Source organism: Pelagicoccus enzymogenes (genome assembly GCF_014803405.1).
GTDB classification, from domain to species: domain Bacteria; phylum Verrucomicrobiota; class Verrucomicrobiia; order Opitutales; family Opitutaceae; genus Pelagicoccus; species Pelagicoccus enzymogenes.
The window spans coordinates 461,374-519,044 of the sequence record NZ_JACYFG010000036.1; the positions used below are offsets into that span (position 1 = coordinate 461,374).

Here is a 57,671-nt window from a genome sequence, read left to right on the forward strand (position 1 = left end):
CTCGCAGTAGGCCTCTTCGCTCCCCACATGCCCTGGGACGCCCCTCCTGAATTCTACGATCGCTTCCCCACCCAAGAAATGACAGGCATCGACGCTTCCCTTGTCGATTGGGTCGACCAAGACATCGCCGACATTCCCGAGTCGGTCCGCAAGCTCTTCATTAACGAGGACTTCGACCTCACTTTAGCGGCGGGCGCACGCAACGGAGATTCCATCGAAGGTTGGCGTCGGGCCGTGCAAGCCTACCTCGCCGCCACCGCCTACGCCGACCACTGCCTTGGACAGCTTATCGATGCCGTCGAAACAAGTAGTCGAAAAAACAATACAGTTGTCATGCTCTTTGGCGACCACGGCTGGCAGCTCGGCGACAAGCGCCGCTACCGCAAGCACGCCCTATGGGAAGGAGCCAACCACACCACCCTCATCATGCGCGACCCACGCCGTCCCGCCTCTATCCAGGGGGCCGAATGCGACCGTATGGTCAGCCTGCAATACCTTTACCCCACTCTCGCCAGCCTCGCCGGTCTTCCCATTCCCGAACACGTGCACGGCTACGACATGACCCCGCTGCTCGAAAACCCAAACGCGGAATTCCCCGAAGACGTGCTGATGACCAACACTGAAGGTAACCTCACCCTACGCACCCAAGGCTGGCGCTACACCCGCTACCGCGACGGCTCCCAAGAACTCTACGACATGCTAGCCGACCCCTACGAATACACCAACCTCGTATCCGACCCCCAATACAAAAAGCAGCTCCAAAAGCTCGACCAACAGCTCAACCAAGTAGCCGCCCGTAACGCCAGCTACTACCGCAACGAACTCTCCCCGTAGGAAGCGGCCTTGCGCCGCGATAACAATGCAGGATCCTGGGAGCGTGCTTGTCACGCGATAACACTGCAGGAGCCCCCTTCATTCCCAAAGTCCTCCCCTAATCGCCCGACACAACCGAATCGACCCTCACCCAATGGTTTCGACCAACGCCGAAAACAAGCCCACATCACCTGTGAAAATCTGCGTTATCTGTGGTTAAAAAATCCCAACCCAACATCCTTTTCGCTCTTGCCGACGACGCCTCCTACCCGTTCGCGTCTGCCTACGGTTGCGATTGGATGAAAACGCCTGCCTTCGACGCCGTAGCCCGCTCCGGACTCCTTTTCCACAAGGCCTACACCCCTAACGCCAAATGCGCTCCCTCGCGCGCCGCCATTCTCACCGGACGCAACTCTTGGCAACTCGAAGCGGCCGCCAACCACTGGTGCAACTTCCCAGCCAAGTTCAAATCCGTCACCGATACCCTATCTGAAAGTGGATACCACGTCGGCTACACCGGCAAAGGTTGGGCCCCCGGGGAAGCCCTCAAGGAAGACGCCTCCCCACGCGACGTCATCTGCCCCGCTTACCAAAGTAAAACCCTCGCTCCGCCCACCTCTTGCATCTCCCCCTGTGACTACGCTGCAAACTTCGAGGACTTCCTCGACGACCGCGATCCCGGGCAACCTTTCTTCTTCTGGTACGGCGGCAACGAACCACATCGCCCCTACGAATACCAATCCGGCAGCAACATCGGGAACAAGCGTATCGAAGACATCGATACCGTTCCGCCTTTCTGGCCGGACGACGAACGTGTCCGCCACGACATGGTCGACCACGCCTTCGCCCTAGAGTACTTCGATAGCCACCTCGCCAAGATGCTAGCCAAGCTCGAGCAAATCGGTGAGCTGGAGAATACCATCGTCGTCGTCACCGCCGACAACGGCATGCCCTTTCCCCGCATTAAAGGGCAAGCCTACGACTTTTCCAATCGCCTCCCGCTCGCCATCAGCTGGCCTCAAGGCATCGCCAATCCCGCTCGCGAAGTAGAAAGCTATCTCAGCTTCATCGACTTCGCTCCCACCTTCCTCGACTACGCCGGCATCGCCCCGGAAACCACTGGCATGCACAGCCTCACCGGTAGATCCCTGCGCCCCGTTTTCGAAAACGCGCCCTCTCATCAACAGCGCGACTTCGTGCTCATCGGCAAAGAGCGACACGACATCGGCCGCCCCAACGATGTCGGCTATCCCATTCGCGGCATCGTGCGCGACGACTTTCTCTACGTCATCAACTTCGAGCCTGACCGCTGGCCTGCCGGAAATCCAGAAACCGGATACCCAAACTGCGATACCAGCCCCACCAAGACTGTCATCCTAGAGGGCCGCAACACCAAGGAACGCCACCGCTACTGGGAGCTCTCTTTCGGCAAACGAGCGGGCGAGGAACTCTACCACCTTCCCAGCGACCGCAACTGTTTGCACAATCTCGCCAGCGATTCGGACCACAAATCATTGAAAAGCCAGCTGCGTGCTAAACTGTTGGATACGCTCCGTGCAGAAGAAGACCCACGTATCATCGCCGATGGAAGCGTATTCGATCACTACCCATACGCCGACCCACGCTACCAAAACTTCTACGAACGCTTTACCGCCGGCGACGCCAAAACGCCTCCCTGGGTATCCAAATCCGACATCCAAAAGAGCTAGCGGTCCTACTACAAATGGCCACTCCACAAGCTCATCTATCTGTGCCCATCCATGCAATCTTTGGTTAAAAACAATGCTACCTAATCACTCTCGAATGAGATCCCCCCTACTACTCGTAATCGTTTCGCTTTTCGTTCAATTAGCCACTGCCGAGGCCTTGAAGCTGGAAGACATTCGCGTGCGCGACTCTTTCATCGTAGCCGACGAGGACACTGGCCTTTACTACCTCTACGCTCAAAAAGCGAACCGCCTCACCCGAAAGGACGAGAGCAACCAAGGCGTGGAAGCCTACGTCAGCAAGGACCTCGTCAACTGGTCCCAACCATACAGCGTGCTGACGCTTCCCGACGATTTTTGGGGGCGCCAAATGATCTGGGCCCCCGAGGTTCACAAGTATCAAGGAAACTACTACTTGTTCGTTACCTTCACCAGTCACGACACGCTGCGTCCCGCCGAGCCAGGCGGTCCTCCCCAGTGGAAACGCGGCACTCAAATTCTCCGCTCGGAAAACGGACCGCTTGGCCCCTTCGAACCCATTTCCGCGGACTCCCAAACGCCCCCCGAGCAAATGTGCCTCGACGGTTCCCTTTGGGTCGAAGACGGCACGCCCTACTTAATCTATTGCCACGAATGGGCCGAAACCGAAGACGGCACCATCGACTACGCGCCTCTGACCGATGACCTGAGCGAACTCGCCGGCGAGCCAAAGACCCTTTTCACAGCCAAGTCCGTGCCTTGGGCAAAAAGCATGAAAGAGCTCGGCCACAAGTACCACGGCTACGTCACCGACGGAAACTTCATCTACCGCACCAAGGCTGGCGAACTCATCATGATTTGGTCCACCTTTGGTCCGGAAGGCTACGCTCTCATCCAAGCCCGCTCCGACACCGGCAAGCTTGCTGGCCCCTGGACCCAAATCGAGAAACCGCTATTCGCTAAAGACGGCGGCCACGGCATGATTTTCAAAACCTTCGAAGGCCAATTGGTCATCGCCCTTCACCAACCAAACGGAGGTCAACAAGAGCGAGCCCGCCTCTTCAAGCTCGATGACCAAGGCGATCGCCTCGCCCTCGCCGGCAGCTTCAAACCAAGCGTCACCGCAGGCGATATTCCCGACGGATGGTACGTCGCCATCGGCGACCAAGGACGCGTCGAACAGCAAGAAATCTTCTCCCACCAAGACGGCGTCATCCACGTCTACCCCACCCAAGCTCACAATTCCGAACAACCCTACGCCGGTCTTGTCACGGAAAACGAATACAGCCGCTACCGGCTATCTCTCGAGTACAAGTGGGGAGAAAAGAAATTCATCCCCCGCCACGACTTCGTACGCGACGCTGGCATCTGCTTCCACCTCCACGGCGAGGTCAAAATGTGGCCCGACTCCGTCGAATGCCAGATCCAAGAAGGCGACACCGGCGATCTCTGGGTCATTGGGTCCCAAGCCACCTCCACCGTGCAAAACGTCATTCGCAACTATTCTCCCAAAGGCACCGAGGTCACCCGAGGCGGCCTCAAGCCCCGCTTCGCTCGCTTTCACCGCAGCTACTGCTGGGAAGTTCACGGCTGGAACGAAGTGGTCCTCGAAGTCAACGGCGACCACGCCAAATTCTTCGTCAACGGATCCCTCGTCAACGAAGCCAAGGATATGAAGCGCTTCGACGAAACGAAGCAAGAATGGGTTCCCCTCACCAGCGGCCCCATCCTCCTGCAAGCCGAGGGAGCAGAACTCTACTACCGCAACATCACCATCGAGGAGCTCAACTAAGACCTTCCTGAAATCAGCCTACAGACCAACCCACTTTTCTTAGTGCACACCCCATAAGAACGACCTGGGCCTTTGGTATTGGGCCCGAGTTGTTCGGTATACAAGGAGAGGCGCCTTCCGCAAGGAAGGCGTCTTTTTTCCAGCACTGGAGGGACCGGTTCCACCCGGTCCGCTTTTCAGATGCCCTCCAAAAAAAGGTTCATCAGCAAAGCCAGTGGAAACCTAGCTGACGATGTATTCAATCCGGCTGTGGGAAGCGGCCTTGTGCCGCGATTGGGCAGAATCGATCGTGCCGCAAGGGCACTTCCCACTTTCCCGCAACTTACGCCTACAAAAAAGCAGGGCGCCACCCTAAGACGCCCTGCTAAACCTAGACAAACTACCTAACGGAAAAGTTTACCCTATGAAAGTGCTCAACCCTTGTCGTGCTTGGACGCGAGGGCGCGGATGGAGTCCTTATCCTCCGCAAGCTCCTCTACCGAGCGCGTCTTCAAACGAGCCGCCCCCTTGTACCCTTCCTTGGTCGGAATGAGCGTATCCGTTCTGCTGAGACGCTCCTTGGCGCCCGCAATCGCGCTCCTGTACTGCGGCAGCCATTGTTCGAGGGCTACGATCATCTCGTCCGTCATCTGCCACGCTTCCGGTGGAGTGCAAACCGCGCCCACCAAGGGGTCGAGTAGCATCGCTTGGCGCAGCAAGTCGTAGTCACCATTCACCGCAGCCAAAACTCCGAGACGCTGCACGTTTACGCTTTGCTCGCAAATCGCTGCGCAACCGAGCGGCAAGTCCCCCACCGTCGGCATGGAGATACCGTTTCGGTCCACGTATCCCGGAGCCTCGATGATCGCATCGTCGGCGAGATTGGAAATGACGCCGTTGTTCGGCACGTTGAAGTGACCGCGGTAGACCCGCCCCGTCTCGAGGCCTTCGATAATGTAAGAACCGTGCTCAATGCCGCGACGCTCTGGACCGTAGTTAGCTGGCGGCTCTGACATCCAATGCGGGAAATCCGTCTGGAACCAGCTACGGCCTTCCGTGCAAACGCGCAGGTAACCACCCGATTCGCCGTGTATCCACTTATCGAGAGAGATCCAGTCGTTCAGCTGGTCCGCCCGCTTGCGGTACCAGGGAAGGTACTCGCTAAGGTGTCCGTTCGACTCGGTAGAGAAATAGCCAAAGCGCTTCAGCACATCAATACGCACTTTTTCCTCTTGAGAAATCGTGGGATGCTTTTCCAGGGCCGACAAAAGCTCGCCACGGATGTCCTGCCCCTTGTGCTTGATTTCCAAATACCAAGTCTGGTGGTTGATGCCCGCGCAAATGATATCAATTTCCTCCTGCGGCAGGGCGAGAGCTTCTGCCATCAGCTTGTGACCGTTCTGCACGCCGTGGCAAAGGCCTATCGTCTGCACGCCACCATAGGTGTTGGCCGCCCAGGTCATCATGGCCATCGGGTTGGCGTAATTGAAGATCATCGCGCCCGGCTCCCCTACCTCCAGCAAGTCCTGGCAAATATCGAGCATCACCGGGATGCCGCGTTGCGCGTAAAGCAAGCCGCCGGCGCAGAGCGTATCGCCCACGCATTGGTCGACGCCGTACTTCATCGGTATGTCGACGTCGTGCTGGAAGGCGTCCAAGCCGCCCACCCGGACGACCGTCAACACGTAGCGGGCATTTTTGAGAGCCTCGCGGCGATCCAGCGTGCTTTGGATTTTGATGTCCAGCCCGTTGTGGTCGATGTCCCGCTGACACAGCTGCGTGACCATGTCCAAATTCTCCGGGTTGATGTCCGTAAACGCGATCTCGATGTCGCGAAACTCGGGCACGCCCAAGAGGTCCTGCACTAGCTTGCGAGTGAAACCGATGCTGCCGGCTCCAATGAATACTACCTTGAATGACATAATACGATGCCCCCGAACAGGCGGAGGGATGTGGAGTTAGTTGAAAGATGGGGGGTGAAGAATGAGGCACGACATGGCGCAGTAGTAGAAGCGCGATGCCTTAACAACGTAAGCATTCCTTTTTATGACTACTATTTTTGCAAGTCTTTTTGTTTTTTATTTCAATTTGGTAGCATTTTTCTCGCAAGGGACGGAATTTCCCGACCTATTGGAAAGCGTATTCGTCTCCCCCATTGAGCGTTCCTCACGGCAAACCATTGCCACTATCCCCCAGCAAACTACTAATTGAAAGGAACTTAGTTCTATGCCGCACCGTAGTGCTCTCCTAGCTGCAAGCAGACGCAGCCTACTTACTTTCATTTTCTTAAGCTGCTGGGCAGTCATCGCAATTGCTGCGGAAAACCGCCCCAATGTCCTCCTCATTCTCGTGGACGACCTCAAGCCCGCGATCGGAGCCTACTCCGACCCCGTCGCGGTAACTCCCAACCTCGACCGCCTCGCCGCGCGCGGAATCAGCTTTGACCTCGCCTACTGCAACCAGGCCGTCTGCGCTCCTTCCCGCAACAACCTCATGCTCGGAGCTCGTTCCAGCTCTACCGGCCTCTACACCCTTGGCCTGAATTTCCGCCAAGCCTACCCTGACGCCCTCACCCTGCCGCAGTATTTCGGCCAACACGGCTATCGCACCGCCGCAGTCGGCAAAGTCTACCACGTAGGCCACGGCAACACCGACGACGCTGCTTCCTGGACAGAGCCCTACCACTTCGAACCCGTCGTCGACTACGTGCTCGAGGAGAGCACCGGAGGGCAGCTCACGCGCGAGGAGGCCTACTTCACCAACGCCAAAACCGGAGCGCCCAACCGCGAACTCCCTCGCGGAGCCGCTTGGGAAAAGGCCGACGTCGATGACAGCGCCTATTCCGACGGACGCATCGCCGACATCGGCATCGAACGATTGAACGCCTATTCCCAAGGCGACCAGCCCTTCTTTCTCGCCCTCGGCTTCACCAAGCCGCACATGCCCTTCAACGCGCCTTCAAAATATTGGGATCTCTACGATCGGGAGAAGATTCCGCTCGCCGCATACCGAGAACGCCCGGTGGGCGCTCCCAGCTACGCTCACAAGCGCTACGGCGAACTCGCCCAATATACCCCTGTCCCGGAAAACGATCCCTCCCCGCTGGATGAAGAGCTTCAACGGTCCTTGATTCATGGATACTACGCCGCGACGAGCTACATGGACGCCCAAGTCGGTCGCGTCATCGACGAGCTAGATCGGCTTGGCCTCTCAGAAAACACTATCGTCGCGCTTTGGTCAGACCACGGATTTCACTTAGGCGACCATGGCTCATGGACCAAGCACTCCAACTACGAGCAAGCGAACCGCATCCCCCTCTACTTCATTGCTCCCGGCGTCACCACCCCCGGAACGCGCACCAAGGCGCTGGCCGAGACCGTCGACGTTTTCCCTACCCTCGCCGAGCTGGCGAACCTTCCGCCGCCCGCCGCCGTCGTTCCCCAACCCTTCGACGGCCACAGCCTCGTCCCCACGCTGCGCGACCCTTCCCAGCCAAGCAAACCCTACGCCTACCACTCCTACCCCCGTGGCCCCAAAGACAAGCCCTTAATCGGCCGCGCCCTGCGTACCGCACGCTACCGCATCGTCGAATGGAAGGAGCCCGGAGCTCCCAGCGACACCGCTGAGTATGAACTTTACGACTACGAACTCGATCCCCTCGAAACCAAGAACATCGCCAACCAACGCCCCGAGCTCATGACCGAACTAAAGGCCTACCTCGCCGCTCTTCCCGAAGCCAAAGCCCAACGCCCCAAAAAGTAGGAGCGACCTTGGTCGCGAATCCGCCCGTTCCATTTACAAAATGCCACTCCGCCACCTCCCGATCTTCCTGCTGGCCGCAGCGACTCACCTTTCTGCAGCCGATTTCCAATTCCCGCCAGAAGGCCGCTGGTCCGTCGCCTCCACCTGGCAAAACAACTGGCCCGAGCAATGGTCTCACGCTTCGCCCGAACGAAGCGAAAACCTTGGAGAATGGACCATTCACTACGGTCACATCGACTTTCCCAGCGGACGGCTGGAGTTGCGCGACTCTGAACGCCAACGGGACGACGGACTGCTGGAACTCCGGCGCCGCTGGACCTGGACGGGCGAGAAGCCTTTGGAGACGACAACCCTCTCCGTCCGTATCCAATCTTCACTCACAGCATCGCGACCGATCTTGCCGGGCATCAGCTACTACGATAATCCCGCCGGCCAAGCCATCGACCCGACTCGCATCCCAGTCATCGGAGAATCACCGGGCGATCGGGGCTACTACGAGGAACACCGCTTCCCCATGCCATTGAGCGGAGCAGAGGGTAAGACCTCCGACGGAAAAACAGTCGCCCTCGCCCTGCACAGCCTGCCCAGCCCAATCGCCCAAGGCGTCGTCAACGACCAATGGTGGTCACTCGGGTTCGAGCGGATCTCCGACAATCGAGTCGAGTTCGCCGCCCTCTCAGGACCCGTCGCGTCCAATGGGAAATCCGGTATCATCAAAGGGGAGCAAAAACGCTTTATCGACTACCCGGACGCCTACTGCGTCCTGCAGCCCGGAGACATCGTCGACAAAACCGTTTTCCTTCAACCCGCAGAAAGCTGCCAACGCGGCTTTGGCCTAAGCAAGCTGGTCCACGCCTCCCTTGCCTTGTTCAACGCGTATTCCACCGACGGATACACGCCCTACAAAGAGATACTCGATCTAAAAATGCGAGATTCCGCGAGCCGATGGCGGGAGGACGATCAATTCGCCGGCATACATGCCTTTCCCGGCCCCACGCGCCCCTGGATCGACCTCGGCTGGGCCGGCCAATCCGAGGCAGTCGCCTATCCTTTCATCCTATTGGGAGAAACCTTCCAGACCACGAACGCTAAGGAAATTGCCCAAAAAGCGATGGATTTTATCACGACCTCTCCCTTCACCGAGGACGGTTTTTCCATCCGCTACCACTACGGCGATCACCAATGGCTGGACCGCCGCAACCCGCTCTCCCAAGGCCAAACCATGAACAATATGTTCAATGCCCTGCGGGCCGCGAGGGCCCAGGGAGGCTACGACACTGCGAAATGGGAAAGCTTCCTCCTCCAAGCCTGCCAGCTCCACGCGGACCGCATCCTGCAAAAAGATTGGCGCCCCGTCTCCACCAACGAAGGCTTCCTCATCGCGCCACTCGCCCAAGGAGCCGAGCTGCTCGGCAATAAACGCTTTCTCAAGGCGGCGCGCAAGGCCGCCGACCACTACCGTAAACGCCATCTCAGCATGGAGGAGCCTTACTGGGGCGGCACCCTCGACGCGCGCTGCGAGGACAAGGAAGGAGCCTGGGCAGCCCTCCAAGGTTTCCTCACCTTGTACGAGATTTCTGGCGACAAAAAGTATCTGACCACAGCGGAACATGCCGGTGACGTCGTGCTGAGCTATATGTACGTTTGGGATGTTCCCATGCCACCCGGACGTCTCGCGGACCACGCCTTCAGGTCACGCGGATGGACCTCCGTCTCCGTGCAGAACATGCACCTCGACGTCTACGGCGTGCTTTGCGCCCCAGCCTTCTGGAAACTGGGCGAACTGACCGGGCGCGATACCTACAAGAAGTCCGCCAAGCTCCTCACCGTGCCCTGCGGACAGCTGACCGACCCTTGGGGCTCGGCTGGCGAACAGCTGCACCAAACAACCTACGCCCAGCACTACAACGCTGAACATTTGCACGGCGTACGCGGCGACTATATCGAAAGCTGGAACGTCTACTGGATCACCGCCCACTTCCTCACCGCCGCCGCCCAATTCGCCGAAATGGGCGTCGACGTCACCAAATGGTAAGTAGGAGCGACCTTGTCGACGACCTTGAGCTCGTCGAAAGGGTCGCGATTCTCCCAACAGCGTCACCGCTCCCCTCAACTACCCCAAAAGCAAAGAATGAAACACCTTTTCCTAACCCTCGCCCTTTTCACCGCCCTTTCAGCTTCGAGCGCGACGCCACCGAGCATCGTCATCATCTTCGTGGACGACATGGGCTACGGCGACTTCGCTTCCAACGGGGCGCCCAACATACGCACGCCCAATCTCGATCGCATGGCCGCCGAAGGATTGCGAGCCACCAACTTCTACGTTGCCTCCTCGGTCTGCAGCGCTTCCCGAGCGGCATTGCTTACCGGACAGTATCCCGATCGCAATGGCGTCGGCGGCGTCTACTTCCCCGACTCCCCCGGCATGCCGAAAACAGCCAAAACCATGGCTCACTACCTTAAGGAAGCTGGTTACACCACCGCTGCATTCGGCAAGTGGCACTTGGGCGACCATCCGGAATCCCTACCGACCTCCCGCGGATTCGACACGTATTGGGGAATCCCATACAGCAACGACATGTGGATAGACCCAAAGCACGAGATCGCCGAGGACGCGACATTCACCCTTGGCTTTGACCGCCAAAAGACCCTCGCCACCCAACAGTTCATTCGAGGAATCAATGCCGACCGCCAAAAGCTTCGCCAAAGCGAAGTCAAGGAGTACCCGCCCATCATGAGTGGCACAAAGGTCGTCGAGTACCCTGCCGATCAAGCCACCACCACCCGACGCTACTTCGAGAAGGCCATCGACTTCATCGATCAAGCCGGCGAACAACCGAGCTTCGTACTCATCACGCCCTCCATGCCCCATGTGCCCTTGTTCGCGAGCGAGCGATTCGCTGGACAAAGCAAGGGAGGACTTTTCGGCGACACCATCGAGGAGATCGATCACTACGTGGGGCAGCTCCTCGACTACCTCGATCGCTCAGGCCGCACCGAGAAGACACTTGTCGTATTCACTTCCGACAATGGCCCCTGGTTAGGAAAAGGCGATCAGGCAGGCAGCGCCGGGCCGTTTCGAGACGGTAAATTCACGGCCTACGAAGGCGGCGTTCGCGTTCCCGCAATTTTCCGCCAAACCGGAAAGATACCAGCCGGTAGCGATTCCTTGGATACCTTGGTCACCATCGACCTTCTTCCAAGCATCGCAAAGCTCGCCGGCATGGAGATCCCACCAGAACAATTCGACGGTATCGACATCACCTCCGAACTCTACCACCCCGAGACGCCACTCAACCGCCCCCCACACTTCTACAACCAAAGGGGAAAAGTCGTAGGGGTACGCGTCGGCGACTGGAAATACCTGCCCCAAGGAGGCGCTAACCACAAGAAGGACGATGCGACTCCCGAGCTGTATCAGCTTTCCACTGACATCTCGGAACAACGCAACCTCGCTGACAGCTACCCAGAAAAAGTAGCGGAGCTGCAAGCCCTCATCGACGCCCGCCAACAGCAATTTCAACACTAGTCTCTTTTGAGAAGCGGCCTTTTGCCGCGATCAAACCGTTTATCTGATGAACCGCATCCTCGCCTTTCTCTCCCTCATTTCCCTTCATACCCCACTCATTGCCGAAGAGAAGCCGAACATCATTCTCATCATGTCCGACGACATGGGTTGGTCTGACATCCAACCCTACGGCGGCGAGATCGAGACCCCGGCCTTGCAAAGGCTCGCCGACAACGGTCTTCGATTCACTCAATTCTACAACAGCGCCCGCTGCTCCCCCACTCGCGCCGCTCTCCTGACAGGGCTCTTCCAGCACCAAGCAGGAATGGGTATCCTCGCCGAAGACCCAGGGGTCGCGGCACCCGAAGATGCAGGTTTTGGATACAAACGTTACCTCAACAAGAATTGCGTCACAATCGCCGAAGCCCTCAAGCCTGCTGGATACCATACCTACATGGCCGGCAAGTGGCACCTCGGCTACCATGGCCAAGAAAAATGGCCGCTCCAACGCGGATTCGACCGCTTCTACGGCATCGTGGCCGGAGCCTCCTCCTTCCACAAGCCGCGCCATCCCCGCGGCCTCACCCTCGACAACGAACACCTTCCCGAGCCCGCAGGCGATTACTATACCACCGACGCTTTTACGGACTACGCCCTCGAGTTCATCGACTCCACCCCAGAGGGAGATCCCTACTTCCTCTACCTCGCTTTCAATGCGCCGCATTGGCCGCTGCATGCCCGAGACGAAGACATAGCCAAGTTCACCGGTCGCTACCGCTCAGGCTGGGACGTCCTCCGCGCCTCTCGCTGGCAACGCCAAATCGCCGCTGGCCTCGTCGCCCCCTCATGGGGACTCTCGCAACGCGACGACGGCGCCCGAGCATGGACCCAACTCACCGAGCAGCAAGTCGCCGAGCTCGACTACCGCATGGCCGTCTACGCAGCCATGGTTCACCGCATGGACTACAACATCGGCCGCCTCGTGCAACACCCTCAAAGCACCGGCCAGCTCGACAACACCCTCCTCGTCTTCCTCAACGACAACGGAGCCTGCGCCGAGCCTTACACCGACCTCGGCGGCGGTCATTTCTCCGCCGTGAACGACCCATACGCGGGAGGCGCCGGCGGAGGCAAAAACCTTCACAAGGGCTCGTCCTACGGCACCGGTTGGGCCAACGCCTCCAACACTCCATTCCGCCGCTACAAGGCCAAGCTTTACGAGGGCGGCATCGCCACCCCCCCCTGATCGTGCACTGGCCCGATGGATTGAAAACGCAGCCCGGCTCGCTCACTCAGGCCAAAGGCTACCTCACCGACATGATGCCCACCTTCCTCGAAGTCGCAGGCGCGTCTTACCCCACTGAATACAAGGGCAATAAAATCACCCCACTCTACAGCTCCAGCCTCACTCCCGTCTTCCAAGGCAAAACCAGAGATGACCACCACTGGATGTTCTGGGAACACTACACCGATCGGGCCGTCCGCAAAGGCGACTGGAAGGCCCTCGGCAAAATCGGTGAAGAGAACTGGGAGCTCTACGACCTCCGTACCGATCGCACCGAGAGCATCGACCTCGCCGCCCAACACCCCGAGCTCGTCGCCGAGATGGCCGCGGCTTGGGACGCCTGGGCCCACTCTCATGAAGTCCTCCCCCGCAAGCTCGGCACCTCCCCAAAGAAAAAGTAGGGCCGTCGCTTGTCATGGATCTTGAGCGAAGCCGAACGAGCGCCTCACCGCAAAATGGCGATAAACAAAAAAACGGCTTCCCCAGAGGGAAGCCGCTTAAAGTAATAGATTTCGGATACAGTGAAGATTACTCTTCGCCGATCTGGAAGCGAACGAAGCGACGGATCTTCATGTTTTCGCCGAGCTTGGAGATCTGCTCGGTGAGAACGTCCTGAACCGACTTGCTGTCGTCCTTCACGAAAGGCTGGTCGAGCAAGCACACAGTGGAGTAGTACTTGTTGAGCTTGCCTTCGATGATCTTCTGAACCGCTGCAGCTGGCTTGCCTTCCGCTTGGGAAGCAGCGACTTCGCGCTCCTTCTCTACCAGGTCAGCAGGAACTTCTTCGCGGCTGACGCAAACAGGGTTGAGAGCGGCGATGTGCAAGGAAACGTCCTTAACGAAAGCCTTGAAGTCGTCGTTCTTGGCAACGAAGTCCGTTTCGCAGTTCACTTCGATGAGGACACCGACCTTGCCACCGAGGTGGATGTAGGAATCGATGAGACCCTCTGAAGTCGCGCGGCCTGCCTTCTTGTCAGCGGAAGCGATGCCCTTCTTGCGAAGGATAGTCGCTGCTGCTTCGAGGTCGCCATTGGCTTCAGTCAAAGCCTTCTTGCAGTCCATCAGACCGGCGCCGGTCTGGGCACGGAGTTCGCCTACTTGTTTCGCGGATATTTGTACGCTCATTTGCTTTTTAGAAATGTGTTGAGTGGAGAATGTTGAGAGTGGAAACGAAAAAGGCGTTGCCGAAACAACGCCTCTCGCAGAGTCGTTCTTAGCCTTCGGACTTCTTTTCGTCCTCTTCAGCCTTCGGAGCTTCCTCAGCCTTTGGGGCCGCAACTGGAGCTTCAGCCTTCACAGGCGCCGCAACGGGCTCTTCAGCCTTGGGTGCAGCAACCGGCTCCTCGGTCGCTTGGACAGGAGCGGCTACCGGCTCTTCAGCAGCAGCCACGGACTCGGCAGCAGCAGCGTTCGCGTCGCCCCCCTTGCCTTGGTTCATGCGGCTGGCGCGCTTGGCGCGACCTGCTTCGACCGCTTCAGCAATCGTCTCGAGGATGATGCGGATCGACTTAACAGCGTCGTCGTTGCCTGGGATCGCGTAGTCGACGGAAGAAGGATCGGAATTGGTGTCCACGATCGCCGCAACCGGTACCTTGACGCGACGCGCTTCGGCAACCGCGATGTCTTCGTAGTTTACGTCTACTACGAACATAGCAGCCGGCAGCTTCTCCATCTTCACGATGCCTTCGAAGTTGCGGTGCATACGAGCCATCTCGCGACGGATTGCGGAACCTTCCTTCTTGGGAAGCTTAGCGAGAGAGCCGTCCGCTTCCATAGCCATGTACTTCTTGTACTTGGCGATGGAGGAAGTGATGGTCTTCCAGTTAGTCAAGGTGCCACCCATCCAACGGTTCACGCAGAAAGGCATGCCAGTGTTGGCAGCAGCTTCGCGGATGATTTCCTGAGCCTGACGCTTGGTGCCCACGAGGAGGACTTCGCCGCCCTTCGCCACTACGTCTTCGATGAAGTCGTAAGCCTTCTTGAGACCTTCGTAGGTCTTGGCGAGGTCGATAACGGAGATACCTTGGCGGTGGTCGAAAACGAAGCCCTTGGACTTCGGGTTCCAACGCTTAACTTGGTGGCCGAAGTGTACTCCAGCGTCGAGAAGATCAGTTAGTTCAATATTCATATGCTTAAAACACCCCTGATGAGCGGGGGCGCAGACCGTCCGGAGACGACCTTACGTTACAGTTTTGGTTGTTAGTTATTAGGTTCCCAGAATGGGAGAAGCGAGAAAGCTAGCCCTCCCCTCCCTCTTGGCAAGGAGTTATTTTGGAGATTTCTGGAGAAAGATTTGAAAAGGCATTGACAGGAGGAATTTTATCTTCCTTTGTTCGCCTCCTCCGACCAACCAGAGCGGAGATTTACAGTTTAACAACTGCAGTTGCAGGGTGGAGCAGTCTGGTAGCTCGTCAGGCTCATAACCTGAAGGTCGCTGGTTCAAATCCAGCCCCTGCACCCATGAAGGCCCAATGCTTAAAGCGTTGGGCCTTCGCCTTTTATATGGCTATCAACGACTTACGGAGCCTCTAGAGTTAGTTGGAGGCCAAACTCGAAAAGGCAGCAAAGTGCGACAAGATGACGCGATTTGCCATGAAAATCGGTTTTGTGGCAACCGGCTGGCAACCGCCTTGCAGCAAAATGCGGCAGGACGAAGGTGGTTTTGAGGACCGTATGCGTGACTTCAAAAACAATCAGAGGTCGAAATCCCTACTACGATTCCTGAACTTTGATTCAACTTTTGTACCGCTTTAGAAACTCAACGTCGGCGAAAGATGAAATGCGAGACGTCGCGCTCCTCATCTCTGCCAAGGGCAAATAATCCTCAAAGGCCAGGGCATGAAGTGTGCTGAAACGCTTTGCCTCCTTAGACATAGCAACAGCCACGGCTTCGCGGATAATCGCCAAAATGCCTCGTTCAGAACCCTCGGTCACTACACCGAGCAAATCTAGCAGATGCTCCCGCAACACAATGGCCAGCAATTTGACATGCTTCACGTCTTGTCTGTCGCTTTGGTCGAGATCGAGGGCGTTTGCCAGCTTTGCCTTCAAAAGCACATGTGGCAAGGGAACAAGAATTTCGCATCCACCTACCTCTAGCGAGGCCCGCCCTTGCAGCTCCTGTGTCGTCACGCCCTTGACGCTTCGGAGGCCCTCCAGCAAGAACGGTCTCCCTTCAACTAGGATCTCCATCGCTCCTAGAACGATTTCACGAGGACCGGCAAAACGGACCTCGCTCCCAAGCTCGTTCGCGAGCCAAAACAAGGCGTTACGCGTCGCGAAGATATCCATGTCCGAGCTTGTCAAAGGCTCGTGCGGAGCAATCTCGTTCGCGGCCCGTTCATAGTAGCTCAGGGCCCAAACATTCACGGCGTGACCGCCAACCAACAAAATCGGCTCGCTCGACTTCCTGAAGGCTTTGAATACTTCGTTGAAGTCCTCGACTGGCCTAGGCTCGCCTTCCATCAAGCTCCAAAAAGCTTCGCGACCCTGACCTTCGACTTGCTGTACGGCGCATTTCGCAGCTGAGCAGCCTTCGGTGTAAGCTTTCCGCTTTTGATAGCAGACGCAGTTTCCCTCCTCTCCTTAGCCTTTCGGCTAGAAAGAGTTTTCAATGAAACTGAGTTATCTGCTTTCTTAACAGCCATCGTAGCTCTCTATAACGGATAAAGTAGCCCAAGAATCAAGCAAACTCCCATTGCGAGCAGATTGCCTAAATGCACCGATTTATTTCAACGGTGCACATTCCAAGATTAGGCACTCAGTCTCCTTCTTGCTTCGCAAGCGCGAACATGAGCTGGCTCCAGTCGCCAAACCTTCGATTTCGCTCTCTCGAACCGAATCCGCCAGCCTGACAGCTTCGTGCCCCCTTCGGATACATCTCCCCGATTTGGCCCCGAGCTTCACCGATTCTCGAAAGGCTCCACAACAGCCGTTACGACCGCGTCCCGCTGTCTACCGCTTGAAAACAGCCAACGAGTCGAATCAATCGACGCGTGAACTCGAAGTGTCGATATCCTAGGATTTATTGGACATGAACTTCGATCCCGCGAATCCTTTCAATGCGCTGTCAACGCATCCGAAAATGCCAACCGCCAATCAACTCGCCAAAAAGCTCTCCAAGAGCCGACTCGCCGAACTCCTCGCTGAGGCCTGCTTGACAAACGAAGCCCTCGCCTCACGTGTTGAAATCGAACTCCTGGGAGACAAAGCAGCCGTCGTCGCCAAAACGATCGAAAACCGAATAGATTCGCTCACCGCAAACCTAGACTACATCGACTACCGCCAAGCCTCCCACTTCGGCCAAGAGCTCGACACCGTGGTACAGTCAATCGAGCAAAACCTCCTCCCGCTCGACCCCGACCTAACTCTTGCCATCTGCTACCATTTTCTGGATACAGACGAAGAGGTCTTCAATCTAGTAGATGATTCCGACGGTTCAATCGGCGATCCCTACAGAAACGTCGCCGACCTCTTCTCCCAAGCCGCTGTAAACGCTCAGGACCGCCTCACTGTCGTTGATCTAACGCTCGATTGCATCAGAAACAACAACTACGGCGCCCGTGACCCAATCATGAGCCAAGCCGCGCATTTCCTCACCAATGAAGAATTCGCATCGCTTCTCCACGCCCTCCGCCAATACTTTCTCGACGCCCCCAAACAGAAATTCCGCTCTTCCGAACAGTTTCATTACGAATTCGTCGCCCAGAGCAAAGGCGATCCAGAGCTGTTCCGCAGAGTACTCGCAGAAACAAAAAAGGGAGAACTCAGCGGTTACGACCGTATCCAACTAGCCCGTACGCTTTGCCAAAGCAAACGCTGGCAAGAAGCTCTCGATCTCGTCCAGGCAATCGAAGCCAAAGGCAGTTGGGTACAAATGATCGAAGACATCCGACTGCAAGCCTACCAAGGGCTCGGAAAAAAAGAGGAAGTCGCCGCAATACGCAACGCAGCCTTCAGGAGCTCCCCGTCGCCCGAAACCCTCCAGGCTTGGCTCGCCTCCATCCCCCTAGACAAGCCCAGCCCAGCTCGAGCCGAGGCCATCGCCTACGCCGAATCCAGCACCTGCAATGCCTACACCGTCCTCAGCTTCCTCATGCAGATCAAGGAAACAGATCGCGCCGCCGCATACGCTCAGCGCCACATCGACCGTCTCAGCGGACGCTACTGGGAAATTCTCCCGAAGTACGCTCGTGAATTCGAAGCGAAGCACCCCTTGGCTGCGACACTTCTCTACCGCAAGCTACTCGAAGATATCCTCGACTCTGCCCGCAGCAAAGCCTACCACCACGCAGCAGACTATTGGCACGCTCTCTCCCAAATCGCTTCCAGAATCCAATTTCCTGATACAGTGGAAGACGAAACCGCTTATAAGATCCGCCTCACCGAAAAGCACAAACGCAAGACCTCCTTCCAACGAGCGCTTAACGAGAGAGCGTGAAGAATTGCAACCAAACGTGCGGTGCCACATCCCTCGCCCTCCAAAAAACTGTAGGTTCTCCCCAGACATCCTCATCGGACTCTACGACTGCGAAAAAAAGCTTAGCCGCTGAGCAGTAGCTCTTCTCCATGTAACGTGACCTATTTAACCTCACCTCCGTGCCTTAAGGATCGCGAGGTAGAATCGTCATCGATTTGGGTCCCGTATTTTAAACCGAGATCTAGCCGGACAAGACTGCAAAATGAAGGAGTGGTTTCAAGCCAAAGCAAACGCCTCTGCGAAGGCCACCATCAACCAACGCCCTCCCTCGCGAGGGAGCCGCAGCCCAATTACCTTGTAAGCCTTCGCAGAAAGCTAAAGATCTTTAGCCACAATAGTATGAAATGGGGACGAATAGACGAAGAGTTTTCTGGATTCGGCTGGAAGCGACTTTCAGCTCACGAAATAGACCCAAGAGTCTCGAACGGGCATGAGTTCCAAGGAGTGAAAGCACTCTGCCATCTTTTCGGAGAATCTCGACTATCGGAGATCCCAACTGTGTATTACCTGATTGGAGACGACGACGAGGGTAAGCCAACAGTCTTTGAAGCTATCGCTGCAACTTCGTCGTGGTACGATAGCCGTGAGAACGACCCGAACCGAAGTGCAGAGAATCGTATGAGGACAAACGAAACTTCTTGGATAAAACCGCTGGCCGAAACACCCGGAAGTCGATAGGTTAAGATCTAATGAAACTTCACTTCGCTGCGTTAAGCTCAACCCAATCGAAACCATGTACAAGACAGACAAAGATCCTTTTGAAAGCCCTGAAAAAATCGAAGATGCAATTTGGTGCGTTCAAAAGTCTGAAGTGCAGCCGACACTCATCGTGAAGCCAACCCCTGGTTTCGTAGTTTGTGACGTACCCAAAAACGAAGAAGGTCTCAGAAATTCGGCCCTTCTTGCTGCAGCTCCGCAGTTACTAAAGGCTTGCAAGCAAGTGGACGAAGCCTTCAAGCGGAATTCAATCGGCGCACATTTTACCGATATTGACCTATCATTCCTTCGAGCTGCGATCGAGCTAGCCACCACAACTCCTTCGCTACCGCCTGACGAGGAAATCGACAAGACTTGGGAATGAGGAGACGAATAGAATAATCCGCAAAGCAAACTTAATGAAACGTGGCCGTCTCTGGACTAGGGAAGAGCTTCTTCCCGTCATAAATCTCTACTGCAAAACGCCTTTCGGCCGTATTCACCAGAGGAACCCCGATATTATTAAACTTGCAGCGAAGCTTGACCGGTCTCCGGGATCGGTGAGTTACAAAATGGCAAACCTCGCTGCCCTAGACGAGTCGCTTGATCGAGCTGGAGCTAGGAACGCTAGCCAACTCGATCGCGATGTTTGGAGCGAATTTTTCGGCAACATAGAGAAGCACATTACCGAAATCGAGGCTCCAAACATCGATCTGGAATCTACAAAAGTAGGTGAAGATCGAGTCCAAGAAACAAAGGTTAGAGTTAATCAAGATTTCTTCCGGAAGACGATCTTGGCTAGCTACGAAAACCGCTGCTGCATCACAGGAGTTTCTCACAGTTCACTCCTTCGAGCGAGCCACATATTACCTTGGTCCAAAAGTAAAAAGCATCGCTTGAATCCTCGAAATGGTCTTTGTCTTAACGCTCTTCACGATTGCGCTTTCGACTGCGGTTTTTTGACACTTGATCCCGATCTTATTGTCAGGGTCTCACCAAAGGTATCGAAAAGACCGACGACTGGAGATTCCGAAATGTTATTACGATACAACGGGAAAAGGATCGTTCTGCCCAAAAAGTTTCTGCCAGACGAAGAGTTCCTCTCTTGGCATCGTATCAATGTATTCAAAAGTTGATACACTTCCGTAGGAATTCTCGGCACACGCCTCGACTTTGAAAGCACCGGCGCTAAAAGCGAGTTACACAAAAAATCCTCACACCTCCCTCGCAAAGTAACGATCGCAGGAGGCCACCTAGAATACAGGCACCTTTGCCTGTTCCTCCGCTCGCTTCGCGTGGAAGTCCTTGAAGAACTCTATTACGCTCGGCGAGTAAATCATCAACTGCTTGGTCACTGGACTGAAATACGCGAGACGCCCTCTTTCGCTACGGAAGACGTGCTTCACGTGAAGCAGTGGGATTTCTAGGCCAACCTCTTCAACCGATCTTACGCGCTTCCAGCCACTACCGTAAGCAGACAAAGCCGCAGCCAAGCTTTCGTCGGTAAACCGTTTTTCCAGCGTGATTCGAACCCAGAGAGCTTCCAGCTTTGGATCGGAGAGAAGGACATCCAAGGTCACACCATCCTTACTGTATTTGCGAATCAAGCACGGTTCATCGATGAGAATCCAGTTCACCTCAAAGGGCGTGAAGACCCTATAGCTCGCTACCGCTTTGCTCGTTTGCTGCGAGCCGTAGCGATCATAGAAATAGACAGGGCCCTTTTCGAGACTCTCCCCGAGAAGCGACGCGGATACCGAGACCGCCAAAAGGCAGGCAAGGCCAAGCCATTTCGCACACCGCAAGGAAAAGCGAGGAGCCCTATCGACCAGAGTTGGAAAGCCGATAGGTATCATGCCTTTTAATACGGCTCGACCAGCGGAAAAGTTTACCCCGCAGGAACAAAGTAGTTCAAACAATTGCCGATTACGCCAAACCAAGACCCAAGCGTTTCATCGCGCGGAGACTGGGGACAACAAACGGTTTTGCTGAAGGCTCTGGGCCTACTCTCGGACTCGCCCTGTCGACGGGTAGCTGACGCCCTTTTTCGAAATCCATCGCCGATGCCCTGAAAGGACACATCCCGCTTCGCCTGCCGCCAAAGGGCTTAGGCGGCGACTCTCGTGGCGCAGCGTCTACGCCTCCTTCCACTTCCCTTACTTGGGATAGAACACCATGGCTTTGCTGGGGATGTTCTTTTCGTCGATGTCCTTGCCGGAAACAATGCTGCCGTCGGGAAAGCGGTAAAAGGTGGAGGCTAGGTTCCATTTGGGCCCCGCTACATCGTAGGCGCTGCGGCCCTTGCTCAGGACTCCGCCGTGCACGTAGCCCACCAGCATGCGAGTTCCTTTGGGCAAGGTATCCAAGTTGTCGCGACTCAGTTCCACCCCACTTCGAACCCGGCCATCGACCAGAAAATAGATCGTCTCCGCGTCGTTGTAAGCTCCGGCCGCGATCTCCCACGCGTTGCTGCCGTCCTTGCCGATCTCCTGCACCCGGTCCTCGCTGCTCTCGCTTTCGGTTTCGCTATTGCCGACAATGACCTCGGTCCCGGTCGGCATCTTGCTCCAATCCTTGATTTCGCTCCCCTTGCGGGTCCTTCCATCGGGAAAGCGATAGAGCGTGTCGGAGGACTTGTAGCGCCCTCGAGCAATGTCCCAAGCGGATCGACCGGGACGGATGACATTAGAGGCCGCCTCCCCTGCACTGGCCCCGCTTCCGGCCGCGGGATCCGCCCCGTACAGAACCCGCTCGAGCGTTTGATCCGCTACCACCAAACGTCCCGCTCGCACATCGGGGTCGAAGGAGGGCTTTCCGCTGAGGCCTAGCTCTTCTCGCACACTGCTTCGCGCCATCAGCATGGCACAGCGCTTGCGGCCGCGGTGCGGCGAAGGGTGCCAGCGGTTGGGGCGGCCGTAGGCAACCATGGAATGCGGCAGCACCTTGCTGTCCGGAATCTTGTAGACGCTCTGCAATTGGCGCAGCAGCTCCTTCACCGCGCGCTTTTGAGCGTTCGTCATGGGACGGTCGTGGTAGCCGACAACCTCGATGCCGAGGGAAACGCTGTCCAGGTTGGCCTGCCCTTGCCACATGCTTCTGCCCGCATGCATGGCGATACGATTGCGATCGATGATGCGGTAGACGGTGCCGTCAGTATCCACCATGTAGTGGGCTTCTCCATACTTTCTCAGCTTATCGAGGCTTCCCTTGGCCGGACCTTCCGTGGTGTGCAGTATGATGTACTCCGTGGACCGACGCGGGGACCGCTCCTTGTTCAGCGGACTGAATCGATTGACCAAGTTCAATCCGTGGGCGGGCAGGATCGCCAGCAGCAGGCAGGCTACGACGAAACCGGATAATCGAAAGGTCCTGGTACTCCGAGCGCGCATCGTGCCACTACCCTAGCCCCGCCCCAGCCTAAGAAAAGATAAAAGAGAGCTTCCGACGCTCGAGGGGATACGAGCCGCCTTGAGCCTCTGTTTTGTATCTGGGAATAGAATACACTGACGAAAACGCCTCAAGCGTCCTCTTCGGTGTAGAACTTCTCATGGGCAAACAAATCGAGCTTGTGCATGGCCAGTCCGAGCGCGGCGAAGGAGGCGCCTGCCTCCGCATCGACTTCCCCGCGCTGCACCCAACGTTGCACCCGCCGGAAACGCGCCCCCAGCGAAAGCGCTTCGTCCGTTTCACCCGTCGCCACCAGGAGCTTGCGCACCTTGTCCGCCTTGCGGCGCCCTTGCTTCACCAGCCGATGGGCCTCCTCGTAGGAAATCGCCCCCGACTGGGCTTCCTTGAAGACCCCGCACTCGAAAGAACGGCATTGGGCCGGACGCTGCGAGTAGATGGCGCAGGCGCAGTCCTCACCCAAGGCCCGACAGGGCTGACGCAAAAAGGCCACCGGAAGCTTCGCTCGGGAAAGCTTCACCGGCATGCCCAAGCGCTTCAGGTCCTCAGCGCTCTCCTCCGGCTGCAGGCGGACATTGTCAAAAAGCGACCCGTCGCAGCACATCCCGCAAGCGAGACAAAGTTGTTCTCCAGAATTCACGGCAACACTCCCGCTCAAGCCTATCCCGCTAGCAAGCTCCGAGTTGCCGGCACCCAAGCACACGGGACATACCCCTCTCGCGCGAAATCAGCTATGACCAAAGTCATATCGCCCTAAAAAAGCGGCATGCTCTTTAGTGAGACGCCCGCTAATCGTTTACTTGGGCCGCCCCCTCAGCCCTAATCAGGCTGCTATGCGCAAACTCCAATACTCCGCCACCGCTCTCGCCCTCGCGGCGCTCGCCCCCTTCGCCCAATCCGCAGAACCGGTCGCTTTCGACTGGTTCAGCTACCGCGGAAACGACGCAGTCTTCGACACGCCGCCGCCCGCCGGGCAATTCCAAAACCCCATCCTCGCCGGCTTCTATCCAGACCCGAGCTCCTGCCGCGTGGGCGACGACTTTTACGCCACCACCTCGAGCTTCGCCTTCTACCCCGGACTCCCCATCTTCCACAGCACCGATCTCGTCAACTGGAAGCAAATAGGACACGCGCTCGACCGCCCCAGTCAGCTCACCGGCACCGAGGGCCTCCGCTCCTCCCAAGCGATCTTCGCCCCGACCATCCGCCACCACGACGGCGTTTTCTACCTCATTACCACCTCCGTCTACGGCATCAACAACTTCTACGTCACCGCCACAGATCCCGCAGGCCCTTGGTCCGACCCGATTCCGCTGCCCTGGATCGACGGCATCGACCCTTCCCTCTTCTTCGACGAAGACGGCCGCGTCTGGCTCACCCACAACGGTCCCCCTCCCAACAACGATTCCCTCTACGAAGGCCACCGCGCCGTTTGGCTTTGGGAAATCGACCTCGAGACCAACCAACCGATCGGAGAAGGAAAAATCATCATCAACGGCGGCGTCGACCTCTCACAAAAGCCGGTCTGGATCGAAGCCCCACACATCTTCAAAAAGGACGGCTGGTACTACCTGACTTGCGCCGAAGGGGGCACCAGCATCCAGCACTCCCAAGTCGTCTTCCGCACCAAGAGCCTCGACGAGGAATGGGTGCCCTGGGACAACAACCCCATCCTCACCCAGCGCGACCTCCCCGCGGACCGCGAAAACCCCATCATCGCCGCCGGGCACGCCGACTTCCTCGAGCTGGAAAACGGGGACTGGTGGGCCACCTTCCTGGCGATCCGCCCCTACGAAGGCGGCTTCTACAACACCGGCCGCGAAGTCTACATGCTGCCCATCGAGTGGACCGAAGACGGCTGGCCGATGATCCTGGAACAAGGCAAGGAAATCCCCTGGCAGCTCGAACGCCCAGACCTCCCGCTCTCCCAAGAGCCCGTTCCGCCCACCACCGGAAACTTCGCCTGGCGAGACGATTTCGATGCTCCAGAACTTGGATACGAATGGATGTACCTGCGCACGCCACAGGACAACTGGCTCGAACTGAAGGACGGCCAGCTGCAAATCACCCCCAAGAATGTCGGCCTCTCGGAACTGAAAAATCCTTCCTGGATCTCCCGCCGCCAACAACACTCCACCTACCAAGCCGCCACTCAATTCGAAGCTCCAGTCCAAGGAACATCCGCCGGGGTGGCCGCATTCATTCGCGAAGACTACAACTTCTACTGCGGTATCCGAAAAACGGATAAAGGCTACGAGGCCTTTCTCGAAAAGTCGGAAGAAAGCGCCCCGCGCCTCGTAGCAACCCACAAGCTCGAGAACCTCGAAGCTGGAGATCAAGTCATCCTGCGCATCGAGGGCGAGAAAGAGCGCATCTCCTTCTACCTCGAAACGCCTGACGGCGAAATTCTCACTGTCGCCCGAGACGAAGACGCCACCATCCTGACCACCACGCGAGCCTGGAGCTTCATCGGCGCTATGATGGGCCCCTACGCCCGCCTCGAGTCAGGAGAGTAACCCCCGCGGGAAGCGGCCTCGTGCCGCGATTTTGCCCTTGGATTTCAACGCAGGCTGCGGCACCCGAACCGCAGCCTGCTCCCGCGGCGTCCTGTATCCTATATTTTCATACTCGCCCTTGGGCAGCTTGCACGCCCAGCGCGTCGATGCTCGAGAGCGAAAGCCGAGGCGAGGCTGACAGACTCGCCCTTTCTCCGTAGGGTTGCAGCTTGCTGCAGACCGCCACGCAACCCCGTTCCAAAGCCCGACGCGATCGGGACCAAGATCCAAGCCGACAGAAGCTCGAGTTTCAGAGCAGTCCCTAGGCCGTGTAACCGCCCAACCTTCTTCCTTGTCCTCGATGGGAAGCGAAAGCAGCGCTTTCCCATTTTCGCCCAATACTGGCCAACCGTCCTCCCACTCGACCGGCACTAGCCAGGGACTGCGCCCCACCGCCCCGTTGTCCTGAAACAACACCGCATACCAATCTCCTTCCGGAGTATCGATCAAGCACCCCTAGGCCACGCCCTGATCCTGCAAGGCCATGCGCCCCTCGTAGGGGCCTTCCAAGGAATCGGAACGGTGCACGATCTGCGTCCGCATCCCGCCTCGCGGCCAACAGATGTTCATCACGTAGTACATCCCGTCGACCTTGAGCACCTGAGTCCCCTCCGCGTGCAGCATCACGGCCTTGGTTGCTACGGAATGCGCTTGCTCGATCACTATTTCGTTGAAGCCCCCTTCCTTGATGCCCGAGAGGTCGCTGTTCAGCTCGATCAAGCGCAGGTCTCCCCCGCCATACATCATATAAACCTTCTCGTCGTCGAAGATCAAACTGTGGTCATGCAAGGACGGCTGGAAGGAAATCTCCTCCCATTGGCAGGCTTCGATGTCGACCGTAACAAAAATATGGGTACGCCCGCTGGTGCTCGAAAAGGTCGACACGTAGTATTTACCCTCGTGATACCGCAGACTGCTCGTCCAAGAACCCGCTCCGTAAGCATTCTGCCCATTTTCCAAGTTGAGCTTCTCGTTGTCCGCTAGCGTATCGTAGGCGTAGCCCAGCAGCTCCCAATTGACCAAATCCTTCGACTTCATGATGGGCAGCCCCGGGCTCATGTGCATCGTGGCGCTGCTCATGTAGTAGGTGTCGTCCACCCGGATCACCGCCACGTCCGGCACGTCCGCCCAGATGACGGGATTGCGGGCCGGAGCCGCCTTTGAAGCGAAAACACCGAGCAGCGAGCTGACGGTAAGAGAGAAAAGGGCCAATCGTTTCGTCAGGTGGGGATGGTGAAAAGATTTTTGGGAAAAAGCGTGCCGGCGACAAAGGTTTTTCTCGCTGCCGGTAATCCGGCAGTCCGATCGGACGCAGGCAATTCGATGCTCCGATCGTAACCCGCTGAACCAAGGATCGCGAGCCTAAGCCTTGACCCGAGCAACCGGAGCCTCTCAAGCTAGGCACCTCCAAGCTAATACCAACCCACACTGACTTTGCACATGAAAGACAAGAAAATCGGATTCGTAGGACTCGGCCGCATGGGCGGCAACATGGCTCGCTGCCTCAAGGACAAGGGCTACCAAGTTTCCGCCCTCTTCGACATCAACCAGGACCTAGCCCAAGAGCTTGCCACCGAGATCGGCGCCACCGCCTACGGAAGCCTCGCCGCCGTCACCGCCAATGCCGACATCATCCTCACCGTCGTCACCAACGACGCAGCCATGGACGCCATCTTCTTCGGCGACGACAACCTTTTCACCAACGCTTCGGGCAAGCTCTTCATCAACTGCGCCACCCTTACCCCCGCCGTACACGTCAAACTCGAGGAAGCCGCCGCAAAACTGGGGGCCCAAACCCTCGAAGGCTGCATGGCCTCCTCCATCCCCCAAGCCCGCAACGGCGAGCTCTACCTCATGATCGGCGGACAAAAGCCTGTCTTCGAAGCCGCCAAGCCGCTGCTCGACGACCTCAGCAAAGCCCTCACCTACGTTGGCGCCTCCGGCAAGGCCTCCGAAGTGAAAGCCCTCGTCAACATGGTCATGAATATCAACACCGCCGCCCTCGCAGAAGGCCTAGGCCTCGGGGCCGCGCTCGGACTCGACCTGGAAATGCTCTGCAAGGTCTTCAGCCAAACCGGAGCCAACTCCCGCGTTCTCGAAACCGACGCCGAGGACATGCTCAACCGCGACCACGACTGCTTCTTCTCCGCCGCCCACGCCGCCAAGGACTCGGGCATCGCCCTCGAGCTGGGTAAGGCCAAGGGCGTCACCATGCCGCTCGCCCAAGCCACCCTCGCCCAGTACAACAAGCTCTGCGAACTCGGCCTCGGCGAATTGGACAAGTCTGGCATCGCGGAACTCACCTTCCCGGGCCGCAAAGGCAGCGAATAGGCGCAAAGGTAGCAGCCGCTGCTCCAGCGGCCATCCACCATCAAAACAGCACGACTCATTCGTATCCAAATGTTCGACACAATCCGTAACGCCCAAGGCGAAAAACTTGACTACAGCTACCAACAGGCCGATCCCGCGCAGCCCAGCGAATGGCTCTACGTCATCGGGCACGGCGTCACCGGCAACAAGGACCGCCCCATCGTGGCCGACTCCGCCCAGGCCCTCAAGGCCGCCGGCTTCGATACGCTCGCGTTCTCCTTCTCCGGCAACGGCGACTCCGAAGGCCGCTTCCAAGACTCCAACGTCAGCAAGGAAGTCGAGGACCTCGGATCCATCCTCGACGCAGTCGGAGAGCGAAACGTCGCCTACGTCGGGCACTCCATGGGAGCTGCCGTCGGCGTGCTGCGGGCCGCTCGCGATCCGCGCATCCAACGCCTCGTTTCCCTCGCCGGCATGGTCGACACCAAGAAGTTCGCCCTCACCGAGTTTGGCGAAGAGACGCCCGACCAAGGCCTCATGTGGGAAGAAGAAAGCTGCCCGCTCAGCCAGAGCTTCATGACCGACCTCTGCGAGACCGTGGGCAGCGTCCTCGAAAGCGCGAAGTCGGTATCCATCCCTTGGTTACTCCTTCACGGCACGGAGGACGATGTCGTTCTCATCGAAGACAGCGAATCCATCGCCGCCCTCAGCAAGCCGAAGGTCACGCTGCAAAAGATCGAAGGAGCCGACCACTCCTTCAACGAGCTCGCCCGAGCCCCCGCCATGGCCGTCCTCGCCAACTGGGCTCAGAAAAACTCGTAATCAGGTGGGCCGGCCGCTCCGCGGGCGGCAATCGAACGCAATTCAACAGCTAATCAATCGCCCGCGGAGCGGCCGAACCACCTTCTCGAAGCGGCCTCGCGCCCCGATTCCTCAACCTTTGTGGGAAGCGGCCTTGCGCCGCGATTTCTCCACCTTGTGGGAGCGTGCTCGTCACGCGATTTCTCGCAGAGCCTAACTAGAAGCCTTCCGGATTCGGCACGTACTTGCCTCGACAACCTTTCAGGTAGTTCAAGGCATGCACCTGTCCAGTCAGCTCCAGCTCGCCCACGTACACGGGATCGTGCCAGCCTTCGATGTCGATGGTACCCTTGTATCCGCCGCGTCTCAATTCGCTGATGATGTCCGTCCAGTTGCTGTCTCCAAATCCTGGATGCCGGTGCTCGGAGAAGGGCTTCGGCCCGTCCACCCCAAACTCCCGAACCACTTCCGCATAGTTGCTGGCGTCCTTGCCATGCACATGGAAAACCTTGCTCACGTACTTGCGCAGCTGCGGCATCGGCTCGATCAGCTGCCCCATCTGATGGCAGGGCTCCCACTCCAAACCGATGTTGTCGACCGGCAAGGCGTCGAACATCAGCTCCCAAGCCGCCGGATTGAAAGCAATGTTCCAATCGCCGCGTTCCCAATTGCCGCCCATGGGACAATTCTCGAACGCGATACGCACGCCCTTGTCGGCCGCCCGCTTGGACAACTCGCCAAAGACCTCCACGTAACGCTCGATGGACTCTGGCACCGGCACATCCCGCACGCGGCCCGCAAATCCGCAAACCAAGTCCGTACCGTAGAGGTGGGCCTTGTCGATGCACTCCCGCCAGCCTTCGCGGGTCTTTTCGTCGTCTTCCGAATCCCCCAGCGGATTGCCGAAAATGCCGAGTGAGGAAACGATCGCATCGCTGCCCTCGAGGACCTGCCGGGTCTGATCGGCGAGCTTGAGCAAATCCGTTTCGCCCAAGTTTTGCCAAAAGTTGATCTGGAAAGACTCAAAGCCGTGCGGAAGGATCGCCTTGATGTAGTCCGCAGTCTGCGGGCCCTTTCCGGCCAAAGTTCCGATTCGGATATCGTATTCGTTATTTAGTGACATGGCTCTTTGCGGTTCTTTGGTTCTAGAGGGATACTGTTTTATCTTTCTGGTCGGATTCGAAACAGGCGTCCAGCACGCGCTGGATGTCCGCCCCGCGGGCGAAATCCGCTTGGTCCTGCACGCCTGACTCCACCGCCGCGATGAAACGTTCGAAGTTCGTCGGAGTCGTTCCGCAATCCAGCGTTTCCCAAGGCATGGCCTTCCGCCCCAGAATGCGGCTGATCTTCAATGTCGAGTAGCTTTCGTCCAAATCTATCTCGATAGACGCCTTGTCGCCATAGACGTTCAGCTTCAGCGAATTCAAGTGCGGCTGAGCCCAGCGCGTGGTGTGAATCGTCCCCAAGGCGCCGTTGGCGAACTCGGCAGTAATGATCGCCGAATCGTTGGCGTCCAGCTCGTAGCCGCCCATCTTGTTGCCATCGCCCTTGTCGAAAGTCTTCAGCTTGCAATTCACGCTGCGATAATCTCCCACCGGCATGCCCGCGAAGTCCAGGATATGCACCCCGATGTCGCCCAACACGCCCATGCTGCCAGCCTTCGTCGACAAGCGCCAAAGCCACTGCGGACTGGTTTCCCAAAAATTCCATTCGTCTTGGGCCAACCAACTTTGCAGGTAATAAGCGTGCACATGCCGGATCGTACCCAACTCCCCACTACGCGCCAGCTTGCTCGCCATCTGGATCGCCGAACTGTTGCGATAGGAGAAGTTCACCATGTTGATCACCCCAGCTGCCTTCGCCGCCTCGCTCATCTCAAGGGCGTCCTTCGCGTTCAAGGCGAGGGGCTTTTCGCAGAGCACATGCTTGCCCGCCTCGATCGCCTTCAGAGTCAGCGGATGATGGTACGCGTCGGGCACCACGATCGTCACCGCGTCGCACTCCACTTCCGCAAGCAGGCGATCCACATCCGTGTAAGTCGCGTCGATTCCGAATTTCTTGGCAAAATCCGATACGCGTTTCTCGTCCACGTCGCAGGCCGCGACCACCTTGCAATTCTCGATTTTAGAAAAAGACTCCACCTGATGGTGGGCCATTCCCCCTGTGCCAATTACTGCGAGTTTAACCATACGATGCAATACCTCACAAAGGAGCGCTTGCGGTACAAATGGATTCGCTTCAATAAAAGCGACAAGACTAGCACATATCCGACAAACATCGATGCACTCCGATTTCGCAGACAGAAACGCCTTCCAGCGCCAATTGGTCACCGGCTACCTCGAGCGCTTGCTGGCGGGCAAGCACAGCTTTCACTTGCCGCCCCTTCAGCAGCTGCGCACCCGCCACCCCGGCATGCACTTCCACCCCACTCCCGAAGTTTTCCTGCAATGCAGCGGGTCGAACGTCTTCACTTGCCCGGACTCGTCCTTCGAGCTCAAGCCACAGGAAGCCTGCCTCATCCACACCGGCCTCCCGCACGGCGAGATCGGACGCTCTCCCGCCGAAGCTCCCTTCCGCAACCTGGTCATCTGCTTCGAGAACACCCACCTCCGCTTTCTCGAGTCGCTTTGCCAAGACGGAGGCGTCCCCGAGGTTTCCTACGGCGATACCTACATCACCTCCCACGCCGCACAAGCCCTCACCTACCTCAATCGCATTTCCGATCTCACCGCACGCTCCAGCCCCAACGCCCAGCTTCACATCGACGGACTCCTGCGCGCCTTCTTCGCCATCGTCCTGGAAATCCTGGAGGAAGGCGACACCTACCACCGCTCCTACGACATTCGCGTCATCCGCGCCCAGGACATCATCAGCAGCGAGATCAGCGACCCCAAACTCACCATCCAATCCCTCGCAGACCGGCTCGGCTGCAGCGCCGACCACTTCACCCGCCTTTTCCGCCAGCACACGGGCGACACCCCCAACCAATACCTAAAAAGGCGACGTATCCAATACGCCACGACACTCCTGCAAGATCCCAAGCTCAACCTTTCCGAAGTCGCGTGGTCTACCGGATTCAGCAGCCTCAACTACTTCTCGCGGGCCTTCAACCAAGTCATGAATTGCTCCGCCTCCGCCTACCGGAAACGCCAGAACACCCAGTTCGCCCCTTGATGACCTTGGGTGTCATTGCAGTCCCTTACATTAATCCGGTCTGCAATTCTTTGGTAGGAAGCGACCTTGCGTCGCGATCAACCGGGGCCTCCAGTCGCGACGCAAGGTCGCTTCCTACAAGATGCAATCAATGTAAAGAACTTAGCTCCCACCTCACTCGTGTCCTGTCACATGTCGCATGTCGCATACGACGCAACACTTCCGAATTATAGGTATTGGAGGCCTTAACTTGATCAAGTAGAAGAGCCCTCGTCCCCTGAGGGGGGGCTTTTTTGCCCCCCCTCGCTCCCCTTCCTACCTCAGAGACTGTCCAACAGATCGAGTTGCAGGCTTGGAGACCGCGTCGCGCTGCGAATCCGATTTGCACCGCGATCCGCTGCAAGCCTCAGCCTTACGCAGAGCAGGCTCCTAGGTTTCAATAGACACTCCCCCAACACCATTCAGCCCCAACAACAGCGTTGACTCGAAGCACCTAGTGGTCTGACCTCTTGCTACAGTGGTCTGACCACTTTTAATACTGGTCTGACCACTGGCCAACGATTCGATAGTCGGAAACCGGAAGGAAGGCGATGGGCATTGCTGCTGCGGACACCTCACTCAGGCCCGACCTGATCAATTCCCCGCGCCTTTCACCTGACCTCTATCGCTTTCTTTTTCTCTCCCCCTCTCAACACCATGACTGCAGCTGCCAAAAAAAACCGCATCGAAGACGTTACCGAAATCTTGCTGAGCAAGTATTCGGGCTTGGAACGCGATTGGCTGCCTCCCGAACGACAGCTCGCCCAGGAGCTGCAAATCAGCCGCCCCCTCTTGCGCGAAGCCATCAAGCAGCTGAAGATCCAAGGTTACCTCGAACCGGTACACGGCATCGGAGTGAAAGTGATCCACCACCCCAACGCTCCCATCAAAGCCTTGCTGGAAACACAGCTTCCCAGTGCCGCAGACCGCATACGCCAGTTCGGAGACCTCAGAGCCCTCGTCGAACCCCAAATTGCGGCTTGGGCCGCGGACAAGGCCCAAAGCAACCGCAGGCAAACCAAGGCGCTGCGAGACCTTCACGAAAAAATGGAGGCCGCCCCCACCTACGAGGAAAAGGTTGAACTGGATATCGCCTTTCATCGGGCGATCGCAGAACTCGCCAACAACCAAGTCCTCGCATTGATGCTCTCCGCTGTCGCCGACCTCGAGAAAGAGAACCGCACCCTCACCCTCGCTGCCGTTGGCGTCGACAAATCGCTCAAGCAACACGCCTCCATTCTGCAGGCCATCGAAAGCTCTGACGCCGCCGCCGCCAAACGAGCGATGCGCGCCCACATCGACGCCGCCCAATCCCAATCTGCCAAGGCTTAACCGCACGCTCCTCGAATGATCGCCCAACTTCGCGCCCTCCTCCGTCCCGACCAAATCCTCACTGAGACAGTCGATCTCATTCCCTACGGTTTCGACGGCACCGCCATGCTCAAGGAAAAGGCCAACGCGGTCGTGTTTCCGGAAACGACCGAGGAAGTCGCGGCTATCGTCAAGTTGGCTCATAAGGAAAAAACTCCCATCGTCACGCGAGGTTCGGGGACCGGACTTTCCGGGGGTTCGATCCCTGTCAAAAACGGAATCGTGCTCTGTCTCGTCAAAATGAACCGTATCCTCGAGATCGATACGAAAAACCTGACGCTCACCGCTGAGGCGGGCACCATCACCCAAGCCATCGACGACGCAGCCGCGGCCGAAGGTCTCATCTACCCTCCCGACCCTGGCTCCATGAAAATTTCCACCATCGGCGGAAACGTGGCCAACAACTCCGGCGGACTCCGCGGACTCAAGTACGGCGTCACCCGCAACTACGTGATGGGAATGGAAGTAGTCCTGCCCAACGGAGACATCGCTTGGCTCGGCAACAAGTGCGTCAAGGACGTCGCCGGCTACTCGTTGAAAGACCTTTTCATCGGCTCCGAGGGCACCCTCGGAATTGTCACCAAAGTTCTGCTACGGCTCCTGCCCCGCCCTGAAGCTCGCAAGACCATCCTCGCCACCTTCAACGATATCGAAGACGCGGCCCAGACCGTTTCCGACATCATCGCGGCCAAGATCATTCCCTGCACCCTGGAATTCCTGGATCAAACCACTATCCGCTGCGTTGAAGACTTCGCCAAGATCGGACTGCCCACCGAAGCCAAGGCCCTGCTCCTGATGGAGAGCGACGGCCCCGCATCCGCAGTCGAGGAGGAAGCGCAAAAGATGCAGGCCATCGCCCAGAGCAACCGAGCGCTCAGCCTTCGCGTCGCCGCCAACAGCGAGGAAGCCGTCCAACTTGCCACTGCCCGACGCTCCGCATTTTCCGCCCTCGCCCGCATCCGCCCGACCACCATCCTAGAAGATGTGACAGTCCCTCGCAGCAAGCTGGCCGCCACCGTGCGCTTCATCGAATCGGTCGCTCAAAAGCACGGACTCAAGATTGCCAACTTCGGGCACATGGGCGACGGAAACCTGCATCCGACCTTCCTCACTAACGAGCGCGACGGCGAGGAGATCGAACGCGTGGAAAAGGCCATGCACGAGATTTTTGAATACACCATCGCAGCGGGCGGGACAATCACCGGCGAACACGGAGTCGGCCTCGCCAAAAAGGGGCACCTGCCCGACCAGTTCGCCGACGCCTCCTACCCGCTCCTACAAAGCATCAAGCGAAGCCTGGACCCCGAGCAGCTGCTCAATCCGGGCAAACTCTTCGACCTCTAAGAGAGCGGCCCAAAAAAGACTTCCGATGCAATCCGCCCAAAACTTCCTCAAGGAGCTCGACTACTCCGTCCTGCAGCAGTGCATGCACTGCGGCATGTGCCTTCCGACCTGTCCTACCTACACCACTACAGGAAAAGAGAAAAACAGCCCCCGTGGCCGCATTTCCCTTATGCGAGCCGTCGCCGACGACGAACTCACGGTCACCGAAGCCTTTGGCGAGGAAATGTACTACTGCCTCGGTTGCCTAGCCTGTACCACCGCCTGTCCCGCAGGAGTCGACTATGCCCATCTCTTCGAGAGCGCTCGAGCGCAAGTGGAAGAAAAAGGCGTCCTTGACCATCCCGAACGCCGCTTCTGGCGTTGGCTCACCTTAAAGGTGCTCTTCCGCTACCCCAGACTGCTGCGCGCTGCCGGTAGACTGATCTACCTCTACCAGCAGTCAGGGCTAGACCGGGCCCTGCGTAAGTCGAAGCTGCTCAATTGGCTCGCTCCGGAGCTTGCCGCGCTCGAACCGATGACTCCCAAGATCTGTCATCACTTCTCTGATACGCTCATCAAAGAGCAGGAAAAGGCGATCGAAGGGAAATACAAAGTTGGGTTCCTCACCGGCTGCGTACAAGACCTCGCATTTTCAAACGTCAACCGCGACACCGTCGACGTGCTCCTTGCCAATCGCTGCGAAGTAGTCACCCCGCGAAACCAAACATGCTGCGGCTCGCTGCATGGTCACAACGGAGCGCCTGAGCTCGCCAAAGAGCTCGCCCGCAAAACCATCGACCAGTTCGAGGACCTGGATTCCCTGGATGCCATCATCTCCAACGCTGGAGGCTGCGGCTCTCACTTGAAGCACTACCATCGCCTCCTGTCCGACGATCCTGAATACGCAGAAAAGGCGAAGCTCTGGGATGCCAAGCTTAAGGATATCCACGAATTCCTAGCTGAGATCGAAATGGTCCCGCCCCCCAAAAAGGTGCACAGCCAATCAGTCACCTACCATGACTCTTGCCACCTCTGCCACGGCCAAAAAGTCAGCCAACAGCCACGCAATCTGCTCAAGCTCATCCCGGGACTCGTATACGAAGAGCTCCCCGAGGCCAACCGCTGTTGCGGAAGCGCGGGGATCTACAATATCACGCAACCTGAGGAATCGCAGCGTCAGCTCGATCGAAAAATGGAGCAGCTCGCCAAAACGGACGCAACGGTCGTGGCGACCGCAAATCCTGGCTGCCACCTGCAGCTTCAAAACGGAATCAAGACAGGAAAGCTTGGCAAACAAGTCGTCCACCCCATTTCCCTCCTCGCCCAAGCCTATCGCTAGGAAGGGTCCTAATGGAGGGACCGGTTCCACCCGGTCCGCGCTGCAGGTGAGGCGATCGCCAACCCTCGGCAAGCGTTCGTACCGGCCCATTTCCACCGCTCGAAGCGGGAGAACGCGGGTCTCAAGCAGACACCTGCCTTTGCCAAGATCGCTTACCGCGGATTCCGAACTCCGCTCTGCGTGGAAAAGTCGGCTAACTCCTTGAGAATGTTAGCGGTATCGGGCCTTGGCCTCTCATAAACGCCAAGGGCGGCAATCTCCTGCTGCAGCTCCGGCGGATCCTGCCGCAACAAACCGTAGTCTTTCGCAGCCGGCATCTCCCATTTGGGAAACTGACGCCAGCCCTCCCCATCCCAAGGAGCGTCGTATCCGTCTCCCTTGAATCGCTCGAAGAGCGACTCCCTCAAACGAATCAGTTCGCCGGAAAAAGCGGGATCTGCAGCCAAGTTTATCTCCTCTTCGCTGCCCCGGTACAACCACTCCTTTTCATCCGCAGCGCTGTAAACGTATTTCCACTTCGAGTCAGCGGCGAGATACAACCCCAAACCATTCTGGGAAAATTGGCTAAATACGACTCGCTCTGCTTCGTTGCCCTCAAGAGTCGACACCAAGCTTGTCCCTTCAAGGCTCGTCTTGCTCATCAAAGGATCGGCAGTGTCAATAAAGGTTGGATACAAATCCAGGAGACTCACTGCCCTATCGCAGATTTCACCTTCCGGTATGACGCCAGGCAAACTGGCAAGCATAGGGATCCTAGCTGAAGCATCCAGCATGCAGCGCTTTCCGTAACAGCCGAAATCGCCCAGCATTTCCCCGTGGTCGGAAGAGAAGACGACCAAGGTGTTTTCGATTTCATCGCCCAGAGCGTCCAGAATTCGCCCAAGATGGAAATCCACGTGCGATATCGTGGCATAGTAGGCTGCCCGAATCATGCGGCTGATGTGCCGGTCGTATCCACCGTCACGGTACTTGTAACGGTTTTGCACGCGATTCCAAAGGCTCTGCTGCTCCTCGTAACCATCCGGCAAATACGGTTCGTCCATCTCGTGCATGCTGTATATTCGCGACCACGGAATGGGAGTCTCAAAAGGGGGATGCGGCTTTATGAAACTACTCCACAAGAAAAACGGCCGATCCCTGTCGCGGTTTCGCAGGAAATCGATGGAACGATCCGCCACCCAGGTCGTGTTGTGATGCCTGTCCGGCAATTGGGACGGTTGCGGCAGATAGTAGTATTCGCTGCGCAATCCGTGAGGATCCAGCACGTGCTCGAAGCCATTTTTCGCAAGATAGTCCCGGTAGTCGTCTCGAACGCCTGGATACACAAGCTCTTCGGAAACGTCGCGACTCTGAAAGCCCCAATCCCCTTTTCCCTCCACGAAGTGCATTTTTCCCACGCCATGCGTCTGGTATTCCAGCATGTTCAGCTCATCCATGAAACTGGTACGGTGACACTCGATATCGACGTTGTCCACGCACCCTGTCTGGTGGGGCGACACCCCACAAGTGAGAGCATGGCGCGCCGCTACGCACACCGGACTCGGAGTGTAGCAGCGAGTAAAGGCTGTCCCCGAACGCACAAGCCGGTCGAGGTTTGGAGTCTTGATCTGGGAGTTTCCAAGGGCCCCGATACAGTCAGCCCGGAACTGGTCAGTGAAAAGGAAGAGGATGTTTTTACGCTTCTCGGACATAGGTCAGCTTATCGCCCCATGGAATCTTGAAGTCAGGGCCGCTCCCAGCCAGCCAGAGCAATAACTGTAGGATTGCCCTGCAGTAGCGATTCCAACTAGTTTCCTACAATTAGCATTCAAGAGGATTGAGCACGGGCCGCGACCGCGCTTAGCTGCCTGAACCCGCCCGAAATTCGCCCCGTTAAATGACCAAGCAAACTGGAAAGAGCTCTTCTGACGTTGCCCGTCGCGTGACTGTGAGAGACATCGCGGCGGAGATAGGCGTGCATTTTACCACTGTCGCGGAAGCCTTGCGCGATTCTCCTCGAGTGAAGGAGGCAACCAAGAAAAAGGTACGGGCCGCGGCCGAGCAAATGGGCTATCGCTCCGATCCCATGCTTTCCGCCCTCTCCGCCTACCGGACGCGCAGCAGCAAGCCAACTTTCCAAGGAACCTTAGTTTGGATCAATGGCTTCGGCGAAAGGGATTTCTTTTCCAAGGGCCGCGGCTTCTACACGGATTGTTTCGCCGGAGCCCGCAGGCGGTGCCAAGAACTTGGATACCGGCTGGAGCCCTTCTGGATGTCCGAGCCCGGCATGAGCGCTCCTCGCGCCTCGCAGATACTGGACAGCCGCAAAACGTCCGGCGTGATCGTGGGCCCCATGCCTCATGGCGTCGACGAGCTCGACCTGTTTTGGGAAAAGTTTTGCTCCGTGCGTATCGGATACTCCCTGCGAAGCTCGGAGCTGACGACCATCATCTCTGACCAATTCGGGAATGCTCGCATGCTTTTCGACCGCTTCAAAGACGCAGGCTATCGGCGCATCGGCTTCGCCTGTCCGCAAGCGCTCGACGACCGCACCAACAACCACTGGTCCGGCAGCTACCTGGCAAGCCAGCAGCACTATCCGCAAATGGAGCAACTCCATCCCTTCATCGATCGCAACAACGACAAGAGCGAGTTCCTGAGTTGGATGGAAGCAGAGAAACCCGACGCCTTGATTTGCGGAGGCGGACGGCGCTATTCCGATTGCCTGGAGGCGGCAGGTTATCGAATTCCCGAACAACTCAGCATCGCTTGCCTTCATGCGGACAGCTACGACGAGAACCTTGCCGGCATCATGCAAAACGGAGAGATAGTGGGCACCGCATCCGTAGACCATCTCGTCGCCATCATTCATCGTTTCAAAGTGGGACTGGAAACGCACCCGAAAGTCGTGACGGTAAGCGGCAAGTGGAAGGACGGCACTACCTTTAAAAGCTCATAGGGGATCGTCTCCTAAGGGGCGACCGGAGCTCCCCATGCGTCGCTATTCGAGCAAGCAGGAGCGGACTACCCGTTCCGGATGAACCTTAAAAAAGGGTTATCACCATTTTGCGGGGAGACGCTCTCGAACGTAGGGCTGTCGCTCGTCATGGATCTTGAGCGAAGCCGAAAGGCGCCACGCCGCAATGAAGGATGTTCTAGGATAGGGATCTGCGGCACGTCGCGAGTGTTTAGCGGCCCTACAGGTAAAGCAGCAAATCCACTGCTTATGGTGATGAACCCCAAAAAAGCCCCCACCTCGCGAAAGATGGGGGCTGTGGCTAAAAGCGGCGGCTAGAACTTAAACGTGTTCGTCAGCTGATAGGTAATTGGATCGTTGATACCGAAAACGGCGCTACCGTCTGGATTGAGGCGAATCACGCGGAGATCGTCGCCCTGGCGGAAGAGGTTGTTCACGTTGAGCTGGATTCTCCAATCCACCCGATCGTTGAAGATCTTCTTTCGGTAGTTCGCCATAACCCCGCCGGTCACGTGGGAGTCGCCGCGCAAGGCGTTGTCTGGGTCCGCGATCATGGTTGGCGTATTTACGCCGCCTAAGGTTGTGTCCACCTGCTTCAATTCGTTGCCGAGGACCTTACCGCTTTCCCAGCGGAGGTTCGTGCCCAGCGAAACGCCCTTGAAGCGCCCGTCGTGGAAGCGGTAGTTCGCCGTCAAACGGGCGTTGTATTTGGAAATCCCTACATTCGAGACACCCTCGGCCTCCAGGTCTTCGAGCAACTCGTTACCCATCGAATCGAGGAAAATTTGACTCAGCAAGGTATCGTCGCTCGGGATCGAATCGCCATCTTCGTAAACCGTGGCGTCAGTGTCGCCGTTTCGATGAAGCCCCTCCTGGAAAAACTGTTGCCAGTAGGGAGTACGGTATCGGATGTACTCGAGCACCTCCGATTGGCGATTCGCCACGGCGTTTTCGAGCTTGCTGAAGCTCGCCATGAAGCGCCAGTTCTTGGTCGGGTTGAAGGTCACCGAGGTTTCCCATCCTTCCGATACGGAATCTTGCGTGGCCGCAACATCGTTGGGAGCGTCGTACTCGCCAAAGTAGTCATACTGCCGCTCTCCGTCCGCATCGAAAACCGGTCCCCCATCCTCGCCGACTTGAGCCGTCTGGGAACCGCCTGCAAGCACAGGACCGTCGCCATCCCAGCCGACAACTGCCTGCCACTCGTCGATGCGTCCCGATTCGCTAAGGGCATCGAACAGGCGATCCTCGAAACCGGGCAAACGATTTCTGGCAATGGAGGTGGGTACGCTCTGACCCGCTTGGCGGGTTTCGTAGGCGGTGAAGCGAAGGTCCAGCTTGTTTTCCATCAGCATCAAACCGAGACCGTACTCCTCGACCTTTCCGCTCTGTGGGGAAATCGGGCGAAAGAAATTGTCGGTCCGCGGAGTGGTCAGGTCGAAATTCTCCGATTCGTTGGCGAACACTCGTAACCAGTTGGTCGCGTGGAATACGATGCCCTTGGTCATGGTCGGTTCGGTGATCGAAACCGTAGGATCGCCCGGATGCTCGAAGTGCTCGCGCTGGCTTCCGTCCGTCACGCCGTTGTCCCGGTCCCAAAGCCATCCGTAGGTATCCACGGAGTCCTCTCTCCAACCCAGCGTGGCAACGATGCGATCTTGCCACAAGTAACTCTGAAGCGACGCGCCATAGCCTTGAGCTTCGATGGTCGTGCGCTCCGGGCTGTTGTCCTGAATGTAGTCTACAATGCGAAGATCGTTCGGGGCAAATTGCCAAGTGCCGAAGGAGCTTTCGATATTGTCATAGTACCAGTAAGGAGCCGCTTTGCCGCGATAGGGGTTCGTGCTCGCGGGGAATCCTGTCAGACGCAGGGAAGTATCGCCGGGTTGCACTGGATCGCCGACATAGAAAGTTGGATACATGTGCTTCGACGAATCGAAGCCACCTCTCCCCAGGACCCCGGGCGTTTGTTCGCCCAGCAATCCGTAGCGATAGGAGTTGGTATTCTCCGTGTTCTCGGAGAAGAAACCGGTGATTCGGTGTTTGCCCAACCAAGCGAGTCGATCGGAAATGTCGACGAAGTCCAAGTCGTAGTTGGCCTGCACCAACAGGCTCTCCGCGTCCTCGTACTCGTTGCGGGCGAAGGAACGCCCTACGATCATGGGACGAAGGAAGTTCTTGTTCACGCGGCCGTCCGGCAAGGTTGTATTGATGTCGATAGCGATGCTGTTCTGCTGAGCAATCGGACCGAAGATCTGCTCCTGCGAGTAGTCTTCTTTCTGATACGTCGCGGAAACGTAGAACTTGTCGGTAATCCGCTGCTCGAGATTGAAGTGCACCTTCTCGTTCGTGTTCTCTCTCAGGTTTCCAGGGAGGGCGCTGATTTCATATTCCTTCCATGGAAAGATCCCCTCGTCGATCGCTTGCGGATCTGCGTATCCACGATCGTCTTCATAGGGGTCCGCCGAACGGTGCATCTCCATGCGAGCTCGCTCCGCAGAGCTATTTGTAGGCTGGCTGCCAGAGGCAGTCACCGTCCCGTGCCGCGTGTAGAACCCATCCATCGGATTCCACCAATCGGCGCTGTCGTAGTAGGCGGTCAAGGCCTTGTCGCGCCCGTCGATGTCGTCTCTCAGTTCAGGATTAAAGGGTTCCCCCGTCAGGCGAGAAATGAGCTCGATGTCAGGAGAACGAGGCGCCTCGCCGTTGGAAACGCGAGTGTTGTAGGGGTCCCAATAGAAGTTGTTGGCGATCTGCTCCTCGCTCCAGCCATCCGCATGGGCTTGGTTCCAAAGCTCCAACCAGCCGGAAACGTAGTCGGTGGGAAGACGATAGTTCGGTCTCCGTCCGTCCGACTCCTGCTCTTCGTAGAAAGCAGTGATGGTAGTGCTTTCGAAGGGCTTGTACGTCGTCGTGAGAAAGATCCTGTCGTCGTCTTGATAGGCCGTCTTCACGCGGTACTGCGTCTTCGAATTCTTGAAGACGGCCCGAATGGCGAGAACGTCCTCCTTGATGACTCGACTGAAGTCGAATACGCCGCGAGCCGTTCCGAAATTGTCGAGGTTGAACTGGACCTCGTTCAGGTCACGCCCGAGGTGGGCGCGCTTCGTCGTGTAGTTCATGAGGCCTGCTGGTTGAGCGAGGCCGAACAGGATGGAGTTCGGCCCGCGCAGGAACTCGGCACGCTCGATATTGTAGCGATCAACCGATCCCCGCACCTCTATGAAGTTGGCCGACGTTGAAGCGCGTCCCAACCCACGCACCCGCACCGAATTCTCCCGCGTGTTGCGATCGCCAAAGTCGCCGCCGAGATAGCCTTGGCTAAGGCTTGGGGAAGTATCGTCCGTGGTGATGTCGGTCTCGGTTCCGGCGACCATCGAAAGGGCCGTCGCGAGGTCGGTGGAACCGAGATCGTCCATGAAGGCGTTGGTTAGCACCGTTACCGACGCCGCCACATCCTTGAGTTCAGTGTTCAGCCGACTTCCGGAGATAGTCGATCCCGCGCGGTAGCCTTCGTCCTTCGAAGCATCGACGGTGAAAGGCGAAAGCTCGAAAATCTCTTCCTCGGACGCGTCCTGGGCAAAGGATGCGACAGGAGCCAACGAAGCGAGGAGAGAAACACCGAGCAGCTTGCTGGTTTGCTTGCTATTGATGGTCATAATCTAGTTTGCAGGTTTTAGGTTTTAACACTCCGCCACGAGAAAACCTTCCAAAGGTAAAACAGCATCCGCGATACGGCAGCGAAAGCTGGATAGAAGGGGTAGCGACGCGGCGTGCGTCGGGGTGGGGGCTTAAAGTACGAATGAGTCGAGACGTACGATTGGGAAAGATGTTAGGATAGTTTACAGCCGCCAAATTTTCTCAATTCCACGCCCCTGCTAATTGTAGTATTTCACACAAGCATTTACGCATAAAGCCAAACCCTCGAACACCGTCCCTCGGCACGGTCGCGAAGAACCTTTTCGTATCCACTTTTTGAATCTATTTTTCTCAACGAAGAGCAGAACACGAGAAAGCTTCCCAAAAATGACCGCTCCTACTTCGCGACCAGGTTCTAGGCTTCACGCCTTGGAGTGAGTTGAGAAACGCTTAAGACGAAAGCGTAAACGGGTAGAATTCGAAACCATACAACGGAATCCTACAATTATTCCCGTTAGAGACCTTTCACCCTTTCGCTTCAGCTTGCTACGCTAGGCCGCAGCAATGATGAACTCCACTCCGACTCTCCCCATCACCCTCGAGCGGTTGCAAGGGTACGGCGTAACCGATCCCCAGGTCCGCATCTATCAGGACACCGCCTACCTTTACGCATCCCATGACGAGCATCCGGAAAACACCGAATTCGTGATGCCTGACTGGCAAGTTTGGAGTTCCAAGGACTTGGTCAATTGGCAGTACGAAGCGACGCTGTCTCCAGAGGATACCTACATCGGAGCGCCGTTCAAAGGCTGCTGGGCGGGCGACTCAATCTACAAGAACGGCATCTACTATTGGTGCTTCTCCGCTGTCGATAAGTCCACGGACAAGCACGAAATCGGCCTGGTATCCGCCCCCTCTCCCACCGGTCCGTGGACCGATCCCATCGGTGAAGCTTGGATCCCTCACGATTCCGCCCCTACCCACGTTTACGATCCTGGCTTCCTGCAGGAAGATGATGGTACGACCTACATCGTTTTCGGCGTTTGGGACTACTACATCGCTCGCCTCGAAGGGGACATGAGCGGCCTCGCCGAAACGCCTCGCAAACTCGAGATCCTCGACCCTCGCGGACCCTATGGAGAGGGTACAACCGACGACAAACCTTTCCTGCATAAACACGGAAACCTGTACTACCTGTCCTGGGGAGCGTTCTATGCGACCTCTGAAAACCTGTATGGTCCCTACCAATACAGAGGTTGCTTGATCGACGAAAAGCTCATGGACAGCTCCTTCGCGGAAAAGACCTGGCCCCACGGCCCCCAGCAAGGGCGTCACGGTTCCTTCTTCGACTGGAACGGCCAAAGCTATTTCATGTACTGCGACATGAGCTTCTCCGGAAACCGCTACTACCGAGGTTCTTGGATCAGCTACGTGCACTATCGAGAGAATGGCGAAATTGCGCCCATCGAAATAACATCCGAAGCGGTCGGTCGCTACACAGCTGGAAAGCCAATACCAGCAGCCAATTTCAGCGACGGAAACGGCATTCAAAAAGTGGAGAATCCAGATGGGAGGCTTTCAATCGCCCCCATCGAAAGGGGTGCCCAGGTCTCCTACCCAAACATCAGAGACATCTCGACACCGTCCGTCGACGTCATCCTCAGGTTCAGCAAATCAAGCGATTCCCAAACCATCAAAATCTCAAACGGCCACCACCATTGCGGCGAGGCAATCCCGATCAACGCAACGGAAGTCCACTACCGCATCGATGCCTTCGTCCCTCATGACGGTATCACCCTCCAATTCTGCGAAGTCAAAACTGAGTCAATCCAACTCGACTACCTAACCGTTGCAGAACACCAGCAACGACTCGCAATCCACAATGCAGGATCGTAGGGTTGGAGCTTGCTCCAGACCGCTCTGCCCAAACTCAAATCAGCGCAGCCCTAATCAAGCTCCTGCAACGCAGAGGGTAACAAAATAGCGAGCCCCAGGCATCGACACCCTTCCGAAATGCATCCGCTGCGTCTTTCGTGTTCGGAGATCCTTTTCCATACCGTTCACCTACCCCTTGCAGCAACGACTCGCAATCCACAATGCAGGATCGTAGGGTTGGAGCTTGCTCCAGGCCGCTCTGCCCAAACTCAAATCAGCGCAGCCCCTAACAAGCTCCTGCAACGCGGTCTGCGCCAAGGCGCAACCCTACGGTTGAGAACGCGCCAACCTCAGCCAATTCTCCGGGACCACGCCGTCCCGATCCAGCAGCGCTTCAAATCGATAGGGCGAAACTCGCCACCTCCGCCAACAATCCCAACGCTCGTCCAGAGCAAGCAAGCCCTTCGTGTACGGATTCATGAATACGTAAAAACCATAGGCTTCTTCAGATTCGTCTTCCCTCAGTCGATGGTCATAAAAGTCTTTCTGCCATCGAGCTGCCGACCTCGTCAGCGTCTTGAACTTCGAAACGACTCTACCCAAGCTCAGCGATGAGCCCAAGCGGAAGAGCAGATGCATGTGGTCAGGCATTACAACCGCGCAGGCCATCTCGACCTCCTGGTCCGCATGGAGCCTATCCAATTGCCTGAACAAAGTATCCGCCGCTGCCTTTTGTCTTAGCGTTTCCTTTCGTCCTGCAACGCAGAGGGTAACAAAATAGCGAGCCCCAGGCATCGACACCCTTCCGAAATGCATCCGCTGCGTCTTTCGTGTTCGGAGATCCTTTTCCATACCGTTCACCTACCCCTTGCAGCAACAACTCGCAATCCACATTGCAGGATCGTAGGGTTGGAGCTTGCTCCAGACCGCTCTGCCCAAACTCAATTCAGCGCAGCCCCTAACAAGCTCCTGCAACGCAGAGGGTAACAAAATAGCGAGCCCCAGGAATCGACACCCTTCCGAAATGCATCCGCTGCGTCTTTCGTGTTCGGAGATCCTTTTCCATACCGACGACCCACCCCTTGCAGCAACAACTCGCAATCCACATTGCAGGATCGTAGGGTTGGAGCTTGCTCCAGACCGCTCTGCCCAAACTCAAATCAGCGCAGCCCCAACAAGCTCCTGCAACGCGGTCTGCGCCAAGGCGCAACCCTACGGATCACCAGAAATAAAGGTAGATCGCGACTGACAAAACACAGACGATTCCCACCCAAACCGCGAATTGGCGATTCTCTGCCGGGGTCGCTTCCATATCTAGCAGCACCCGGGAACGGGCGGCCGCAAACCCTTCCTGCCCCTTCCCCTTCGTCGCGAACGAAACGACAAAGAGCACGAGAAAGCTGGCAACGGTGAGGAAGAACCCGGCATGCAGAAAGTTCATCTGCATGAAGTCGAAACCAAGTTCGTCAACGATCCCGCTGAACCAGGCATTGTCTACCGAGAGCCACATGAGCACTCCGGCCGTGGTCCCGAAGAGCAAGGTCACGAAACCTCCCACACGATTGGGTATCGGGGAGAGCAAACCGCCCAAGAAGCAAGCCAGTACCCCGCCGACCGAGTAGGAGGCGAACTTGGCAAGGTAGTCGAAGAGGAACTTGAAGTTCGGAATGACCCAAAGGGCCCAGATCACCGCCGACACGATCAAAACCACACCGAAGATGCGGCCCGCCACCACTACTTCACGCTCGCTCGCGTGCGGGCGCATCGGCTTGTACCAGTCGAGAGTGATGAGGCTCGAAGCGGAGCAAAGGAAGGAATCCACAGAACTCATAAGGGCTGCCACCAAGCCAGCCAAGGTCAGTCCCACCATGCCCACCGGCAAGAGCGAGCGGATCATGGATGCGTACAATTGGTCCGGCGACTCCGGAGGCACCTCGAAAAAACCGTCCTTCAAGAGCATCAGCCCCACCACGCCCGGCATCACGATAAGGAAAATGGTGGTACACTTGAGCAAGGCCGCAAAGAGGCCGCCCATGCGGGCTTGGTGAATGCTCTTGGCCGCCATCGCGCGCTGCACCACTGCGTGATTCACCGAACAATAGTAGAGCGCGTGTATCGACAATCCAAACACAACCGCGGTCCAAGGGATCTGAGGATCGTCTGCTGAGCGCACCATGGAAAAGAGGTCAACTCCCTCGCTCGCCTGGTAGGCCTCGATCTTTTGCGTAAAGACGTCCCAGCCACCGACCGCGTTCAATCCGAAGAGCAGTACCATGATTCCTCCCGCGAGGAGGATGAACATCTGGATAAAGTCAGTGATAACGACCGCTCGCAATCCCCCGAGAACAGCGTACAAACCAGTCGTCACTGCCAGGATAAGCACTCCCGGCAACAGACTCTCCCAACCGAACAAGTCCTGCATGACCCGTCCTCCCGCATAGAGGGAAACAGGTACCGCGTTAATCGCCAAGAAGAGGATCTGGAAAATGGATACGAATCGGTAGGATTCCTTTCCATAGCGGATGTTCAGGAACTGCGGCGTGGTCACGATTCCCAAACGGATGTAGATGGGCAAAAAGATGATTCCCATCAGCAAGAATCCGAAGACTCCCGCCATTTGATAGTTTGCGACCGCTACGCCCATCGCCATGGCCAAGCCAGCCTGCCCCACAAACTGCTCGGCCGAGATGTTGGTAGCGAACAAGGACGCTCCAATCATCGGCCAACGCATGGAGCGGCCCGCCAGGAAGTAGTCGTTCGAATCCTTTACCCCGCGGCCGACCCGCACGGTAATCCAGAAAACGAATACGAAATAACAGAGAACGATAGAGAGGTCTAGGGGGGAGATGTTCATGCGGGGGGGGGCACTATGAAACGAGTCCGAGCCGCTTTTCAGCTCGGCGAGAAAGTGGATGCGAAGCTAAACGCCGCGGATTGGCGACGCTACGAGGCGTCGTCCTCGACCGCTGGCAGGATGCGGCTCGCGAGAATCGAGCCCACGAACCAAGCGACCATGCCAATTGTCATGTAAAGCTTCACGCTATCGAGATCGATAGCGTCGAACAAAAAGAGGATAGAAGGCAAAACGGTTAGCAAAAGTCCAACACGTCCTAAAATTTTGAATACTGTAATCATTTTCGTATGCGTTAACGGTTAGCGTGTTGAAGCTTAGGCTCTCCTCGACTTTACGCTGAACAGGAGGTAGAGACAGCCGCAGGCAATCCAGCAGGGCATGGTGAAGAACCAGGGTGAAACGCCTTTGACTTGGATAAAGTAGAGGCTGATCGCGATCGGGATCAACCAAGCGAAAAGCACCGCGAAGTTGAAGGAGCCCTTGAACGCCCTTTCGTGCAAAGTCACCGCATCGCCACGGCTGCGGAAGTACCAGTTGAAGAAAATGATCGCTCCAATCGGAGCGAGGATCATTCCGTAAAGCCCCACGAAATCGAGCAGCTTGAATGCGAGGGCTGGGAACATGCCAGACAAGGTCGCCAAGGCTCCAGCCGCCAAGGTGGCCGCCCGGCGGGATACGAAAGGCACCATCGCTTGGAATGCCAAGCCCGCCCGATAGATGGTTGGGTTAGCCGTGGTCCAGCCCGCGACGATCACGCAGATGATGCCCGCCAATCCCGTCACTTGCTCCGCCATGGGGCCAGCGAGGGGGTCGGCGTTCTGGGTCAGCTTAATCTGGGCGGCCAACATGAAGGCGGCCGCAATCCAAGCCACGTAGTGACCGACATACATCCCGGCAGAGGTCGCCCAACCGTAGCTTGGTTTCTTGGCAAAACGAAAGACTGAAAGGTCCGCCATTCCCATGTGCATCGCGGCGTTACAGAGCCAACTGAAGAATACCACGCTCCAGAAGCCCATGACCGAGCTCTCCTTGCCCTCTTGGGCGAACGCAATCGAACCCGTCCACAAGGTATTCAGCTCGTCCCAACTCGAAACGTCGAGCTGCTTGAAAGCGACGATGCCGCAGGAAACGAAGACGAGAACCATCCACGGCGACGCGATATTGGCGAACTTGGCGACCGAGTCGTAGCCCAAGGTGGCGACCACCGCGATCAAGCCTCCCGTGCACAAGGCAACCACCACAAAAAGGGCGCTGTTGGGAAAAACGTCCTCCATGGCGGGCATGTCCATGTTGAACGGAATTCCCACCGCGGTCGCGGAGACGGTCACCATCGCTCCCGCCAAAAAGCAGAACAGCACGCCGTTGGCCAAATTGTAGACCTTCACCAAACCGCCCCCTGCGATCTTCTCCAACTGGAAATAGAGCGTCAGACGCGCCTTGGTCGCGATGGGCGTGCACACGTAGCGCCAACTCAAAACCGCCAGCAGGTTGCCTAGCAGGAGACCGAGAAACACGTTCTGCAGGGTCACCCCGTTGAGCAGGAAAAGCGGGCCGATCATGAACTCCGTGCCGGCCGCGTGCTCGCCCGCATACATGCCCCAGAACTTGCCCGCTCCCTTGTGCGCCTTCTTGGGAACCGGCTGGCGTTCGTATTCGTTTACAGCGGAGTCGTTGCGGGAGGCATCGACCGATTTAGAGGAATTGTCGGTATACATAGGCAGGGCCAGAGGCGGTGGGGTTTGGGAACAATGGGAAAAACAAGACAGCTTTTAGCGAAAGAATCACCGGACAAGCAAATCTAACTGTATGAAAGACGACCCGATTACGGATTTACACCAAGGAAAGTTCCATACAGTCAGAATTGGCCGACTGGAAAGTCCGCTATTCATAGTCGAGCCGAATCCGATACGCTCCACTGGCGATTCCCTCGAAAGTCACGATACCGCCCTCCTCTTCGTAGTCGGCGGGCTTTCCATTCACGAGGGCCCTTCCTAATCGTTGCCCCTCCGGAAGCTTGAGCGAAACCACCGGCTCCGTATTTCCAGGAATCCGCAAAACGACTTCCATAGACTCGCCTCGTACTTGCTTCACCGATACATCGACGGGTCCGCGAATGGTCGGGACCCGCCCTTCCACGAATTCCAAGGATCCGGGACGCGGCGCGATCAACATCTTCGCGAAACCGGGAGTGAGCGGACGCACTCCTAACATGAAGCGGGCAATCGCGTTGCCGGGCGCCGCGCCCCAAGCGTGATTCCAATCCTGGTTCGGCTTAAACGAATCGTCCCAAGCTTCCAGCGTGATGGTCGATCCCACCGCCAGCATGTTCTGCCAACTGCGAATTCCCTTCATGGTCATCAGCCGCAAGGCGGCGTCCTCGCGACCTCCAGCGTAGAGGGCTTCCAAGAGGTACTGAGCCGCGTAGACGCTGCAGGCCAAGTCCTTGGATACGATGAAATCCGCCACGCTCTCGTAGCGCGCCTCCGGAACAAGTCCAAATGCCAGCGGAAAGAGGTTCGCGTGAAAGGCAGAGTGCTCGGTCCCTTCCCCATCGACGTAGAGTCCCGTTTCCTCGTTGAACAGCGTCTCGTTGAAGGTCACGTAGAAACGTTTCGCCCTTGAACGGTAGTCGAGCGCCTCGTCCGCCTTTCCCAAGGCCTCCGCTATCTCGGCCATCTGCAATAGGTTCAAGTAGTGAAACGCGTTCACCACCGTGTTGATCTCGTTAAAGACATAGTTGTCGCGCTCTACCGGAGGCCAATCGACGATATCCGCCGACCTGCCGGGACGCTGACCGTGGTTCGGGTAAGGATAACCCACTAGCAAACCGTCCTCGCGCGCCCGCTCTTCCAGAGTTTTCTCCTTTTTTAGCCGCTCGTAAACGCGGCGAATGGAAGCGATATCGCCCGTATACATAAAGTCGATACCGGCCATCATAACGGAGTGCTGCTTCCACTCCGTCGGCCACGTCTCGAAGTCCATCAAATACTCGTGCGTGTAGCGCCCGAGCGAATACTCGCTATCTACCGCATAATGGGAGAGCATGTTGATATAAGTGTCCGCTTCGTAAGGAATGCGTTCCCGGTCGCCGTCAACGTAAGTTCCCGCGAAACTCGTCGCCTTCATGCTGTACTTGCAAAGTTCCCAGAGAGCGTTGAGGTCTTCGTTGGATGAGCGAAACGAGGACGCGTATTCATCCCATGGATAATGTATCGCGAGCTGCTTCGCCTCCAACTTGCCGAGCTCGATCCCATTGGTCTCGATTTCCACGTAACGGAAAGGAGCGATGGTTCCGAAGCGGCCCGGTATCGCGATGGCGACCGGCTTGGTGTTGCGAAGGTTCTTGGGCGGATGAACCCCGTAGACGCCGTTTCCCTCGCTCACAGCCAGCGAAACTTCATAGTAGCGCACGCTCGATTTCTCCGGCAACTCCCTCAGGACGCCCTCCGGGCTCCCGCGTTCGCCGAAGTGAACCGTCAGCTCGCCGGCCTTCGAAGCGACGAGGTCCAACTCCATGAAGCCGAAAGCCACCTTGCCGAAGTCCAACAAGTAGCGGCCTGGCTCCAGCTCGACAATCGACTTGGGGGCCACAGGGGTCGCCTCCGTCGGATGCCGCGACGGAGCGTCCGCAAGCTCCGCCGCCATGGTGAAACGCTGCGGCCTGGACCAGTGACCGAGCTCGCCTCCTTCAACTCCCACGCGAACCCTCCACTCGTAGGCTTCAAGCGCTTGCAAGGGCTCGCCAGCGTATTCAACTCCCAATGACGCTGAGGATTGCTCAGAACCCGAGTCCCATACCGGAGACTTTCCCCTGCCGAAGCCGTCCGCCGCTTTTGCGACCTGAACTTGGTAACTCGTTTGACGTCCGCCCTCCTTCTCCACTGGCACGATCCACGCGAAGTGCGGCGTCGGATCGACGATCGAACCGAGAACATCGCCTTTCAGCAGTTCACAACGGAGTTCGTACGGAGCCTGCGTTCGAGCGAACAAGCTAGTGGCGCAAAGTAGTGACATCATTACGAGAAGACGCGTGGTAGATTTCATCAACATAGAGATAAGGTTAAGAAAGAGTTCGAGGCGCGAGAGCGACTGCCTAGCTTGATACGGAGCCGAGGTCTGCAGGGCGCGAGCAACTCGCGCCATCCCTCCAAAAGCCAGGGGTCATGATGGTCTTGGGCGCGCTGTCCAAGCCGACTTGCGAACGACGCACGATACCAGCGAGCAGGTCGACCGCGACCGCTCCTACGACTTTAGCCTCCTGGTCGATCCCTGCATAGTTTCCTACTTGGTCGTGCTCCAAGGACACGAAAGCCAGCTTCACGTCCTCCGGAACCGACAGGCCCATGCCCTTCAGGTACTCTGGGTAGGATGTCATGCCGGCAAGGATGATCACTTCGGGCTTGTTGCGATGCATCCAAGATTCGAACGCGTGAAAGTCGTCTTCGTCCTGGCTCAAGAAGAGGGGAAGATAACGGGAACCGTCCGCCCCGTAGCGCCTGAGTTGGTAGGCTCCCGACCATTTGTTCTCCACCCGATCGTCGATCCACTTCTTGCTCGCGAAACCAATGCGCCCAAAGCCGAGAGACTCCAGCTTGTCGCAAAGCAACTTCATGTTGGCGAAATGGTCCGAAACAACGTTCGTCAGAGGGACTTCCGGCACGGAATAGCCGATACGCACCGAGCAAAACGAATCCCACCTCATATCCAACTTATCGATACTGGGCGGCATGGGCGCTACGATCAAACCTGCCTCTCCCCGGCTATGGATGATTTGCGAAGCGCGCTTTGCCGACATCCCCGGCTCCCCGAACCAAAAAGGGACCAGCTTGTAGCCCAACTCTTCACAACGTTCCTTCGCCCCTTCGTAACACTCGCGATAGTAGCCCTTCGCCTCCACCTCGAAAAAGTCCGGGGTATGGAATCCGTTGATCCAGCTCAGGTTCCCTCGGTACCCCTGCTTCAAGTGACTGCTCCGGTAACTGCAGAACGCCGACACAAACGGATCCGCCTGGTAACCGAGCCGCCCGGCGGCCTCCTTCACCAACTTGGCGGTGTCCGGCTTCACGAGGTCCGAATCCTTCAACGCCCGAGCCACCGTGGTGAAATGCAGGCCGACTTCGTCTGCAATGTCTCGGATCGTCACGCGCTGCTTCGCGGCCTTGGGACTGCCTTTCTGGGGGTTCATACGGAGTTTGTGGCAGGCCTTAGACGCAAATCAGAGCATGCCGAGGTATACAGGATGGGGAGACACTACCCAGCCGCCCTCGCTCTCCGCAAGCCGTCAAACCATTTTCCTACAATTAGCAATTCGTTTCGCGGCCCCGCAGCCGGTCGCCCCCCGCCCGCCCCTATCGAAGCGAATCCTACTGTTAGGGACTCGCCCGCTTTGAGGGTCCCTCCGATCCCTTCGACTCTAGGAAGTCCCGTTCCGCCCCGCGGAGCCCGGACCCTCTCCTCCTAGTCATACTTACCGTAGATGGACACTCACTTAGCTCAAGCCACCCTCACGAACCTCGACAGCTCCGCTAGCGCGGACCCGATCGAGCAGCGCGTAAACGCCTTGCTCGCCAAGATGAGCGTCGAAGAAAAAGTCGGGCAAATGCGCATCGTGCACGCCCAGCTCGGAGTCTCCCTCGACGAGGCAGGCGAACTTGTGCTCAGCGAGCACTTCAAGCAGCAAGTGAAGCACGGCATCGCCGGCATCAAAAACCCGGGGGAACACCTTCCGCCCGAGCAAGCTGCCCGTATCAACAATCTCTTGCAAAAGTACCTCGTGGAGAACAGCCGGCATGGAATCCCGGGCATGTTCGTGACGGAATCCTACAACGGAGTCGACGCCGCCGGCACCACTGACTTTAGCCGTCCCATCAATCTCGCAGCTAGCTGGAACCCGGATCTCGTGGAACGGGTTTGGGACCAGGTCGGGCGCGAAGCCCGATCCCGCGGCATGCACATGTGCCACTCGCCCGAAGCAGACCTGATTCGCGATCCCCGTTTCGGCCGCATGAGCGAAGCCTTTGGAGAGGACACCCATCTGGTCACCGAAATGGTGGTTGCCGCCGTCAAAGGCGTTCAGGGCAACGGCCAAGGACTCGCCTCCACCCACATCGGGGCTGTCACCAAGCACTTCGCCGGCTACGGCCAGGTGGAGGGCGGACGCAACTTCGCCTCCGTTCAGATCTCCGAACGCGACCTCGTCGACCAGATCCTGCCTCCCTTCAAAGCAGCCGTGCAGAGAGCCCACACCCTGGGCATCATGGCATCGCATGGAGACCTCAACGGCATCGCCTGCCACGGCAACCACCACCTGCTCACCGAGATCCTACGCGAGCAATGGGGCTTCGACGGATACACCGTTTCCGACGCCAACGACATTGGCCGCCTCTTCTACTTCATGGCGGTCGCCGAAAACGAGGACGAGGCCGCCCTGCTCGGCCTTCGGGCCGGCATGAACGTGGATCTCTACAACGAGGACTGCTACGTGCGCTTGCCGCAGCTGGCCGAGAAGTTCCCCGACATCATCCCGCTCATCGACCAGGCTGCCGGAAACGTGCTACGCGCCAAATTCCGCCTCGGGCTCTTCGACAATCCCTACGTCGACGAAAAAGCTGCCCCCGAAATCAACCGAAGCCCAGCCTCTCTTGCCCTCGCGTTGGAGTCCGACCTCGACTCTTTGATTCTCCTTAAAAACGAAAACGGAGTCCTGCCGCTCAGTCCCGAAAAAACGTCCACGGTGGCGTTGGTTGGCCCGCTCCTCAAAGCGCAAACCCTCGCCCAGTTCCAAGCCGCCGCGGGTCCCTCCGTCACCTTCCGCGCCGAAAAGGGCTTTTCCCTCACCAACGGAGAAATCAACTATCCCGACCTGCTCACGCCCGAACAGTGCGCCGAGGGCTTGGAACGAGCGGTGCAAACCGCCTCCCAAGCCGACGCCACCGTGCTCTTCGTGGGCGGCGACGAATTCACTTCCAAGGAAGCCTTCTTCGACTTCGCGATCGGCGATCGCGCCTCCATCGATTTGCTCGGCTCGCAGGTGGAGCTGTTCCACCGCCTCAAGGCCCTCGGCAAACCGGTCATCGTGGTGCTCAAGCATCGCCGGACCCTCGCCATAAACGAGCTCGCAGCCGAAGCCGACGCCATTATCGACGCCTGGGATCCCGGCGAACAAGGCGACACCGCCATCGCTATGACCCTCTTCGGACAATCGGTTCCTTCCGGCAAGCTCCCTTGCACGGTACCGCGCACCATCGGGCAGTTGCCCTTCCACTACAGCCAGAAGAAGATAAACTATAAGAAGGGCTACATGTTCATGGAAAACGGCCCGCTGTATCCCTTCGGCTTCGGACTGAGCTACACCCGTTTCCACTACGAGAACCTCCAGCTCTCGCGCGACCAGATCGAAAACGGGGCATCCCTGACGGCCAGTATCAAGCTCACGAATACGGGCTCCCTCGCCGGCAAGGAAGTCGTTCAGCTCTACATCCAAGATCCCATTGGCTCGGTCGTACGTCCGCTCAAGGAGCTCAAGGCCTTCCGTAAAATCGAGCTCCAGCCGGGCGAAACGAAAACCGTCACCTTCGAGATCACCCCCGAAATGCTGGCTTGCACCGGAGCCGATATGGTACGAAAGGTTGAAAACGGCGATTTCGTTGTCCAAGTCGGCAGTTCTTCCGAGGACGTTCTGGAGGCTGGGTTTCGAGTCGTCTAACAGATTAAAAACTCCCCCCCCAACCATGCCCAAATTCTGGATACCGGCGCTCCTGCTGGCGCTCTTTGCCGCGTCGACAGCTCATGCTCAACTCTTCTCCCGCAAAAACGCGCGAGTGATCACCAACGCCTGGGCCAGCCCGGAATTCGTGGAGCGACGCATGGGCGACGAGGGACCCATCCCCATGACCTACCATTTCGCCGAGGGCAAGTTCTACGGCGGAGCGATTCGCGACAAGAGCCTCGAGAACTACACGCTGCAGGACATCGTCGAAACGCTTGCCTCAGACATGGAAGAGCAGAATTTCTTCCCGGCTCCTTCCACCGAAGAAGGCGACCTCGTCATCGTAGTGCATTGGGGCGTGACGGAGGTGGAAGAGGATTGGGACGAGCTCTTCCCGGGCGACGAGTCGGGCGACAGCAGTGGAGGCGACTTCTCCGAAGAGGGCGAAAGCCTGGACAGCTCGTCCGATAGCTACAGCAGCGACCTGAGCACCGTGCGAAGCTATTCCAAAACGCGGGAAAACGCCATACTCACCGGCATCGACAAGGCCCTCAACAAAAAGGGCACCCTGCCCTCCGACTACCAAGATTACATGAGCCTCCTCGAAGAGGAGCGCTACTTCATCGTGCTCATCGCTTACGACTGGCAGAAGCTCTTCAAGGAAAAGCAAAAGGAGGTGCAGTTCGTCACCCGCTTCAGCCTGCGCTCGCCTGGAACCAACTTCATCGACGCCGTTCCCTCCTTGAGCCGCGCCGCCGTGCCACACCTCGGCACCAACCTCGACGACCTCGCCAAGACCAAGACCCAGCTCGGATGGGGCAAAGGCACGGTGGGAGAACTGGAAGTCGTGGAAGAAATCGACGCCGCCGAGCTCGAGGAGATCACCAATTCCGAAAAGCGGAAGAAGACGAAATAACAAAGCCGCGCCTCGATCGATTCGCAGCCTGGAGGGCCGGCTTTTACGCCGGCCGCTTCAGCGTTCCAGCTTGTGCCTGTAGGCCCTTGGCGAGCAGCCTTGCCGTTGTTTGAAATAGCGGGAAAAAGCGAAAAGGTCCGGAAAGCCTAGCTCCTCTGCCAACTCGGATACGCTCCGGTCCGAATAGGCGAGCAGCAAACGAGCTCGCTCCATGCAGACCGCGTCCACCTTCTCCTTCAAAGACGCCCCCGTCTCTCGCTTGAATCGAGCGCGCAAGTGGCCCTGCGTCACCCCTAACTCGCGCGCCAGCTCACCGACTTGCCGCAAGCGCCCCTTGCCCTGGTCGATAATTCGCAAAACCCGCGAAACCAATTCCCCATAGCCCACGTCGCGCCCGCCTACCGCGTCCGACTCCGCGCTCAGGTGCGAAAGCAAACCTTCCAACACCCGAGCCAGAGGCTCCGCGTCCGCCGTGGGAGCATGTTCGCCTTTAGGAACAAGCGCCTGCAGCAAACGCAAAAATCGCTTCAACGTATCATCTCCTCGAATACAGCCAAGTCGTGGAGTTCGATCCGATTCGCGCAACTCGTACTTGATCGAAAGATAGTCGTTTTTCGGTTCGAGGTAGGCGAAACAATGCCGCTGCCTCGGTCCGATCACGAAACAGTCGCCCGGATCCAAAACCGTAGCCCGCTCCCCGACTCGCACTTCGATCGCTCCCGACAAACAAAAGTCGATCTGCCAAAAGGGATGCTCGTGCCAACGAAAACGGCTGCCCTCCTCGAAAAAGTCCTGTCGGTGGTACAATAATTCCAGATGCGACCCCATCCACAAACCCTCAGCCAAACCTTCGTTTTTGCCAAGTTTTAAGACCATTTACGCCATTTAATAATCCGATAGTTTCCATTATGATAAAAAGATGGCACGCATGATGACCCAGCCCTCCTTGGAAATCCTCGACTCCCCCGGGCCCGACACTCAGCGGATCGCAATCCTGCGCGAGACCAACAGGGTCGAACTCGCCTACGCCGCGATTCCCGAACCGGGTCCGGAGGAGATTCGCATCAAGATCAAGTGGGTTGGCATCTGCGGATCGGACGTCGAAGCCTTTCGCGGAACCCGCCAGCCTGAGTTCATCAGCTTCCCTACCCGCCTCGGACACGAGGTCGGCGGCACCATCGAAAAAGTCGGCTCCAACGTGCTCGGCCTGCAAGTCGGCGACCAAGTCAGTTGCCGCTACGTCTGGGGCGCCTTCGCCGAATACATCGTTTGCTCCCCATTCAACGTGAAAGTGGTTCCCTCTAGGATTCCCCTCAAAGAAGTCAGCCTGCTCGAAACCCTCCCCGGCATCATTCATGCCGCTGAACTTTCGCGTATCACCTCATCCACTACAGTGCTGATTACCGGTCAAGGCGTCAGTGGGCTGATTCTCACCCAAGTCGTATCCCTCTTTTCCCCTAAGCGTCTTGTCGTAACCGACATTCACCAGAAGAACCTCGACCTCGCTCGCAAGTACGGCGCCACCGACACCTACCTGCTCGATTCTCCGGCCTCCTCTTCCGCTGCCGCCATAAAGGTCCAATTCCCGGACGGCTGCGAGGTCGTCATCCCCTGCCTGCTCGAGGGCGACGGCATGATTGACGCCGTAGACGCCGCCAGCTTCGGCGGTCGCATCGTCATGTATGGCTGTATCGGAATCTGCCGCCAACCCTTCGACTTCTTCAAGGTGCACCGCAAACGACTCGAGATCTATTCCACCGAACCCCGCAGCGACATCGAAATGCGGCGCTACTTCCAGGAAGGGGTACAACTTCTCCTCGACGGTCTGCTGAACACCCGAGAACTCGTTTCCAAAACCGTATCCTTAGAAAACATACAAGAAGCCTTCTACCTCCGCTCCGACCAAGAAAACGACACCATCCATGTCCTTATCGACTGCGAATCGCCCCGAAGCAGAGAGCGTTAGCCCGCGACCGCATCTCCCCCAAAGCCAATAACAGTCAGCCAGACCATCCACTCCTGCGCAAAAAAAGCGCAACCTTATGTTTTATTGCCCAACAAGCTCCGCTCCCACCCCATGAGAACTGCACTTTCGATCTTTTCCCTTTTCATAATCTCCTCCCTCTCCGCCAAGACTTACCTCGCCCGGGACCTGCAAGAGCTGAACGACCACCTAAGATCCGCCCAGCCCGGAGACACCGTTCAGCTCGCCGCGGGCGAATGGGCGAACATCGATCTAGACCTTACCCTCAAAGGTACCGCCGCGGCTCCCATCACTGTTACTGGTTTCCCCAACGGAGGCACTCGCATCACGGGTCGATCCCGCATCGGAATCGCGGGAGCACACGTCGTCCTCTCCCATCTCGTATTCTCCCGCGTGGAGCCGCCCGAGGACGCCGAAGCCATCGTCTCCTTCCGTACCAGCGGC

Annotated in this window: 40 protein-coding genes, 1 tRNA gene and 2 pseudogenes (2 of these 43 only partly in view); 24 read left to right on the forward strand and 19 right to left on the reverse strand. The window is 57.5% G+C overall.

The window, feature by feature from the left end:
• From IEN85_RS14250 to IEN85_RS14260, 3 genes are all read left to right on the forward strand, one after another.
• On the forward strand, positions 1–834 hold the 3' portion of the coding sequence (locus IEN85_RS14250; protein WP_318186624.1) for a sulfatase-like hydrolase/transferase. It extends 693 nt beyond the left edge of the window; the window shows 834 of its 1,527 coding nt (coding positions 694–1,527); its start codon lies beyond the left edge, outside the window; the stop codon is at positions 832–834.
• A gap of 191 nt (positions 835–1,025) precedes the next feature.
• Complete coding sequence (locus IEN85_RS14255; RefSeq protein ID WP_191617757.1) at positions 1,026–2,522, forward strand: sulfatase family protein; 1,497 nt, start codon at positions 1,026–1,028, stop codon at positions 2,520–2,522.
• Between the two features lie 94 nt (positions 2,523–2,616).
• On the forward strand, positions 2,617–4,290 hold the full coding sequence (locus IEN85_RS14260; protein ID WP_191617758.1) for a family 43 glycosylhydrolase: 1,674 nt from the start codon (positions 2,617–2,619) through the stop codon (positions 4,288–4,290).
• Between the two features lie 413 nt (positions 4,291–4,703).
• Here the strand turns inward: IEN85_RS14260 and melA are convergent, their stop codons facing one another.
• Positions 4,704–6,191: an alpha-glucosidase/alpha-galactosidase gene (gene melA, locus IEN85_RS14265; RefSeq protein WP_191617759.1), complete on the reverse strand. Its 1,488-nt coding sequence runs from the start codon at positions 6,189–6,191 to the stop codon at positions 4,704–4,706.
• Positions 6,192–6,495: 304 nt separating this feature from the next.
• On the opposite strand from melA, the gene IEN85_RS14270 reads away from it, so the two are divergent.
• The 4 genes and pseudogenes from IEN85_RS14270 to IEN85_RS14285 all read left to right on the forward strand — a co-directional run bounded on the left by IEN85_RS14270 (position 6,496) and on the right by IEN85_RS14285 (position 13,225).
• Entirely contained in the window at positions 6,496–8,031 is a 1,536-nt protein-coding gene (locus tag IEN85_RS14270) for a sulfatase (protein WP_191617760.1), read from the forward strand.
• 40 nt (positions 8,032–8,071) lie between these two features.
• Positions 8,072–10,066 carry a hypothetical protein gene (locus IEN85_RS14275; protein WP_191617761.1) on the forward strand — a complete coding sequence of 665 codons (1,995 nt, stop codon included), beginning with the start codon at positions 8,072–8,074 and terminating at the stop codon, positions 10,064–10,066.
• 96 nt (positions 10,067–10,162) lie between these two features.
• On the forward strand, positions 10,163–11,560 hold the full coding sequence (locus tag IEN85_RS14280) for a sulfatase family protein (RefSeq protein WP_191617762.1): 1,398 nt from the start codon (positions 10,163–10,165) through the stop codon (positions 11,558–11,560).
• 46 nt (positions 11,561–11,606) lie between these two features.
• Positions 11,607–13,225: pseudogene (locus IEN85_RS14285) on the forward strand (arylsulfatase).
• 127 nt (positions 13,226–13,352) lie between these two features.
• Here IEN85_RS14285 and tsf read toward each other — a convergent pair.
• Both tsf and rpsB read right to left on the reverse strand, forming a co-directional pair.
• Positions 13,353–13,949 carry a translation elongation factor Ts gene (tsf, locus tag IEN85_RS14290; protein ID WP_191617763.1) on the reverse strand — a complete coding sequence of 199 codons (597 nt, stop codon included), beginning with the start codon at positions 13,947–13,949 and terminating at the stop codon, positions 13,353–13,355.
• Positions 13,950–14,037: 88 nt separating this feature from the next.
• Entirely contained in the window at positions 14,038–14,952 is a 915-nt protein-coding gene (gene rpsB, locus IEN85_RS14295) for a 30S ribosomal protein S2 (RefSeq protein WP_191617764.1), read from the reverse strand.
• A 256-nt stretch (positions 14,953–15,208) separates the two neighbouring features.
• On the opposite strand from rpsB, the gene IEN85_RS14300 reads away from it, so the two are divergent.
• Positions 15,209–15,285, forward strand: a tRNA-Met gene (locus IEN85_RS14300).
• A gap of 272 nt (positions 15,286–15,557) precedes the next feature.
• Here IEN85_RS14300 and IEN85_RS14305 read toward each other — a convergent pair.
• Positions 15,558–16,115, reverse strand: a complete 558-nt coding sequence (locus tag IEN85_RS14305; RefSeq protein WP_191617765.1) for a hypothetical protein — start codon at positions 16,113–16,115, stop codon at positions 15,558–15,560.
• 793 nt (positions 16,116–16,908) lie between these two features.
• Between IEN85_RS14305 and IEN85_RS14310 the strand changes: the two genes are divergently transcribed.
• The 3 genes from IEN85_RS14310 (at position 16,909) to IEN85_RS14320 (ending at position 20,135) form a co-directional block, all read left to right on the forward strand.
• On the forward strand, positions 16,909–18,264 hold the full coding sequence (locus IEN85_RS14310; RefSeq protein WP_191617766.1) for a DUF6880 family protein: 1,356 nt from the start codon (positions 16,909–16,911) through the stop codon (positions 18,262–18,264).
• A 772-nt stretch (positions 18,265–19,036) separates the two neighbouring features.
• On the forward strand, positions 19,037–19,384 hold the full coding sequence (locus IEN85_RS14315) for a hypothetical protein (protein ID WP_191617767.1): 348 nt from the start codon (positions 19,037–19,039) through the stop codon (positions 19,382–19,384).
• Between the two features lie 34 nt (positions 19,385–19,418).
• Complete coding sequence (locus tag IEN85_RS14320; RefSeq protein ID WP_191617768.1) at positions 19,419–20,135, forward strand: HNH endonuclease; 717 nt, start codon at positions 19,419–19,421, stop codon at positions 20,133–20,135.
• Between the two features lie 117 nt (positions 20,136–20,252).
• On the opposite strand, the gene IEN85_RS14325 is transcribed toward IEN85_RS14320, so the two are convergent.
• The 3 genes from IEN85_RS14325 to IEN85_RS14335 form a co-directional block, all read right to left on the reverse strand.
• Positions 20,253–20,855: a hypothetical protein gene (locus tag IEN85_RS14325; RefSeq protein ID WP_191617769.1), complete on the reverse strand. Its 603-nt coding sequence runs from the start codon at positions 20,853–20,855 to the stop codon at positions 20,253–20,255.
• 300 nt (positions 20,856–21,155) lie between these two features.
• Positions 21,156–22,388: an N-acetylmuramoyl-L-alanine amidase gene (locus IEN85_RS14330; RefSeq protein WP_191617770.1), complete on the reverse strand. Its 1,233-nt coding sequence runs from the start codon at positions 22,386–22,388 to the stop codon at positions 21,156–21,158.
• A 128-nt stretch (positions 22,389–22,516) separates the two neighbouring features.
• Positions 22,517–23,044, reverse strand: a complete 528-nt coding sequence (locus tag IEN85_RS14335; protein ID WP_191617771.1) for a YkgJ family cysteine cluster protein — start codon at positions 23,042–23,044, stop codon at positions 22,517–22,519.
• Between the two features lie 193 nt (positions 23,045–23,237).
• On the opposite strand from IEN85_RS14335, the gene IEN85_RS14340 reads away from it, so the two are divergent.
• Entirely contained in the window at positions 23,238–24,920 is a 1,683-nt protein-coding gene (locus tag IEN85_RS14340; RefSeq protein ID WP_191617772.1) for a glycoside hydrolase family 43 protein, read from the forward strand.
• 342 nt (positions 24,921–25,262) lie between these two features.
• On the opposite strand, the pseudogene IEN85_RS14345 reads toward IEN85_RS14340, so the two are convergent.
• Positions 25,263–26,183: pseudogene (locus IEN85_RS14345) on the reverse strand (glycoside hydrolase 43 family protein); the annotation flags it as partial.
• Between the two features lie 216 nt (positions 26,184–26,399).
• Here IEN85_RS14345 and IEN85_RS14350 point away from each other — a divergent pair.
• The gene (locus tag IEN85_RS14350) at positions 26,400–27,290 is read left to right on the forward strand and encodes an NAD(P)-dependent oxidoreductase (protein WP_191617773.1); all 891 of its coding nucleotides are present in this window, start codon (positions 26,400–26,402) and stop codon (positions 27,288–27,290) included.
• Positions 27,291–27,359: 69 nt separating this feature from the next.
• Positions 27,360–28,091, forward strand: a complete 732-nt coding sequence (locus tag IEN85_RS14355) for an alpha/beta hydrolase (protein ID WP_191617774.1) — start codon at positions 27,360–27,362, stop codon at positions 28,089–28,091.
• Positions 28,092–28,287: 196 nt separating this feature from the next.
• Here the strand turns inward: IEN85_RS14355 and IEN85_RS14360 are convergent, their stop codons facing one another.
• Positions 28,288–29,193, reverse strand: a complete 906-nt coding sequence (locus tag IEN85_RS14360; RefSeq protein ID WP_191617775.1) for a sugar phosphate isomerase/epimerase family protein — start codon at positions 29,191–29,193, stop codon at positions 28,288–28,290.
• Between the two features lie 22 nt (positions 29,194–29,215).
• The gene (locus IEN85_RS14365; protein WP_191617776.1) at positions 29,216–30,259 is read right to left on the reverse strand and encodes a Gfo/Idh/MocA family protein; all 1,044 of its coding nucleotides are present in this window, start codon (positions 30,257–30,259) and stop codon (positions 29,216–29,218) included.
• 91 nt (positions 30,260–30,350) lie between these two features.
• On the opposite strand from IEN85_RS14365, the gene IEN85_RS14370 reads away from it, so the two are divergent.
• From IEN85_RS14370 to IEN85_RS14385, 4 genes are all read left to right on the forward strand, one after another.
• Positions 30,351–31,244, forward strand: coding sequence for a helix-turn-helix transcriptional regulator (locus IEN85_RS14370; RefSeq protein WP_191617777.1), 894 nt, complete (start codon positions 30,351–30,353; stop codon positions 31,242–31,244).
• A 675-nt stretch (positions 31,245–31,919) separates the two neighbouring features.
• A complete protein-coding gene (locus tag IEN85_RS14375) occupies positions 31,920–32,594 on the forward strand; it encodes a FadR/GntR family transcriptional regulator (protein WP_191617778.1) in 675 nt (224 codons plus the stop codon).
• A gap of 15 nt (positions 32,595–32,609) precedes the next feature.
• Entirely contained in the window at positions 32,610–33,977 is a 1,368-nt protein-coding gene (locus IEN85_RS14380; protein ID WP_191617779.1) for an FAD-binding oxidoreductase, read from the forward strand.
• A 25-nt stretch (positions 33,978–34,002) separates the two neighbouring features.
• The gene (locus IEN85_RS14385; protein WP_191617780.1) at positions 34,003–35,295 is read left to right on the forward strand and encodes a (Fe-S)-binding protein; all 1,293 of its coding nucleotides are present in this window, start codon (positions 34,003–34,005) and stop codon (positions 35,293–35,295) included.
• A 152-nt stretch (positions 35,296–35,447) separates the two neighbouring features.
• On the opposite strand, the gene IEN85_RS14390 is transcribed toward IEN85_RS14385, so the two are convergent.
• The gene (locus tag IEN85_RS14390) at positions 35,448–36,986 is read right to left on the reverse strand and encodes a sulfatase family protein (RefSeq protein WP_191617781.1); all 1,539 of its coding nucleotides are present in this window, start codon (positions 36,984–36,986) and stop codon (positions 35,448–35,450) included.
• A gap of 185 nt (positions 36,987–37,171) precedes the next feature.
• Here IEN85_RS14390 and IEN85_RS14395 point away from each other — a divergent pair, with 185 nt between their 5' ends.
• Positions 37,172–38,233, forward strand: coding sequence for a LacI family DNA-binding transcriptional regulator (locus tag IEN85_RS14395; RefSeq protein WP_191617782.1), 1,062 nt, complete (start codon positions 37,172–37,174; stop codon positions 38,231–38,233).
• Between the two features lie 332 nt (positions 38,234–38,565).
• Here IEN85_RS14395 and IEN85_RS14400 read toward each other — a convergent pair whose 3' ends face one another.
• Positions 38,566–41,910, reverse strand: coding sequence for a TonB-dependent receptor plug domain-containing protein (locus IEN85_RS14400; RefSeq protein WP_191617783.1), 3,345 nt, complete (start codon positions 41,908–41,910; stop codon positions 38,566–38,568).
• 544 nt (positions 41,911–42,454) lie between these two features.
• On the opposite strand from IEN85_RS14400, the gene IEN85_RS14405 reads away from it, so the two are divergent.
• Positions 42,455–43,786: a family 43 glycosylhydrolase gene (locus IEN85_RS14405; protein WP_191617784.1), complete on the forward strand. Its 1,332-nt coding sequence runs from the start codon at positions 42,455–42,457 to the stop codon at positions 43,784–43,786.
• Between the two features lie 306 nt (positions 43,787–44,092).
• On the opposite strand, the gene IEN85_RS14410 is transcribed toward IEN85_RS14405, so the two are convergent.
• The 6 genes from IEN85_RS14410 to IEN85_RS14435 form a co-directional block, all read right to left on the reverse strand.
• Entirely contained in the window at positions 44,093–44,617 is a 525-nt protein-coding gene (locus IEN85_RS14410) for a transposase (protein WP_318186625.1), read from the reverse strand.
• Between the two features lie 367 nt (positions 44,618–44,984).
• Positions 44,985–46,619, reverse strand: coding sequence for an SLC5 family protein (locus IEN85_RS14415; protein WP_191617786.1), 1,635 nt, complete (start codon positions 46,617–46,619; stop codon positions 44,985–44,987).
• Between the two features lie 89 nt (positions 46,620–46,708).
• Positions 46,709–46,900 carry a hypothetical protein gene (locus IEN85_RS14420; RefSeq protein ID WP_191617787.1) on the reverse strand — a complete coding sequence of 64 codons (192 nt, stop codon included), beginning with the start codon at positions 46,898–46,900 and terminating at the stop codon, positions 46,709–46,711.
• Positions 46,901–46,933: 33 nt separating this feature from the next.
• Positions 46,934–48,334, reverse strand: a complete 1,401-nt coding sequence (locus tag IEN85_RS14425; protein WP_191617788.1) for a purine-cytosine permease family protein — start codon at positions 48,332–48,334, stop codon at positions 46,934–46,936.
• Between the two features lie 166 nt (positions 48,335–48,500).
• The gene (locus tag IEN85_RS14430; RefSeq protein ID WP_191617789.1) at positions 48,501–50,663 is read right to left on the reverse strand and encodes an alpha-L-rhamnosidase-related protein; all 2,163 of its coding nucleotides are present in this window, start codon (positions 50,661–50,663) and stop codon (positions 48,501–48,503) included.
• A 49-nt stretch (positions 50,664–50,712) separates the two neighbouring features.
• Positions 50,713–51,804, reverse strand: coding sequence for a LacI family DNA-binding transcriptional regulator (locus tag IEN85_RS14435; RefSeq protein WP_191617790.1), 1,092 nt, complete (start codon positions 51,802–51,804; stop codon positions 50,713–50,715).
• 291 nt (positions 51,805–52,095) lie between these two features.
• Here IEN85_RS14435 and IEN85_RS14440 point away from each other — a divergent pair, with 291 nt between their 5' ends.
• The gene (locus tag IEN85_RS14440; protein WP_191617791.1) at positions 52,096–54,324 is read left to right on the forward strand and encodes a glycoside hydrolase family 3 N-terminal domain-containing protein; all 2,229 of its coding nucleotides are present in this window, start codon (positions 52,096–52,098) and stop codon (positions 54,322–54,324) included.
• A 25-nt stretch (positions 54,325–54,349) separates the two neighbouring features.
• Positions 54,350–55,243 (forward strand): hypothetical protein, encoded by an 894-nt coding sequence (locus tag IEN85_RS14445; protein ID WP_191617792.1) that lies wholly within the window; start codon positions 54,350–54,352, stop codon positions 55,241–55,243.
• Between the two features lie 57 nt (positions 55,244–55,300).
• Here IEN85_RS14445 and IEN85_RS14450 read toward each other — a convergent pair whose 3' ends face one another.
• A complete protein-coding gene (locus IEN85_RS14450; protein WP_224772630.1) occupies positions 55,301–56,050 on the reverse strand; it encodes a helix-turn-helix transcriptional regulator in 750 nt (249 codons plus the stop codon).
• 121 nt (positions 56,051–56,171) lie between these two features.
• Here IEN85_RS14450 and IEN85_RS14455 point away from each other — a divergent pair, with 121 nt between their 5' ends.
• The gene (locus IEN85_RS14455; protein ID WP_224772631.1) at positions 56,172–57,209 is read left to right on the forward strand and encodes a zinc-dependent alcohol dehydrogenase; all 1,038 of its coding nucleotides are present in this window, start codon (positions 56,172–56,174) and stop codon (positions 57,207–57,209) included.
• Positions 57,210–57,320: 111 nt separating this feature from the next.
• Positions 57,321–57,671, forward strand: partial view of a chondroitinase-B domain-containing protein gene (locus IEN85_RS14460; RefSeq protein WP_191617795.1) — the 5' end (the start) only. It continues 1,941 nt past the right edge of the window; the window shows 351 of its 2,292 coding nt (coding positions 1–351); the start codon lies at positions 57,321–57,323; the stop codon falls past the right edge of the window.

Bases quoted from the DNA above. Each gene is read 5' to 3' on its own strand.
- IEN85_RS14260 (WP_191617758.1), top strand. From the start codon at position 2,617: ATGAGATCCCCCCTACTACTCGTAATCGTTTCGCTTTTCGTTCAATTA.
- melA (WP_191617759.1), bottom strand. From the start codon at position 6,191: ATGTCATTCAAGGTAGTATTCATTGGAGCCGGCAGCATCGGTTTCACT.
- IEN85_RS14270 (WP_191617760.1), top strand. From the start codon at position 6,496: ATGCCGCACCGTAGTGCTCTCCTAGCTGCAAGCAGACGCAGCCTACTT.
- IEN85_RS14275 (WP_191617761.1), top strand. From the start codon at position 8,072: ATGCCACTCCGCCACCTCCCGATCTTCCTGCTGGCCGCAGCGACTCAC.
- IEN85_RS14280 (WP_191617762.1), top strand. From the start codon at position 10,163: ATGAAACACCTTTTCCTAACCCTCGCCCTTTTCACCGCCCTTTCAGCT.
- tsf (WP_191617763.1), bottom strand. From the start codon at position 13,949: ATGAGCGTACAAATATCCGCGAAACAAGTAGGCGAACTCCGTGCCCAG.
- rpsB (WP_191617764.1), bottom strand. From the start codon at position 14,952: ATGAATATTGAACTAACTGATCTTCTCGACGCTGGAGTACACTTCGGC.
- IEN85_RS14305 (WP_191617765.1), bottom strand. From the start codon at position 16,115: ATGGATATCTTCGCGACGCGTAACGCCTTGTTTTGGCTCGCGAACGAG.
- IEN85_RS14310 (WP_191617766.1), top strand. From the start codon at position 16,909: ATGCCAACCGCCAATCAACTCGCCAAAAAGCTCTCCAAGAGCCGACTC.
- IEN85_RS14315 (WP_191617767.1), top strand. From the start codon at position 19,037: ATGTACAAGACAGACAAAGATCCTTTTGAAAGCCCTGAAAAAATCGAA.
- IEN85_RS14320 (WP_191617768.1), top strand. From the start codon at position 19,419: ATGAAACGTGGCCGTCTCTGGACTAGGGAAGAGCTTCTTCCCGTCATA.
- IEN85_RS14325 (WP_191617769.1), bottom strand. From the start codon at position 20,855: ATGATACCTATCGGCTTTCCAACTCTGGTCGATAGGGCTCCTCGCTTT.
- IEN85_RS14330 (WP_191617770.1), bottom strand. From the start codon at position 22,388: ATGCGCGCTCGGAGTACCAGGACCTTTCGATTATCCGGTTTCGTCGTA.
- IEN85_RS14340 (WP_191617772.1), top strand. From the start codon at position 23,238: ATGCGCAAACTCCAATACTCCGCCACCGCTCTCGCCCTCGCGGCGCTC.
- IEN85_RS14350 (WP_191617773.1), top strand. From the start codon at position 26,400: ATGAAAGACAAGAAAATCGGATTCGTAGGACTCGGCCGCATGGGCGGC.
- IEN85_RS14355 (WP_191617774.1), top strand. From the start codon at position 27,360: ATGTTCGACACAATCCGTAACGCCCAAGGCGAAAAACTTGACTACAGC.
- IEN85_RS14360 (WP_191617775.1), bottom strand. From the start codon at position 29,193: ATGTCACTAAATAACGAATACGATATCCGAATCGGAACTTTGGCCGGA.
- IEN85_RS14365 (WP_191617776.1), bottom strand. From the start codon at position 30,259: ATGGTTAAACTCGCAGTAATTGGCACAGGGGGAATGGCCCACCATCAG.
- IEN85_RS14370 (WP_191617777.1), top strand. From the start codon at position 30,351: ATGCACTCCGATTTCGCAGACAGAAACGCCTTCCAGCGCCAATTGGTC.
- IEN85_RS14375 (WP_191617778.1), top strand. From the start codon at position 31,920: ATGACTGCAGCTGCCAAAAAAAACCGCATCGAAGACGTTACCGAAATC.
- IEN85_RS14380 (WP_191617779.1), top strand. From the start codon at position 32,610: ATGATCGCCCAACTTCGCGCCCTCCTCCGTCCCGACCAAATCCTCACT.
- IEN85_RS14385 (WP_191617780.1), top strand. From the start codon at position 34,003: ATGCAATCCGCCCAAAACTTCCTCAAGGAGCTCGACTACTCCGTCCTG.
- IEN85_RS14390 (WP_191617781.1), bottom strand. From the start codon at position 36,986: ATGTCCGAGAAGCGTAAAAACATCCTCTTCCTTTTCACTGACCAGTTC.
- IEN85_RS14395 (WP_191617782.1), top strand. From the start codon at position 37,172: ATGACCAAGCAAACTGGAAAGAGCTCTTCTGACGTTGCCCGTCGCGTG.
- IEN85_RS14400 (WP_191617783.1), bottom strand. From the start codon at position 41,910: ATGACCATCAATAGCAAGCAAACCAGCAAGCTGCTCGGTGTTTCTCTC.
- IEN85_RS14405 (WP_191617784.1), top strand. From the start codon at position 42,455: ATGATGAACTCCACTCCGACTCTCCCCATCACCCTCGAGCGGTTGCAA.
- IEN85_RS14410 (WP_318186625.1), bottom strand. From the start codon at position 44,617: ATGGAAAAGGATCTCCGAACACGAAAGACGCAGCGGATGCATTTCGGA.
- IEN85_RS14415 (WP_191617786.1), bottom strand. From the start codon at position 46,619: ATGAACATCTCCCCCCTAGACCTCTCTATCGTTCTCTGTTATTTCGTA.
- IEN85_RS14420 (WP_191617787.1), bottom strand. From the start codon at position 46,900: ATGATTACAGTATTCAAAATTTTAGGACGTGTTGGACTTTTGCTAACC.
- IEN85_RS14425 (WP_191617788.1), bottom strand. From the start codon at position 48,334: ATGTATACCGACAATTCCTCTAAATCGGTCGATGCCTCCCGCAACGAC.
- IEN85_RS14430 (WP_191617789.1), bottom strand. From the start codon at position 50,663: ATGAAATCTACCACGCGTCTTCTCGTAATGATGTCACTACTTTGCGCC.
- IEN85_RS14435 (WP_191617790.1), bottom strand. From the start codon at position 51,804: ATGAACCCCCAGAAAGGCAGTCCCAAGGCCGCGAAGCAGCGCGTGACG.
- IEN85_RS14440 (WP_191617791.1), top strand. From the start codon at position 52,096: ATGGACACTCACTTAGCTCAAGCCACCCTCACGAACCTCGACAGCTCC.
- IEN85_RS14445 (WP_191617792.1), top strand. From the start codon at position 54,350: ATGCCCAAATTCTGGATACCGGCGCTCCTGCTGGCGCTCTTTGCCGCG.
- IEN85_RS14455 (WP_224772631.1), top strand. From the start codon at position 56,172: ATGATGACCCAGCCCTCCTTGGAAATCCTCGACTCCCCCGGGCCCGAC.